The sequence below is a fragment of the Rhizobium pisi genome (genome assembly GCF_003938655.1).
In the GTDB taxonomy this organism is placed as follows: domain Bacteria; phylum Pseudomonadota; class Alphaproteobacteria; order Rhizobiales; family Rhizobiaceae; genus Rhizobium; species Rhizobium pisi.
The window spans coordinates 171,168-225,792 of the sequence record NZ_RJJT01000007.1 but is presented as its reverse complement, the minus strand read 5'-3'; the positions used below and the strand labels follow the sequence as shown (position 1 = coordinate 225,792).

The following is a 54,625-nucleotide window of genomic DNA, read 5'->3' as shown; positions in this document are numbered from 1 at the left end:
CAGGCCCAGAAATCCTTCGAGATAGAAATTGTGTGCGCGATCGAAGATGCCGAAAATTCCGCAGGCAGGATCGCGATAGGCGGAAAACACCGTCCGGAATGTCCCGAGACCGGTTCCCGTCAGCCAATGATCCAAAATGGCACGCCATATGCCCGGCAGGATGCAGAATCGATCATCGTCTTCAAGCCGCCGCTCTTGCGCACGCAAGATCGCCTGGCCCGCAAATAGCGCCAGCAGCACGACGACGAAGACACCGCCCGCGAGGAACTTCAGCATCGAGTGCCATCTCGGCCCCGGCCTGAGAAAACGTCTCGAGCTGTTCCAATTGACGACGAGCCAGGGAAAATAGATGAGAGCGCCGACAAAGGTTGCGAATATCCCGGCGCGCGAACGGCTGAGCATCAGCGCGGTGAAACATGCGCACAGGAGCAGGATATAGATCCACGATTTCAGCAGAAGAACGTTCCGGCCCGCCTCGCCCGGCGGATATTTCGAATAAGAACGCGTAATCTCCCTGACCAGGGTCAGCATGAGCAGCGTCCCAAGCCCGAGGAAGGTCGCAGCCGTGTTGCGGTTGACGAAGACCGCCGTCAGGCTGTCGAGATAGGCATGTTTCTCCACGACGATCAGAATGTTGGGAAACATCGAAAACTGCAGCAGGCCGAAAACGGCGATAACGCCCGCCGAAAGCCCGAGCCGGGAAAGCACTTTTCTCGCGCGCTGATCGGTGTCGCATAAGAGAAGCCCGGTCAGGAAGGTAACGAAAGGCAGGGCGATCAAGAGGATCGACGCCAGCGTGTCGGCCGGCTCGACCGAGATCGCAGCGTATCGGGCGCCTGCGAGGTCACGAGCGGCATTCCAGGCGGGATGCGCCAGCCAATTGAAAGGCAATTCGATCGTCTGGATGAATGTCCAGCCGGTCAGTATGACAAGCAGAAACAGGGTGATGCTGAAAACCCATCTGCTTTGTCTTGGTTCTCCGAACAGCAGCGCCGAAATGATGGCGAGGGCGAACATTCCGATCGCGGCGAAGGTGAAGGGAAAGGGCGTGACGCTGCCGAACGGAATGAGTGTCAGTATAACCATGCCGATATAGGCAACGAGAAGAACCTCTCGCAAGACCCGCCTGTTGATGAGATTGGACAACATCAGATTCCGTTTACCAAAGCAGGCGGCGATCAAACCCCTGAGGCAACCGCGGCAATCCATCGACTCATACTAATCTAAGTTGCATATCAAGCGGTTGCATGCTAGCGTGTGACAGAATTCCGTATCACTTAAAATTGTCGCGAAAGGTTTAAACCAATCGAGACAAGCCCCGGCTATGCTCCTTCAAGCAGCAAGAACGGGACAGACGTTCTGCAGCTAATACTTGGCAGATCACTAAATCGCCATGCCATTGACTGGGACAAAAGGCAAGCCTGATCTCAATCGGTTGCCCTGAACGGGGATTTAAGAGATGAAGAAGACATTCGTTACACTTCTGGCACTGGCCTTTACGGCAGGTAATGCTTGTTCGGCATTTGCCGCCGGTCCCGCAGGTCTTGCCCGCGGCCTGCCCGGCAGTCCAGCGGTCAGCTATATCTCTGAAAAAGACAAGATCATCCCGCCCTTCGCCCAGGTGCTGTTCTGCGCGCAGAACCCGGCCGAATGCCGAGATAATAACGGCCAGTCGGTCGTTGCGCTTGATGACAAGCAGATGCTCCAGCTGAAGGATGTGAACAGCACGGTCAATCGCACGATGATCGGCCGTAACGACCCCCGCAACGAACTGAACGGCGATGTCTGGAAGGTGAATGTCCGCAGCGGCGACTGTGAGGATTTCGCGCTGACCAAGCGCAGCCGGCTGATCGCGATGGGCTGGTCGTCGCGCGCCCTGCGGATCGCCACGGCATACACGCCCTCCGGTGAAGGGCACGCGGTCCTGGTGGTCAGGACCGACAAGGGCGACCTCGTGCTCGACAACAGGCTGAGCAGCATCAAGAACTGGCGGGACACCGATCTGCGCTGGGACAAGATTCAGTCGGGAACTGACCCTTATGTCTGGTACCGGCTGTAGCGGCTGGCGCAGCCTGCTAAACCCATCCACCAGTTTTTGACATTGAAGTCGAGCCGGTTCTGACGAACGGCTCGACTTGTCATATCGCCCACACAAACCTATGGTTTTGCTGCAACCTGGGATGACCCGCAGCGAACTGTGGCGCCCCAAGTTCGACTTCCGATATGGGTATCAAGCGATCTTCGATATTGTCTTTTCGCCCAGATTCAGTATGACGGACCCCATGCTGCGACGCAGCATGACGTTCTACTCTAATGATTTGAGGGAATTATGCGCATCACGATGATTGGATCAGGCTATGTCGGCCTCGTTTCAGGCGTTTGCTTTGCGGATTTCGGCCACGACGTCATCTGCGTCGACAAGGATCTGAGCAAGATCGAAGCCCTTCGCGAAGGCCGCATTCCGATCTACGAACCGGGTCTGGAGCAATTGGTCGCCGAAAACACCAGCACCGGCCGGCTGTCCTTTTCGACGGATGTCGGCGAAAGCGTCCGCAGCGCCGATGTTGTATTCATCGCAGTCGGCACGCCGTCCCGCCGCGGCGACGGCCACGCCGATCTCTCCTACGTCTATGCGGCTGCCCGCGAGATTGCCACCTATGTGGAAGGCTTCACCGTTGTTGTCACCAAGTCGACGGTGCCGGTCGGCACGGGAGACGAGGTCGAGCGCATCATCCGCGAAACCAATCCTTCGGCGGATGTCGCCGTGGTCTCCAATCCGGAGTTCCTGCGTGAAGGCGCTGCGATCGAGGACTTCAAGCGCCCTGACCGCATCGTCGTCGGCCTGAATGACGACCGCGCGCGCGAAACCATGACCGAGGTCTATCGCCCGCTTTACCTCAACCAGGCGCCGCTGGTCTTCACGACCCGCCGCACCTCCGAACTGATCAAATATGCGGCCAACGCTTTCCTCGCGATGAAGATCACCTTCATCAACGAGATCGCCGACCTCTGCGAACGCGTCGACGCAAATGTCCAGGACGTTTCGCGCGGCATCGGCCTCGACGGCCGCATCGGCTCGAAGTTCCTGCATGCCGGTCCGGGTTACGGCGGCTCTTGCTTCCCCAAGGATACGCTTGCGCTTGCCAAGACCGCGCAGGATTTCGACGCGCCGGTCCGTCTGATCGAGACGACGATCTCGATCAACGACAACCGCAAGCGGGCAATGGGACGCAAGGTCATTTCGGCTGTCGGCGGAGACATTCGCGGCAAGAAGATCGCCATCCTCGGATTGACCTTCAAGCCGAACACCGACGACATGCGCGACAGCCCGGCGATCGCCATCATCCAGACCCTGCAGGACAACGGCGCACAAGTGGTCGGCTATGATCCTGAAGGCATGGAAAACGCCCGCAAGGTGATCGAGAACATCGAATATGCGAGCGGTCCTTACGAAGCCGCCGCCGGCGCCGATGCAATTGTCATCGTCACCGAATGGAACCAGTTCCGCGCGCTCGATTTCAACCGCCTGAAGCAGTCGATGCGTGCTCCGGTGCTGGTCGATCTGCGCAATATCTACCGCAGCGACGAGGTCCGCAAACACGGCTTTGCCTATTCCGGCATCGGCACCAACCTCTATCAGGATGTCACCCACGCCTGAAATAGACGTGTGAACCTGTGATCACCCAGACGCCGCGGAGAATAAATCCGCGGCGTTTTATTTTGGGTGCGCCCTGAAGCGATCTTTCAGATTCGCTTGTCGCACTTCAGACCTTTGGTTTCCCGCATGTCGTGATCGCAGAATCGCTGCACAGTTTCGCGCGACATGCTCTAAAGGATCCCGACCCGCGTCCCCTTGATCGTCAGCACGGTCAGGCGGCCCGTCGCCGATACCGCCGTGTCGATACCGATGCGTTGCGGACCGAATGTCGGGGTGCGAGCAGGTGTGTGCCCATGAATCACGAGCACGGGAAGCTGCGGTCCTTCGTCCAGAAAGGGCTGGCGAATCCACATGAGGTCGTTGTCTTTCTGTTTGTTGAGATCGATGCCTGGCCTGACGCCCGCATGGACAAAGACCACCCTTCCCATCCGCAGCATGATTGGCAGCGATTCCAGGAGTTGAATATGCCGCTCGGGTATCATGTTGCGGATGACGCGCGCGATCATTTCGTTTCCAGCCGCCGACTGCAGCAGATGCTCGATGTCGATTCCGTAGGAGTTCAACGTCTCCGGCCCGGCAAAACCGAGCCATTCAAGAATGCGCGCCGGCTTGCGATAGAGCTTCACCAACTCCGCATCGTGATTGCCGCAAAGGGCGAAACGCTGGAATCCCGCTGGCGGGGCCTTGCACAGGAATTCCAGCACTGCGCTCGAATCCGGCCCGCGATCGACATAGTCGCCGAGCATGAGGATGAGTTTCGGCCCGGGGATGCGCGCACCATCCTCCTCGATGCGGCGATGCGCCTCGACGAGTTCGTTATAACATCCATGAATATCGCTCATCGCGTAAACCGCAGCAAAGTCACCTTCGGCAAAGGTCAGGCGCGCGCGCCTGCTACGGTTGCCTGCCAGCATCGGTATTTGTTGTCGCAATGGCCCTAGATAGTTGAACATGTAATCCATTTATGAGAACCGACCGAATGCCGGTTGTCGGAACGATCCATCTCTTGTTTGTCATTGAAAAGGCAGAAGGCAAGGCCCTCACCGGAAGTTGACCTCGTCGCAGCTTCATCGAAGTTATAACCCGAACCGATTGCCTTATCTCGGCTGACATAGACCTTCGTCATCTGCCGCACTCAGCTCGCCTGGCTCGTGGCGGTGATGACATTGGCGGAAGCTGCGTTGATTCGTTCGAGTATCTGCGAAATTCTGCAGCCGGACTGGTTTTCCGAGCCACATGGTCAGGCTCCCCCAGACAACTCAACGGCGATAGTAAAGTTATTGCCGCGAGATTCGGCATTTTGTATTTATTCATACTTTCGAGGGCGCCACGGTTAATATGACGCTATATTTTGATATAGGGCGGTTAATCCGGCGTTAAACCACCGGCATATTGCAGTGTTCGATTGATCCACGGCCAGGTCGGCTACTGGCGGGAGATCCGCCTATGTCGGATTTCCACAGATTGAACTTTCGAGAAAGCTGTAAAAATCAACTATAACGATAGCTATCACAAAAAAATGAACGTTTAAGAATATGATGCTTGACGCTCCTGCGGCACCGCATAATGATGGTGCGTTGCGATCGTGAACGAGGTTCGCGAGCTGAAATCTCAGATCCAAAATTGCGGGGTGCAAAGTGGAAACTGCGGTTGATTCGAAAATGATCGAGGCCTTCGCCTACGACGAAGACAGCCGGCATCTGCGGGTCTACCTGACGAACGGTCAGAGACGAGAATATGAAGGCGTTCCCAAGGGGGTTGTCGTCGGCTTGACGATGGCGGAATCACCAGGGGTTTTTTACATGAAGGCAATCAGGGGCAAATATCCTCCCCGCCCCTAAGGCATGCCGCGCAAGAGCGCTTTCGGCACATCCTGTCGACTGTTACGACAGGAGATAATTTCAGCAAGGATGCGGGACCGGCATTTGCCGGTCCCGCAAATCAGCTTTCTTACTCACCGAAGAAATCGCGAACCGCATTGATCTCGAGCGGCGCAATATCGTGGCCGCCGGGGTGCCAAACCGTCTTGACCTCGGCTCCTCGCTTTTTCAGATGTTCCGACAGCGCCTCGGTCATCGGAACGGGTGCAATCGGATCCCGCTGCCCGGCCGTTATCAGCACCTTTCGTCCGGCAAGCGTGGACTGGGCCTCGGGTTGAAACGGAATGAGCGGATGCATCAGCACCGCAGCGTCGAAGATGCCCTTTTCGATCAGCACATTAGCGAGGATGTTCGCACCGTTCGAAAAGCCGAGGCCGAAAATCTCGGAAGCCCGGTATTCCCCAGCGAATGCCTTGACATAAGCTGCCATCTTCTCCGTCGCGCGTGAGAGGTCGGGCATATCGTAAACCCCCTCCCCGGTGCGGCGAAAGAATCGCGCGGCCCCATATTCGGAAACGTCGCCGCGCGGCGAGAGGATCGTCGCGTCTGGCAGCAAGCGCCGGCCGAAGTCGAAGAACTGGTTTTCGTCGCCGCCGGTGCCGTGCAGCACAAGAAGTATCGGTTTGCCAGGTGCACCGGCATGCAGCCGGTGCACATATCCAATCTCTGTCATGTCGTTTCTCCTCAACCTTCAAGCGGCTGCAGATGCTGCTCGAGCAGGGCGCGAAGGTGGGTGTGCTGCTGTGGCAGCTTCAGGGCTTCACCGAGATGGGCGGTATCCTCATCGCGGTCGAAGCCGGGCTCGTTGGTCGCGACCTCGAACAGCACGCCGCCCGGCGTGCGGAAATAGATCGCCCAGAAATAGTCGCGGTCGATGACCGGCGTGACCTGGTAGCCGGTGTCCATCAGCGCCTTGCGCACCTCGAGCTGCTTTTCGCGGTTTTCGACGGCGAAGGCGACATGGTGGACAGAGCCGGCGCCGGGAAGCGCGCGGGTAATGTTCGGCATGGTCTCGAGATCGATAAGATGCGCGCCGTTGCCATCAGGCCTGATCAGCCGCTTGACGCCGTCCCTTTCCTCGGCGACCTCGTAACCCATGAACTTCAGGAGTTCGGCCGTAGCACCCTCGTCCCTCAGCCGCATGGCGACGGAGTGGAAGCCGCGAATGGCATGGTCCTCGCTGATGCCGCCATGCGTCCAGGGCTGGCGGGCATCATCCTTGACCTCGACGAGTGCGAAACCATCGCCATCCGGACCGGAGAAATTCAGGCGCTTTTCGCCGAAGCTTTCCTCGGTCTTCAGGCCACCGACACCGAGCGTGGCAAAGCGATCGCTCCAGAAGCTGAGCGAGCCTTGCGGAACGGAAAACACGGTCGTTCCGACCTCGCCGGTGCCGGGACGCCCCTGCGCCATCTTCGGGAACGGGAAATAGGTCATGATCGTGCCGGGCGCCCCGGTCTCGTCACCATAATAGAGGTGATAGACATCAGGAGCGTCGAAATTGACGGTCTTCTTGACGCGGCGCAGGCCGAGCGCATGGGTAAAAAACTGGTTGTTGGTGCGGGCGTCCTCCGCCATCGACGTGACGTGGTGCAGACCCTTGATCTGACTGAGCATGTGAGACCCCTTTCTTGCCCGCCGCTTGCGGGCTTTCGATGGATCATAAATGCGCGCTCGCAGCTCTTGGGAATAGCCCCAGAGACCAAAACGCATTGTTTCCTTTTAGTGAACGAAGATCAATCCGCGTTCACTCCAAGTGTGTCGTGCACACGCTTAGTCGCCATGAGGATCGGCCGGCAGTTGCCAGTCGATCGGCTCGCGTCCGCGCGACTGCAGGAAGGCATTCGCCTTCGAAAAATGCTTGCAGCCGAAAAAGCCGTTATGGGCGGAAAGCGGCGAGGGATGTGGCGCCTTGAGCACCAGATGCCGCGCGGTGTCGACGAAGGCCGCCTTGCGCTGGGCATAGGATCCCCAGAGCATGAAAACGACGGACTCGCATTCGTCGTTGACCTTGCGGATGACGGCATCGGTGAAGCGTTCCCAGCCCTTCCCCTGATGGGCCGCCGCCTGGCCCTCCTCGACGGTCAGCACGCTGTTCAGCAGGAGCACGCCCTGCCTTGCCCAATGTTCGAGAAAACCATGACGCGCCGGCGCGATGCCGAGATCCGTCTCCATCTCCTTATAGATATTGACGAGCGAGGGCGGTATGCGCACGCCCGGCCGGACACTGAAACATAGCCCATGGGCTTGCCCAAGGCCGTGATAAGGATCCTGGCCGAGAATGACAGCCTTGACCTGGGTGACAGGCGTCAGATCAAGGGCGCGGAAATATTCGCTGCCCCTAGGGAAAATCCGCTTGCCGACCTGCTTCTGCTCGACAAGAAAGGATTTGAGCTGCTGCATGTAGGGGCTGGAAAACTCCCCCGCCAGCGCGGCCTTCCAGCTCTCTTCGAGACTGACGGATGTATCGCTCATCGGCAAACCCTTCTCGCATATGACGAAACAACGGTCACACGGTTCTAGCAAAATCGCTTCGCACCGCAATGCCCGTCGGCTCGGCGAAGGCGCCATGCCTTGCGAACTCGGCAGGCGAAGATTGCAGAAAACTGTCCGGGGCATCGCTCCAGTTTAACTATATGATGGCTTCGGTATTTACGCCGGCGGGCGGCCTGAGTAGAACTTGATCGTAAAATCGGAGCATCTCTTCAAATGAAATTCGGCACGAGCGGCCTTCGCGGACTTTCGGTGGATCTCAAGGGGCATGTTTCCGCCCTTTATGCCACGGCGTTCGGCAGATATCTGCTTGGAACCGGCAGGGCCAAAGCCGGCGATGCCATCCTGATTGGCCGCGATTTTCGTGATTCGAGCCCTGAAATCTCGGGAAACTGCGCCGATGCGCTCGCGGCACTCGGCTTCCGGATATTCGATTGCGGCAATGTCCCGACACCGGCACTTGCGCTTTATGGCCTTGAACGAAACGCCGCCTGCCTGATGATCACGGGCTCGCACATTCCGGCGGACCGCAACGGCATCAAATTCTATCGCCCGGATGGCGAGATCGACAAGGCGGACGAGGCAGCGATCACCGCATTGGCCGCAGAGATCGAGCGAAGCGGCGAAACGGTGATGCAAGAGCGTGCCGACACGGAAGATCACGAGGCCGCCTGCCGGCAGCTCTTTTTCGAACGCAATGCCGCACTGCTTCCGCAAGGCGCGCTTTCCGGCCTGAAGATCGGCGTTTATCAGCACAGCACCGTCGCCCGCGACCTGCTGGTGGACGTTCTCGCCCATTACGGCGCCGAGATCACCGCCCTCGGTCGCTCGGAGAGCTTCATTCCCGTCGACACCGAAGCCGTTTCCGAAGAAACGATCACGCTGATGAAGCGTTGGACGTACGATCACACGTTCGATGCGATCGTCTCCACCGATGGCGACGGCGACCGCCCGCTGGTGGCAGACGAAACCGGCATGCCGCTGCGCGGCGATCTTCTTGGCCTCGTAGCCGCCAATTTCCTCGGCGCCGGCACGGTCGTGACGCCCGTCACCTCCAATTCGGGCATCGAGGCAGCGGGCTCCTTCGCCGTCAGGCGCACCCGCGTCGGCTCGCCCTTCGTCATCGCTGGCATGGAAGAGGCTGTCGCGGCCGGCCAGGGCCTCGTCATGGGCTTCGAGGCCAATGGCGGGCTGCTGACCGCAACCGCCTTCGATATCAACGGCCAGAACGTGCGCGCCTTGCCGACACGCGATTGTTTTGTGCCCGTGCTGGCGATTCTGTCGCTCGCCGCCATCCGCAGGCAGCCGCTTTCTGTCCTTGCAGCCTCCTATCACCTGCCCTTTGCCGCCGCCGACCGCCTGGAGAATTTTCCGGTGGAGACGAGTGCGGCGCTGATGCAGTATCTCCGCGCTGGGGACGACAATCTTTCGGCTTTCCTGCAGCCGATCGGCGAGGTGGCTGCGAAATCCGACATCGACGGACTTCGCGTGACGCTGAAGGACGGCAGGATCATCCATTTCCGCCCGTCCGGCAATGCGCCCGAGATGCGCTGCTACGTGGAAGCCGGGAGCGAGACCGCTGCCCTCAATCTGCTGACCGCCGGGCTGACCCGTATCAGAGACTGGGCAGAGCCCGCTAAACATGCGACGAACACGCTTTTTTCAAGGAACCCGCCTATGACGCAGAAAATCGTTCCCGTGATCATGGCCGGCGGCAAAGGCACTCGGCTCTGGCCGCTTTCCCGGGCCACCGCACCGAAACAGTTCATCCAGTTCGTCGGCGACAAGACGCTGTTTCAGGCAACCCTCGAACGCGTTTCCAATCCGGATCTCTATGAAGCTCCGATCGTCGTCACCAATGAGGAATTCCGCTTCCTGGTGGCCGAGCAGGCCCGCGCGCTTGCCGTCCCGCTCGCCGCCGTGCTGCTCGAACCGGTCGCCCGCAACACAGCGGCGGCGGTAGCCGCTGCCGCAACGCTTGCCGCCGAGCTTTTCGGCAAGAACACCATCATCCAGATGCTCGCTTCGGATCACGAGATCCTGGCCGATGAGACCTATTTCGATTGCATCCGCACCGCCCGCGATGCTGCAGCCGACGGCAAGCTCGTGACCTTCGGCATCAACCCGACCGAGCCGGCAACGGGTTACGGCTATATCGAGATCGGCGATGCGCTCAAAAACGGCGCTCACAAGGTCAAGCGCTTCGTCGAAAAGCCGGCGCTTGAAAAGGCCGAGCAGATGCTTGCCACCGGCGGCTTCTACTGGAACTCCGGCACCTTCATGTTCCCGGTGGCGGAACTCATTGCCGAACTGCAGGAATATGCGCCTGACGTGCTGAAAGCGGCAAGCAAGGCTGTTTCGAAGGCAAGCCGCGACCTCGATTTCACGCGCCTCGACGCCGACCATTTCGCCAGGAGCCCCGACATCTCCATCGACTACGCGATCATGGAAAAGACCTCCAAGGCCGCCGTCGTCCCCTCGCCCTTCAAATGGTCCGACATGGGAAGCTGGGATGCTGTCTGGAAATCAGGCGCACGCGACGACAGCGGCAATGTCGCCGCTGCAAACACCACCGTGGTCAATACTCGCAATTCGCTGGTCATGACGCATGGCGTGCATCTTGCCGTTCAGGGCATGGATGATGTCGCCGTCATCGCCAGCGAGGACGCCGTCTATGTCGGGCCGCTTAAAGACAGCCAGAATGTCGGGCAATTGGTCAAGATGCTGGCCTCTTCTTCCGCGACCGCGAAATTCACCGAAACCCACCCGACATCCTACCGCCCCTGGGGCGGTTATACCTCGATCTTCAACGGCGACCGCTTCCAGGTGAAGCGGATCTTCGTCACGCCGGGCAAAAAGCTTTCGCTGCAGAAACACCATCATCGCTCCGAGCACTGGGTCGTCGTCAAGGGAACGGCCGAAGTGACGGTTGGCGACAGCGTGCGCATGCTGCGCGAGAACGAAAGCGTCTATATCCCGCTCGGTGAAGTCCACCGCCTCGCCAATCCCGGCAAGATTCTCCTCGAGCTCATCGAGGTGCAGACGGGCTCCTATCTCGGCGAAGACGACATCATCCGCATCGTCGACGAGTTCGGAAGAACCTGAAGCAGGCGGCCGAAACGGCCGGCGGGCTCAGACAGTCCGCCGCCTCTCCGGCATGACCACCACCGTCCCTGTTGAATTCCCTATCGGGTTTCTCATAGAATGAACGCTCCGACAGACCTGACAGGAGATGTCCCCTGATGCGTACCCTGCCCGCCCTCGCCGGATTTCTTTCACTCCTGCTGCCGGCAATGGCGTTTGCCGAAACGGCGAGCATGCGCACTGCAAGCGAGGCGGAAATTCGCAGCCACCTGCCGGGCACGGCGGAGCTCAAAGAGGGCAAAAACGGTTACGAATACCGCCACGGCAACAAGAATGGCTATAAGATCAGCAATGGCCAGGTCTGCGTCCTGTTTCCCAACAAGTCGACCGATTGCGTCAACGTGAAGACCGACGGCAAGAAGTTTCAGATGATCGACCGCAAAGGCGGCCGGACCAGATTCTGATTTGCTCCGCGCGAGTTCACTTTGCCCGGATTATCTTGCCGCTGACGATTGATCGCCCCCGTCGAGAACGAATTCGGCGATCAGCCCCGAATGGTTCGAGCCGAGACTGTCATCAAGACGTTTCAGCGATGTCGGGCGGAGCGGCGCGCGCGCAAATATGTGGTCGATGGCGATGCCGAGCACACCTGCGCCACTCGGCCATGTGGCCGGCTCGGGCGCGATCGTCTTCAGCTTCTGTTCGCGCAGGAAGCCCTGGATGCTCGGGGCAATCGCCGACGAATTGAAATCGCCCGCCAGCACCAGAGGACCGGAGATCGAACGGAGCGCCCTGCCGAGATCTTCCAATTCGCCCATCTGGTAATCGTCGAAATAGGGTTTGGACAGGTGCGCCGACACCAGATTGACGGTTTGCCCGCCGAAATCGACGCTTGATATGACCAGCCTGTCTTTCCGTAGGCTGCCGATGCTGGCGACCTGCCGGGTCACGAACGGGCGCTTGGACAGCACCAGCGTATCGCAGCTATCTTTGCCGTGGTCGCAGCCGATATGGTAGGGATAGACCTTGAACAATTGCTGCAGATGGAATGTCAGCGGCTTGGCTTCGAGCAGATTGACGACATCGGCATTCGAAGCGAGCACCATGTCGGTGATGGCAGTCGAGTTTTTCCAGTTGTCGATCGCGATGTTGAACGACATCAGACGGAAAATCGGCGACGCGTCCGCTACTCCATGGTCTTCCGAAAACTCACGCAGCATGATGACCCCGTGAGCGATCAGAAAAACTGAGGCAAGCAGCAGGATAAAGCCGTAGACATGCCTTCTGACGGCGAGAATGACGAGGCTGACCGCGACGAACAGTACGCCGAGATGAATCTGGAAGCTGTAGACGAAGGACAGCAGCCAGAAGTTCGTGACATAGCGTAGCGACACGATCGCAAGGGCAAGGGTCAGAAAGGCCGAGAGAATCCAATAAATTATGTTTCTCATCGATCCCGGTTCCGCTTGCAGACGACTGGCCGGCCATAACATGCAAGCCGCCATGGTGCAATGCAGCATAATGTCCGCAAGCGTGGACCTTGCCGTCATCGGGGAAAGCGGCGCCGGACGGGCGGGTGGCGGCAGTTCCTGCGCTGCGGGCCTTCTCTTTCAAAGGCCTATCGACTCGGCCTCTTCTTATCTTGTAAGTGGGGGCACGTGATACTGAATCGGCTCTTTGCCGTCGGCAGCAGCCGAGAAAAGGTGGGAATGCGCTACTTCATTACAGGGACCGCCGGCTTCATCGGTTTTCATCTGGCCAGGCGCCTGCTGCAGGAAGGGCATGAGGTGACGGGCTTTGACGGCCTCACTCCCTACTACAACGTCAAGCTCAAGGAGATGCGCCATGCAGCACTCTCCCAGTTTCCGGCCTTCAAACCTGTCATCGCTATGCTCGAGGACCGGCCGGCGCTGGAAAAGGCTGTGATCGCGGCCAAGCCTGACGTCCTGATCCACCTCGCAGCACAGGCCGGCGTGCGCTACAGCCTGGAAAATCCCGAAGCCTATCTTCATTCGAACGTCGAAGGCTCGTGGAACATCATGGAAATCGCGCGGCGCGTCGAAATCCGCCACCTGATGCTCGCCTCGACATCCTCGATTTACGGCGCCAATGCAACCGTCCCCTTTCACGAGACCGACCGCGCCGACGAGCCGCTGACCATCTATGCGGCGACGAAGAAATCGATGGAGCTGATGGCGCACAGCTATTCCCATCTCCACAAGATTCCGACCACGGCCTTTCGCTTCTTCACCGTTTACGGCCCCTGGGGCCGGCCTGACATGGCGCTGTTCAAATTCACCAAGAACATGCTCGAAGGCCAGCCGATCGAGATCTACGGTGAAGGCAATATGAGCCGTGACTTCACCTATATCGACGATCTCGTCGAAGCGATCGTCCGGCTGTCGGCCATCGCCCCGAGTGAGGAAAATCGCCTCGATAACGTGGCTGTCGAAACGCTGTCGCGCCAGGCGCCCTTCCGCATCGTCAATATCGGCGGCGGCCAGCCGGTCAGCCTGATGGATTTCGTCGAAACGGTGGAAAAGGCGCTCGGCCGTCCTGCCATCCGCAAGATGCTGGCGATGCAGAAGGGTGACGTGCCACGCACCTTTGCAGCCCCCGATCTGCTTGTCGCGCTGACGGGATACAAGCCCGATACGACATTGGATGTCGGCGTCAAGGCCTTCGTCGAGTGGTATCTCGACGTCCGCGACGAACTGGACGCCTAGAATAGGCCGGGCAAAACTGCGTAGCGGTTTTACGATCACGACATGCGGAAGACCAAAGACCCAAAGTCTGGCAAGCGAATCTGAAAGATCGCGACGCGCTTTAGCGGAGAAACGCGACTGCCTGCACTGCGCCGACCGCCTTCGAAAACAGGTAGTCGATCGCAACGGTCAGGCTCTTCGAATAGGCATTGATCTCGCCCTCACCCTCGACCGCAGTCGGGCTGCGCAGCACGAAGGGAACGCCTGGGCGAACGAAGCCGGCGCTCGTCGTCAAGGGAACCTCGGGCGAATGGCCGATGGCGGAGGTGTACATCAGGTCCCGCCCAAGGCTCGCGGGGCCGATGGCGAAGGCCGGACCGGCAGCCGCGGTGATGGTCAAGCTCAAGGCAATGGCGGCAAGAGTTTTCTGCATGTCGAAGTCCCCGTTCTCGGATCGGCGGGCTTTCGGTTTGCCCGGCTCCAGGCGATCGATGCGTCTGTCCACGCTTCGGTCGCTTTCATGAGAACACTCTACACGTTAGTATTTGCAGGGCTTTTAAGCAGATCGGTCAAATTTTACGAAATTTGACTTTCTGTTCGGAGGACGATCGGGAAATACGAAGATCCTCGCCGGATCGGCGGCTCGGAGCGCACGATCGGCGACGTTTGATGATGCCCGGACGCCGCACCGCACTCTAGAGAATGCGATCCAGCTTCTTGTTGATGTGCAGGTTCGGCATCAATCCCGCGCTTTGCGCGGCATGATAGGATTCTCGGGCCGCATCGAAGGAGATCGACCACATAATGGCGCTCAGCAGGAACGCGATGATATAGATTTGGATACGCATCTCCCTTGCGATAAAAAAAGAGCAAGGCAGTTTTGTGTCAAAAAATGACCGTAAAACGAGAAAAGATGGCGAGGTTTTCTGCCTCGCGGTGATCGCCGCCGGACATATGAGCGTCGTCAAAATTAGCGATAATGCCTCGCTACCTGTTGGCAGCCGACCCCGAGGCTTGGTTCCTCTCCACACCCTGAGAACCCTGAGAGGTCCGTCGCCACGGGCCTCTTTGCCTTGTCTTCCATCTCCATCAAGCCACCGGGCGGCCGATCTCCGCCAAGCCGCGTGAAATCACGCACTGGCGGTGACCGATGTCACGTTACTTTAGTATCGTCCGCCTATATGTATTGAGAGACGCGCAACCGACGATAGAGTTTGGTCGAGGCCAGCATGCCCGCAAGGCAATTGCCGCCCGCAACGACGGCATGACCGCGCATGAAAGCCTCACGGCGCACGCAATCATGATCAGGCATCAACAAATGGGAGGCGTGCATGGGAAGGATTACCAAGGCAGGCGCATGGTGCAATGGCGAGGTCGCCTACCTCGCCTGGACGGCTGACGGCCCGATTGCCGATTGTCTCGGCTTCATGATTACCCGCGTGCACGAAACCGGACCGGAAGTCGGCGCCCGGCGCATTCTTCCGACCTGGATCGCCTTTACGGACCAGTCGAATCCCGACTGGCTGGAGCAGGACAGCTCGGTCTGGCCGATCCAGCAATATCAGTGGCGCGACTTGACACTGCGTCGCTTCCGTGACGAGGCGAAAGTCCGGCCGATCGATTTCAGGATCCACTACGAAATCACGCCGGTCGGGCTTGCAGGCCCCGGCCGCGCGCAGGTTCCCGCCTCCGACACCGCCCCTTATCGCGACGAAAACGGCAAGCCGCGTTACGAGGGGGCACAGCGGCCGCTTTTCATTCTCGACGAACCCTTCAAGACCGAGAGCATCGACGTCACCCATGATTTCCCCAGCGGTGGCGCCATCAAGGCGACCTATACCAACGGCATCCTCTCGACGCAGAACCTGGTGCGCCAGCTGGAAAAGGTCCAGGGCGCAAAACCGAAGAACGTCGCGCCCGGTCCGGCGACGCGCATGACCGAAGGCCTGCTGAAAACTCTGAAGGCGCACATCCCCGAAAAGAATGATCCGATTCGCCTGTTCCTGACCGCCGATGTGCTGAGCTTCCTGACGACGCTGATCGATCGCGCCGAGAAGGGAAACGGCGAACTTTATCTCGCGCTCTATGAATTGCACGATCCTGAATTGATCGAGCGGCTGACGGCGCTCGTCAAGACAGGCAAGGCGCATGTGATCCTCTCCACCTCAGGCTCGACCGATCTCAACAAGGACGGCGACCCGTCGCCGAGGAAACCTGTTGTCTGGGACACCGGCAATCACGACGCCCGCGTCGGCCTTCATGCCGCAGCACCCTCGGCAGAGCGCGTGCAGGACCGCCTCTTCAACAACAACAGCCATATCGGCCACAATAAATTCGCCGTCTATGTCGAAGGCGGCGTCGCCCGCACGGTCATGACCGGCAGCACCAACTGGACCGAAACCGGCCTCTGCACCCAGTCGAACAATGTCATCCTGATCGAAGACGAGAATGTCGCGGCTCGTTTTCTCGCCTATTGGAAGCTTTTGCGGGACGATCCGCAGCCGGTGAGCGTTCCCTTGACCGTTTCCAACCACGGCGAGACCGCCGAGGGCTTTGCGCCGAGCAAGGGCGTGCAGGGCGCGGTGCTGCGCCAGGCCAACGCCGAGCCCACCGGTCCGGTGACGCTGGAGGATGGAAAAACGACTGTCGAAATCCTGTTTTCGCCCAATACCAAGGCGCCGACCAAGAACAAGACCTCGCCGACGCCTGTCGATTTGAGCCGCGTCTATTCGCTGATGGAACATGCCGACAGCGCCATCCTGTTTCTGACCTTCTATCCCGGCGTGCGCGGCGAGCAGAATGTCATCGGCCAGGCGGCGGAGGCCGCCGCCAAGCGGCCGGATCTGCTGATCCAGGGCGCGATCAGCAATCCGGCAGCCCTGCCGCCGGCAAAACCCGGTGAACCCACAACCTATACGCGGCCCGACGGCACTTCCAGGGATCTGCCAGAGCGGGCGATCTGGTGGCCGGGCGGCGATGCCGGCCGCATCGTCATGGTGCGGGCAGCGGCAATCAGTGCCCAGTTCGGCGATCTCCGTCCAGAATTGCTGAGCGCCGGCCATGCAATCATCCATGACAAGATCATCGTCATCGATCCGCTCCACCCCGACAATTGCACCGTCATCACCGGCAGCCACAATCTCGGTTACAAAGCCTCTTACCAGAACGACGAGAACCTGCTGATCGTCCGCGGCAACCAGTCGCTCGCCGTCGCCTATGCGATCCATATTCTCGACGTCTACGACCACTATGTCCTGCGCGCCAAGCTGCAGGAGGAGCTGCGCCAGTCGCTGATTAAGACAGGCCTGCCGCCGAAGGCGGATTCGGGTGGTGGCTTCCTCAACACCAAGGCCAGCTGGCAGGGCCGGTGGTTTGCGCCCGCCCAAGGCCCGTCGAGCCGGAATTATTTCCTCGGCATCTGAGCTGCAGCATCAGCCGCTTGAAGAGAGGGCATCCAGACGATGGATGCCCTCTCTATGCTCTCGCAGCATAATATATCAATCGATTGACTGATTTTGCATTTGATGTTATAAAACTGTCATGACCCAGGAACATAACAACCAGACACCGCCAGCCTCCGCCCGCGCCGAAGCCGCGCGCCAGAAGATGCTGAGCGCCGCCCTCGACGTCTTCGGACGCTATGGCTTCGACGGTGCCTCGACACGCCAGCTGACCGAAGCCGCCGGCGTCAACCTCCAGGCGATCCCTTATTATTTCGGCAGCAAGGAAGGCCTCTACATCGCCGCCGCCGAATATCTGATGCTGCAGGTCGACACGCATATCAGCGGCATGAGGATGCGCATCGGCACACATCTCATGGCGCTCGACAGGGCCGGCGAACCGCTCGATGGGACGCAGGCGCGCCTCTTCCTCACCGAAATCCTGCAGACCATGGTGACGCTTTTCGTCGCCAAGGAATCCGAATCCTGGGCGCGCTTTCTGATCCGCGAGCAGATGGAACCGACCGAGGCCTTCCAGCGGGTCTATCAGGGCATGATGCGGCCGATGATCGAGATGGGCCGGCGGCTGATCGGCGCCATCCTCGACGAAGATCCCGCTTCGGAACATGTGCGCCTGCGCGCCTTCAACCTTATCGGCAGCATTCTCGTCTTCCGCTTTGCCCGGGCGGCCGTTCTCGCCCAGATGGAATGGGACACCTTCGGCCCGAAACAGGTGGAAATATTGCGCGGCCTTGCCGCCGAACTGGTCGATGTCATCGGGCCGTCGAAAGGCGGTGCGGCATGAAACGCACCCTTCCCCTCGCCGTCCTTCTCCTCGTTGCGGCAGGTGCCGCCGCCTGGTGGTATGGCCTACCCGAAAAGCTCGGCTGGCTGCCCGAGACCCGCCGCGAATTCGTCCTTTACGGCAATGTCGATATCCGCCAGGTCTCGCTCGGCTTTCGCGTCAGCGGCCGCCTCTCCGAACTCCGCGTCGACGAGGGCGATGTGGTCAAGAGCGGAACGGTCCTGGCGAAGCTCGATGCCGCACCCTATGAATTCGCCGTCCGCTCCGGCGAGGCCAATGCGGCGGCCCTTCGGGCGACGCTCGACAAGCTGAAGGCCGGCCCGCGCCCGACCGAGATCGCCCAGGCGCGCGCCGCCTATGACGAAAGCCTCGCCGATCTGCAGAATGCCAACCTCGCCTATGACCGCGCCCGTCAGCTTCGTCCGCAGGGCACGATATCAGAGGCAAGCCTGGATCAGGCGACCGCCGCAAAGGCGATGGCCGCCGCGCGCTCCCAGTCCGCCAACGAGGCGCTGAAGCTGCTTGAGGAGGGTTCGCGCGTCGAGGATATCGCAGCCGCCGATGCGCAGGTGAAGGCAGCCGAAGCGACGCTCGCCTCGGCCCGCACCTCGCTCGCCGACACGGAACTGCGTGCGCCGAACGACGGCGTCATCCTCTCGCGTGTGCGGGAAAACGGCGCGATCGTCTCGCCGGCCGATACCGTCTTCGTGCTGTCCCTGACCGAGCCCGTCTGGGTGCGCAGCTATGTCGCCGAACCCGACCTCGGCCGCATTCATCCCGGCATAAAGGTTTCCGTCGCCTCCGATACGGCGCCCGACAAGCCCTATGAAGGCACGATCGGCTTCATCTCGCCGGTTGCCGAATTCACCCCGAAATCGGTGGAGACACCGGAACTCCGGACCGACCTCGTCTATCGCCTCCGGATCGTCATCGACAAACCCGGCCCGGACCTGCGCCAGGGCATGCCGGTCACAGTGCATCTGTCCGCGCCGACGGCAGGCGGACGATGAGCACGGCCGAAACCACCCCCCAGACAGGTTGGGACGACAGGCCGCTCGTCCGGATCGACGGCGTCACCAAGCGATTCGGCGATGCGCCCGCAGCACTCGACGCCGTCTCGGGCACGATCGGCGGCGGTGCAATCACCGGCCTTGTCGGCCCTGATGGCGCCGGCAAGACGACGCTGATCCGCCTGATGACCGGCCTGATGCTGCCCGACACCGGAACGGTTGAGGTTCTGGGCTTCGACACCAGGAAGAATGCCGCCGGCATCCAGGCGGCGATCGGCTACATGCCGCAGCGCTTCGGCCTCTATGAGGACCTCTCTGTGCAGGAAAACCTCGATCTCTATGCCGATCTGCGCGGCCTGCCGAAGAGCGAACGCGCGGCCGCCTTCGACGAACTGCTGACCTTCACCGACCTTAAACGCTTCACCGGGCGCCTGGCCGGCAAACTTTCCGGCGGCATGAAACAGAAGCTCGGCCTTGCCTGCGCGCTTCTGAAAAAGCCGCGCCTGCTGCTGCTCGACGAGCCGGGCGTCGGCGTCGATCCGATCTCGCGCCGCGATCTCTGGAAGATGGTCGAGAACCTGACCCGGGAAGGCATCGGCGTGCTCTGGTCGACCGCCTATCTGGACGAAGCGGAAGCCTGCGACCACGTTCTCCTGCTCAACCAGGGAAAGCTGCTCTTCTCGGGAAAACCGGAGGAGATGACGGAGCGCGTCAACGACCGGGTCTTCAGGGTATCCGGCGTCACCGGTCGCCGCCGCCAGGTGCTTGCCGAACTCCTTGAGGCCGACGGCGTCATCGACGGCGTGATCCAGGGCGAGGCGATCCGCCTCGTCGCAGCCAGGGACAAGAAGCCTGACGTTGCCAAAGCCGGTGACGGCGCGGCACTTGCCCCTGCCCCGCCCCGCTTCGAGGACGCCTTCGTCGACATGCTGGGTGGCGGCCCCGGCGGCCGTTCCAGGCTTGCCGAGGCGCAGGCGCCTCTGAAGGCCGAGGGCGACCGGCCGGTGATCGAAGCCAAGGGCCTGACCAAGCGCTTCGGCGATTTCACCGCCGCCGACGACATCAGCTTCGATATCCGCCGCGGCGAGATCTTCGGCCTGCTCGGCCCGAACGGCGCCGGCAAGTCCACCACCTTCAAGATGCTCTGCGGCCTGTTGAAGCCGACCGGCGGCGAAGGCCGCGTCGCGGGTTTCGACCTGCGCCGCGATGCCGCCGAAGCCCGCAACCAGCTCGGCTACATGGCGCAGAAATTCTCGCTCTATGGCGACCTCACCGTCATGCAGAACCTCGAATTCTTCGCCGGCGTCTATGGACTTCGTGGGCAGCGCAAGCGCGAGCGCATCGAACTGATGGCCGGCATCTTCGATTTCGGCCACCACGCCCGCAAGCCCGCCAAGGATCTGCCGCTCGGCCTCAAGCAGCGACTGGCGCTTGCCTGCGCTGTCATGCACGAGCCGCGCGCCCTCTTCCTGGACGAGCCGACATCAGGCGTCGATCCGATCACCCGCCGCGAATTCTGGACGCATATCAACGCGCTTGTGGAAAAAGGCGTCACCGTGCTCGTCACCACCCACTTCATGGACGAGGCGGAATATTGCGACCGCATCTCGCTGATCTATCGCGGCCGCTCGATCGCGCTGGGTTCTCCAGACAAGCTGAAAGCCCGGGTCGCGACCAAGGAGCAGCCGGACCCGACGATGGAGGATGCCTTCATCGCGCTCGTCCAGCAATCGGAAGCGGAGGATGCCGCATGAGCGCCTCCTCCAACCGATTGCGGCGTCTTTCAGCCCTGGTGCGCAAGGAAAGCTTTCAGGCGATCCGCGATCCGAGCAGCATCCTCATCGCCTTCGTGCTGCCGCTGATCCTGCTCTTTCTCTTCGGCTACGGCGTCTCGCTCGATACGACCCGCACCCGCATCGGCCTTGTCACCGAGGAGATGACGCCGCTGACGCAGGACCTCGCGGCCAGTTTCCAGGCCTCGCGTTATTTCGACGTGGTGATCGGCCGCGACCGGCGCCTGTTCGAGGAAGATCTGGTGCTCGGCAAGGTACGCGGCATCGTCGTCATTTCCGCCGATTTCACCACCCGCTACACAGCCGGCAACAGTCCCTCTCTCCAGGTGATCGTCGACGGCTCCGACCCGAACACGGCGAATTTCGTGCAGAACTATGCCCAAGGCGCCGTTGCCAACTGGGAGCAGCAGAGGCAGGCTGATGTCGCCTCCCATAGCCCGGCCATCTCGGTCGAGCAGCGCTTCTGGTTCAATCCGGAGCTCACCAGCCGCAATTTCCTCGTGCCCGGCTCGATCGCCATCGTCATGACCCTGGTCGGCACGCTCCTGACCTCACTCGTCGTCGCCCGGGAGTGGGAGCGCGGCACCATGGAAGCGATGATGGCGACGCCGGTGACGGCGGTCGAACTGCTTGCCGGCAAGATCCTGCCCTATTTCCTGCTCGGCCTCACCTCGATGACGCTTTGCGTGCTGCTTGCGGTCTTTCTCTTCGGCGTGCCGTTCCGCGGCTCCGTCGCGGCCCTTTACGCCTTGTCGGCCGCCTTCCTGATCCCGGCGCTCGGCCAGGGTCTGCTGATCTCGACGGCAACGAAGAACCAGTTCCTCGCCTCGCAACTGGCGCTGATCTCTGCCTTCCTGCCGGCCTTCCTGCTGTCGGGCTTTCTTTTCGAGATCAATTCCATGCCCACCGTCATCCAGTGGATCACCTTCATCGTGCCGGCGCGTTACCTGATCCCCAGCCTGCAGACGGTGTTCCTCGCCGGCGACATCTGGCCGATGTTCGGACGGGCCATCTCCGTCATGCTGACGATCGGCGCCATCATGTTCGTGCTTGCCGCCCGCAGCACCAGAAAAAGGATCGGCTGAGATGTGGACGAGGCTCTACGCCCTGATCGTCAAGGAACTGCTCGCCGTGCTGCGCGACCCCAAGGGCCGCGCCATCCTAATCGGGCCGCCGATCGTCCAGCTTCTCGTCTTCTCCTATGCCGCAACGCTCGAAGTGCGCAATGTCGACGTCATGATCCTCAACCGCGACAGCGGCCATTGGGGCCAGGAACTGATCCAGCGCATCGACGGCTCGCCGACCTTTCGCAACATCGAGATCGCGGCCAGTCAGGCGGAAGTCCAAGTGGCGATCGATAACCAGACCGTCATTGCCGCGGTCGAGATCAGCCCGGATTTCTCGCGCAATATCGAAGCGGGAACGCCGGCCGACCTGCAGATCGTGCTCGACGGCCGCCGCTCCAACGCCTCGCAGATCGTCGCGGGCTATCTCTCGCAGATCGGCAGCACGCTTGCCGCCGAGACGCCGGCAGGCAAGCGCGCCGGCGCCGGCATGGTGTCCTCCGTGCCGCGCAACTGGTTCAATACGAACCTCACCTACCAATGGTTCATGGTGCCGAACCTCATCGCCAGCATCGCGCTGCTGATCGGCCTGATCGTGACGGCTCTGTCGATCGCCCGAGAGCGCGAACTCGGCACCTTCGACCAGTTGATGGTCTCGCCGCTGCGCATGCACGAAATCCTGATCGGCAAGCTGATCCCGCCGATGATGATCGGCCTCTTCCACATCACCGTCTATATCCTGGCCGCCGTCTTCCTCTTCGAGGTGCCGTTGCGCGGCTCGCTCTTCCTGCTTTACGGCAGTGCGATCTTCTATCTGGGCTCGGTCGCCGGCCTTGGCCTCTTCATCTCGGCGCTGTCGATGACGCAGCAGCAGGCGATCCTCGGCGCCTTCCTGTTCATGGTCCCGGCCATGCTGCTCTCGGGCTTTGCGACGCCGATCGAGAACATGCCGGGATGGCTGCAGCCGATAACCCTCATCAACCCGCTGCGTTATTTTCTTGTGATCGTCAAAGGCGTTTTCTTGAAGGATATCCCCTTGAGCGAGGTGGTAAACCAGACAATCCCCCTGGCGCTGATCGCCGCCGTCACGCTCACCGCCGCCGCCTGGCTCTTCCGCCAGCGGATGGAATAAGGCCTTCCGACCCATGCTTTGGCCGCCTCACATAATGTGAACCGGGCTTCCAAAGCGTGACTCTCTCCTGCCGGAACCTCGGACTGGCGTGGTCGTTACCCAAACGCAACCCCAGTAAAGGAGAAGCAAAATGTACAAGATCCTACTTGTCTCCAGCGCCCTTGCGCTGTCGTCGCTTGCATCAAATGCGCTCGCTGACGGAGCCGTAACGGGTGCAGCCGGTGGCGCCATCACCGGCGCGATCGTCGGTGGTCCTGTGGGTGCTGCCATTGGCGGTGTGGCCGGCGGTGTCGCCGGTGCCGTTATCGATCCGCCGCCGCGCGAAGTCGTGACCTATGTCCAGCAGCAGCCGGCCCCGACCGCCTCCGTGGTTGTCCAGGAACCAATTGTCGTCGGCAAGCCGCTTCCGGCTGATGTCGTTGTGACGCCGGTCCCCGACAACCCGAAATATGCCTATACGGTCATCAACAACCGCCATGTGATCGTCGAACCTCGCACGCACCGCGTCGTGCAGGTGATTGAATAATCAACCCGCCGAGGCCGCCTGCTGCGGCCCGGCCACCTCCGGCCCCGCCTCGGCGGGGCCTTTTTCGTGCGCTTGCGCCAGCGTGCTGGCAATCTCTAGAGGTCCGAGCGCGCTATTAAATTTGGGAACCCGTTTTCGATGCCGGGCTACTTTGACCTAAGCGTGGTTCTATCCCTGCTAGCAGCCGCTGAATATTGGCACGATGGCGCACAATTAAATAAAGACCGCCGGCAATCACCAGAAACCGATAAGGTAACGATTGTTCCGTACTGCAGATGAGGATGATCGCAGTCAACGCCGCCAGCATCGAACTAAGCGAAACAATCCGAAACGCAGCCAGCCCTATGCCAAAAGCTGTCGCCGCACCTAGACCAACTGGCCAGGATACTGCAAGCAACACGCCCAGCCCCGTCGCAGCGGATTTGCCACCGGTAAAACTCAACCAAATCGAACGGCCGTGACCTAACAATACGGCAAGCCCTGCGACGCAAGCGACCCAAGGGGTCCAAGTCGTCAAATCAAGCGCTGTCGGTTGTGCGTCATGCCACCGTGCATAGGACCAAGGATAAAACCAGCGAGCAAAGACAACGGCGGCCGCACCCTTCAGCACATCCACCAGCAGCACGACCAACGCAGGCCATTTTCCCAGGGTTCGCAACACATTCGTTGCGCCCGTGGATTTGGAGCCATGCACCCTGATATCGATGCCCTTGAGCAGCTTTCCCGCCAGATAGCCCGTGGGGATGGAACCGATGAGATAAGCGATCGCCAATCCAAGCACATCCGCCATCCAAATCATGGGAGCCACCTCGCCGTTCAAAGAAAGCCGCCCACGACATCAGTGCCGCAGGCGGTTCAACATCGTCATACTTTACTTCCGCATGCCAGCTAGGAGCGGAGGCTTCGTTGTCTGAAACGCCGGATCAAACCTTCAGTTCGCGCCGCTCGCGCTCGGTCTCCATGGCAAGATCGAGCACCTTCTGCAGGTTGGCGGCGTGGCGGAAGTTCGGGTCGGGCTGGATGCCGCTTGCCACCGCCTCGGCGAAGCGCTGGTAATTGGTCGGCACCGGTGGCACCTCGATGTCCTTCCAGGTGGCGGTCTCGGCATCGTCGCCGAGGCAGCCGCGCAGTTCGGAGCCGTCCGGACGATGGATGACTTCGAGGCTGCCCCGTTCCCCATAGATGCGCAGCTTCAGCTCGTTCAAATGGCCCGTCGCCCAGCGGCTGGCATGGATGACGCCGAGGGCGCCGTTGGCGAAATCGACCGACATGGTGAAGCTGTCATTGGCGTCGAGCATATATTCGCCGATCTGGCCGCCCGGCGCCTTGTTGAAGGTCTTCAGCCGCGCAAAGACATGATCGATGTCGGTCGCGGCACCATAGGCGGCGAAATCGAGAATGTGGATGCCGATGTCGCCGAGCACGCCGTTCGAGCCGTGGCCGGTGGAAAGCCGCCACAGCCAGGTCGATTCCGTGCGCCAATCGCCCCAGGCACGCGAAACGAGCCAGCTCTGGAGATAGGAGGCTTCGACATGCTTGATCGTGCCGAGCTCGCCCGCGAGCACCATCTCGCGGGCACGCTGCAGCGGCGCGACATTGCGATAGGTGAGGTTCACCATATTGATGACGCCTGCCTTTTCGGCCGCTTCCGTCATCTCAAGCGCCTTCGGATAGTTTTCCGCCAGCGGCTTCTCGCAGAGCACATGTTTGCCGGCGGCGATCAGCGCCATCGTCGTCGGGTGATGAATGCGATCGGGCGTGATGTTGGTCGCCGCATCGAACTCGCCCCAGGCGATCGCCTCATCCAGGGAAAGAAACCGCTTTTCGACGTTGAACTTGTCGGCGAAGGCGGAAAGCCGATCGGCATCGGTATCGACGGCGCCGACCACCGTCACGCCGTCGATTTTGCTGAAGTGGGTGAGCTGGTTTTTCGCCATCACGCCCGTGCCAAGAACGAGTAGTCGCATGAATGCTCCTCAGCGGTAACCGGCTTCGCCGGTCTGGTGCAGTTTCGGGCCGCGTTCGACGATCGGCTCCAGTGCCTTTTCTACCGGCACATTTGGAGCGTCGGTGATGCCAGTCAACGACCCCTGCGGGTTATAGGCCCACTTCACGCCGTTGATCAGCACCTTCTGGACATTGCCGTCGTGATAGGTCGGATAGGTCTCGTGGCCGGGACGGAAATAGAAGATGTTGCCGGCGCCGCGACGCCAGGTCAGACCCGAGCGGAACACTTCACCGCCCTGGAACCAGGAGATGAACACCGTTTCGAGCGGCTCCGGTACGGAAAACTGCTCGCCGTACATTTCCTCGTTCTCGAGCTCGAAATGCTCGCCGATGCCGGCGGCGATCGGATGGCGCTGGTTGATCGTCCACAGACGCTCGCGCTCGCCCGCCTCGCGCCATTTCAACGCACAGGGCGTGCCCATCAGCCGCTTGAAGATCTTGGAGAAATGGCCGGAATGCAGGACGAGGAGGCCCATGCCTTCCCAGACGCGCTTGGCGACACGCTCGACGACGATGTCGGATACCGCGCCATGGTCCTTGTGGCCCCACCAGGTGAGCACGTCGGTTTCGGCAAGGCGGGCTTCGCTGAGGCCGTGTTCCGGTTCCTGCAGCGTCGCCGTTGTCGCGGAGATGTCGGGGTCGGTATTCAGCGCATTGGCGATCGTGGTGTGCATGCCCTCGGGATAGATGCCTCGAACGATTTCATTGGTATTCTCGTGGATATTCTCTCCCCAGACGACGGTGCGTATGGCCATGATGCGTGCTCCTCTGGAAGCTGGAAGTATCGATAGGCGGGAAAGCAGGATTCAAAGCGCTTTGGAAGATGGCGCTAGCTGCGCCTCGTCTCCTCCACGTCAGAGGAACTCATAGACCTTTGTCAGGAATTTGACAAAGGGGAAATTTCTCCGGCGGCAGCCAGAAGAATTTCCCTGCAATATCCATGCAAAATCAATGAGAAACGGACTTCGAGAACAGGTTGACCACGACAACGCCCGATATGATCAGTCCGAGACCGACGATTGCCGGCAGGTCGAGGCGCTGCTTGAAGAAGATCAGCCCTACCGACGAAATCAGCACGATTCCCAAAGCGCTCCAAATGGCGTAGGCGATGCCGACGGGAATGCTCTTCAGCGTCAGCGACAGGCAATAAAAGGCTGCCGCATAGCAGGCGACGACGAGTGCCGTCGGCCCGATGCGGGTGAACTGCTGGGACAATTGCAGTGCGGTCGTGCCGATGACCTCAAGCACGATGGCTGCGACGAGCAGCCCATAAATGGCGGCCTGGCTCATGGCGAATTCCCTTCCGATCACTTCCCGGTCAGCTCGACAAGGCGATTGATGAGATCCCGCCTCAGAGCATCGTTGATATCATGGCTTTCCAACGTATCTGCGAACCACAGCCCATCGGCGGCGAAACGCACGATCTGCGCATCGAGCGAAGAGTCGGTGCCGACATATTCCTCCGCCCGCGCCTGCACCCATTGGCGCCAACGCAGACGCAGCCGTGGTTCGGCAAGAAGGGCGATCGTCACCTGCGTCCAGCTCCTGGAATCGTCGGGACGATCCTTGAGGCCGGACACCGCCCTGAGATAGGCGCGGGTGAAGCGTCCGTGCGGCAACGGATCGCCGCGCATCAGCTCCTCCATATCGGCGTCGAACTTTTCAAGCAGGCTCTCGAACAAGGCATCGAGCAGCGCATTCTTCGTCGGGAAGTGATGCAGCAGCCCGCCTTTGCTGACGCTTGAGGCGGCGGAGACCGCATCGAGCGTGACGGCGGCCATGCCATCGCTGGCCACAAGGCGCGCGGCGACCTCCAGCAATTGCTGGCGCACGAGAGCGGGTTGTTTCTTGCGGTGATGAGCGTTCGACATGTCAAATAAAGATACCGTCCGGACGGTTTTGTCAAGGAGAATCGATTGGAATCCCTGCAGCGCCGGGATTATGCGCGAAATGCCGCGGCATCTTGATGACAGTTGCGATCGTTTTCCCAGAGGTGCATGAAGAGGCGGGGATAGATGTATTCAGGGATGGTTTCGTGACGGAGAAAGTCACCACACTCTACGAGGCGATCGGCGGCGATCCCATCGTGCGGGCTCTGACGCACCGCTTCTACGAATTGATGGACAGGCTGCCGGAAGCGAAAAACGTGCGTGCCGTGCACCCGCCAAGCCTTGAGGGCAGCGAAGAGAAATTCTACGAATATATGAGCGGCTATCTCGGCGGCCCGCCGCTCTATACCGACAAGCGCGGCCATCCGCGCCTGCGCAGCCGTCATTTCGTCGCCGAGATCGGCCCTGTCGAGCGCGACGAATGGCTGCTCTGCTTCCGCCGCGCCCTGGACGAAACCATATCAAGTCAGGCATTGCGGGATCTCATCTGGGCGCCGGTCGAACGGCTCGCCCATCACATGCAGAACAAGGAATGACCGATGCGCCTCAACGACCGTTTCGTGCCGCTGTTTTACCTGTTGTCAGGTCTGTTCGGTTTTGCCGGCGTGGCGCTCGCGGCAGCGGCCGCGCATGGTGGTGGCGATGCCCACTTGCTCGCTTCGGCATCGGCCATGTGCCTGGCGCACGCGCCTGCCCTGCTGGCATTGGCGTTCGGTATTGATAAAATCAAAACCGCCTGGCTGGCCGGTTTATTGATCGGCATCGGCACGCTGCTCTTTTCAGCCGATCTCGTCTCGCTGCGTTTTGCCGGTTCCGGCCTGTTCCCGATGGCCGCCCCGACCGGCGGCTTCGCCATGATGTTTGGCTGGCTGGCCGTTGCCGCCGGGGCTGTCTTTCGTGTCAGGCCTTGAGAGCCCTACCTCTCTTCCCTCATTCCGTTGTCTGCCACAGGAATGAGTGAGCAAACAGCAACTTCGCACGATCTCACTAGCTCCGGCCAAGGAGAGGGAGCAAAGCGCCGTTGCGAATCTCTTCTACCCAGCGGGGAGAAGTGCCGGAGCGATAGCGAGGCGATGAGGGGGTGAGCGGCAAAGCTGCGAATGCACTGAGCGTGAGCGAAGGGCAACAATGAACGGCGTGCCGTGTGCCCCCTCATCCGACCCTTCGGGCCACCTTCTCCCCGCTGGGGAGAAGAGGGAGCAAGCCTCACTTGTCCTTCATCCTCAACAGAAGAGCAAAAAGGGCAATCAAATGCCATCAACCACATTGAAACCTTCGAAAACCGGCGGGCCCTTGTACATCGCCTTGCGGTCGCCGGCATTGCGGTGCGCCGCGCGAAAATTCTCGGACTTCGTCCAGTTCTGAAAATCCTCTTCGCTGCTCCAGACCGTGTGCGAGGAATAGAGCGTATAGCCTTCCTCCTCGTTGACCTTGCCGCACAGCAATCGGAATTCGACGAAACCCGGCACCTCGGCCAGGCTGGAATCGCGATTGCGCCAGACCGTCTCGAAATCGCCCTCGGTCCCGGTCACAACCTTGAAGCGGTTCATTGCGATATACATGAAATCTCCTTACGCCTTCCTCCTGGCCGCACGCGAGGGAAAGGCAAGAATATTATTGCCGTTTGCTGCCGCCGGGCCAAGCGGTCTTGTTGCGGCTTCTCCGGGCATGCGCGCTTCCCAGGTCGGGAACAGCGTCACATTCGGGTAGATCCGCTGGCGGTCGGCATGCTGCCGGAAAAGTTCGTAGAGCTCGGGCACGAGGCCCTCGCCTGTCTGCGCGGCAAGCTTGTGCAGGCCGATCATGGTGAAGCCGTCGGGGCGCTGGTCGTTCATCGGGCATTGTCTCGTTCGTTCATCGTCTGCAGCGCACGCTCCAGGCTGGATTTGCTGCCGTTTCGAAGCGGGATGAAGGCCTTGCTGAACTTCTTGCAGCCGGTCTTCACACGCAGGCAGGCATCGTGGCTGATACAGTCGATCGGGCAGAATACGCAGTCGACCGAGGGAAGCAACGTATCGATGCGCGAAACCGCTTCGCGCAGGCCACCGTCGTGATGAATGAGCTCGGCGCCGAAATTGCTGGCGATCTGGCGAAGATGCGCCACCTGGCAGTCACGGCCGCCGACATAGAGGAAACTGCGGCCGTCCAGTTTGGACCGCCCGAGGGATAGCTGGCCAGCCTCCTCACCCGCGCTGTCGCGGACCTCCCGGTTCGAACCCTTCTTGCCCTTGCGAGCCATATGCCACCCGTTCGCTCGTTGATCGTCACACGATTCCTGCGTGTGCGAGCGGACCTTATTAAACTTGATTTTTGGAGTAAAGTATAAAGTTGATTATTTTTATCATCTTATTCGATCGCGATCGGCAGGGAGGTAAAATTCCGTCCATTTCCACCGGGCGTTGGACCGAATGGCGCTGCGCGCCGGACCGCGTTGACGGCAAGCTGATCGATTTCGGGAACGCCGGATCCGTTGACGACGCGAACGGACGTCAGGCCACCGCTGCCATTCACGGAAAACGTGACGACCACAGTTCCCTTGACCCCGCGGGGACTTCTGATCGCACGGCGAATGCGGCTGCGGACCTTCCCGTCGTAATTGGCAAAGGCTGCAGTTCCGATTCCATCATTGTTGCCGGCGGTGCGCGAATTGCGATCGGATTGAGCCGACCGGTCACCCTCGGCAACACCGCGCTCGGAATCCTGCTGCGCCTCGCCCTGCGAACCCGAGGCTTTTTTCGGCGGACGCTTCTTTTCAACCGGTTTCGGCTTTTCCTGCACCACCGCTTTTGGCTTCGGCATCGGCGTCACGAATTCCTGCAGCATGTCCGGCTCTGGCTGGACCTCTGCCGTCTCGACGAGACTCACCTCTTCGGGCTCGACTGCGGCGACAGGCTGAACTTCCGGGGGAATTTCATCAGCGGGCTTCCGCTCCTCCGGAACGACCGTCGACATCGGCTGCGCGACGGCAGTCTCGGCAGGCATTTCGGAAACCAGAACCTCCGGTTCGACGGCCGCCATGGTTTCCGGCGAAACGCGCGTCACGTCGGGAGCCGGAGCCTGCCGTATCGGATCCTGCGTCTCGACCGGCGGAACCTCGGTCGGTTGAACGGCTTCCGGTTGAATGCTGGCCGTTTCGGTCGGCTGGATCACATCCGGCTCGACAGCCTCCGGAATGATCTCTTCCTGCACGGTCACCTCGGTCTCGCCGACGGCAGTCTGGTCGACGTCGGAGTTGCCATACATGACAACGCTTACGGCATCGCCGGCTTCCTCGATCGCCTCCTCGCGCATGTTCGGGAGGGCATTGAGCAACACTACAGCAAATGCCGCGTGAAAAATCAGCGAGCAAAAGCAGGTCAGCGCCACCCGTCGCCGCACCGGCTGCTTGTCGTCTTCCTGCTTTTCCACCGCCGCATCCATCGGCGGCGCGGAAACCGAAACAACAGGTGCAGTTTCCGGATGGTCGGGAAAGGAGGATATCTGCGAAAAACGCGCGTAGTGGATCACCGTTTCGCCGGCCGGCTGCCGCTGCGCGTTGCGCAACTCGGAAAGCTCGTGGCCGGGATGCATGCCGGGAATATTATCGTTCAGACTGCTGCCGGCGTCCGCCTCCCCGATGAGCACCTGTCTCGATCCGGACTTCGCTGAAATCGCCATTGTTGATGCCTCGGACAGCCTGAAACATGTCTGCCGGGGTTCGTCCCCCCGGCGTCTTCTTAGCCCTCAAAGGGAACGGATATCTGCGAGCGGGTGACGAGACCCTTCATGCATTCACCGGCTGCCGGCCCGTCGCAGACCGGCGTGTCGTTGATGAGGATGCGGGTCACGCTCTCGCATTTGACATTCGGCATGTCGAACTGGCGCACACGCTTCTTGCCCTGCGGCAGATCGCGGAAGTCGAGAACGGTGATGCGGTCAACGGCATTCCTGTCGTTGAAGAAGGCGAGCTCGAAGGAGATCTTGTTGATGGCCGCGGGAAGGTTGTTGAGCGCCACAAAGGTCATCATGCAGCCCTTCTGCGAGGGTGCCAAAGTTCGACATCGAGAGACGTGGCGAATGCCGCCTCCTGCGCCTGGCACACGCTCGCAACAGCCATCACCAAGCCGGCCGCAACAGCCGCAAACCTAACCGCCATAACCTTCTCCGCATCGTCGCGATATCAGCAATCTTAAAACATGACTGTATTAGTCTCCTATTGCGTCTTTAAAAAACTATGAGTAAGAAAGTCAAGTTAATTGCAACCGCAACCGGGAAACCCCGGCCTCACGGAATTGCCAGCCGAAATGATGGTTGAAAAGCCAGATACCTTTAAGCATGCACCACTGCCGGGGGAGCCGGCGGCGCAACACCGGATCGTCGAAAGCGTGGATCTTTTCCGCGGCACGAACGAAATCATGATTCGACACGACGGGCTGGTTTACCGCCTGAAAATCACCCGCCAGGGCAAGCTCATTCTCAATAAGTAGGGTATGATATGACCGAACAAAAAAGACCGGCACCGGCCGAAATCCGTGCGTTTCGCGCCGAGAATCCGAAGATGCGCGAGCGCGATATCGCCGCCCAGCTGAAGATTTCCGAGGCAGCCCTCGTCGCCGCCGAAACCGGCATCAGCGTGACCCGCATCGACGGCAGCGCGTTGAAGCTTCTCGAGCGCGTGGAACGCCTCGGCGAAGTCATGGCGCTGTCGCGCAACGAAAGCGCCGTGCACGAAAAGATCGGTGTCTTCGAAAACATCAAGAGCGGCGCGCAGGCCGCGATCGTCCTCGGCGAGAACATCGACCTGCGCATCTTCCCAAGCCGCTGGGAGCATGGCTTCGCCGTCTCCAAAAAGGATGGCGACCAGGCGCGCCTCAGCCTGCAATATTTCGACAAGGCAGGTAACGCCGTGCACAAAGTGCACCTGCGCCCGAATTCGAATGTCGAGGCCTATCACGCGATCGTCGCCGAGCTGAAGCTCGAAGATCAGTCGCAGGAATTCCTCGAGGCCGAGACCTCGAATACCGCAGACGAGACCACCGACGTCAACCGCGACGAGTTGCGCGACAATTGGAGCAAGCTCACCGATACGCACGAATTCTTCGGCATGCTGAAGCGCCTGAAAATCGGCCGCCAGGCGGCCGTGCGCAGCGTCGGAGACGACTATGCCTGGAAGCTCGATAACACGGCGACCGCTGAGATGATGCATGCCTCGGTAAAATCCGGCATGCCGATCATGTGCTTCGTTGCCAATAACGGCATCGTCCAGATCCATTCCGGTCCGATCTTCAACGTGCAGTCGATGGGGCCGTGGATCAACATCATGGATCCGACCTTCCACCTGCATCTGCGCCGGGATCACATCGCCGAGACCTGGGCCGTGCGCAAGCCGACCAAGGACGGCCACGTCACCTCGCTGGAGGCCTACAATGCCGACGGCGAGATGATCATCCAATTCTTCGGCAAGCGGCAGGAAGGCTCCGACGAGCGCGCCGAGTGGCGCGAGATCATGGAAAACCTGCCGCGAGCAGCAAGCGTGGCCGCATAAGGATCGCAACGATGACCACGCGTAACAATCTGCGCCGGATCCGCCCGTGGGAACTGGCCCTGACGGCTGTTGTCATGGCGCTGCCGCTCATCCCGACGGCGCCGGCGGGCAAAAGCTTCGCCTTCATCCAGGCCGCCCATGCCGAGGAGAAAAGGTTCGACACGACGCGCCTCGTTTCGGTCGGCGGCGACGTCACCGAGATCATCTATGCGCTCGGCGAGGAAGGCCGGCTGATCGCCCGCGACACCACGAGCACCTATCCGCAGGCGGCACAGAAGCTGCCTGATGTCGGTTACATGCGCGCGCTTTCGCCGGAAGGCATCCTCGCCATGAACCCGACAGCGATCATCGCCGTCGAAGGTTCCGGTCCGCAGGAGGCGCTAACTGTGCTGAAGAACGCCAGCGTGCCCTTCGAGACCGTGCCGAGCCCCTTCACCCGTGACGGCATCATCGCCAAGATCGACCGCGTCGGCGCGCTGCTCGGCGTGCCCGGCAAGGCAAAGGCGCTCGAAGAAAAGGTGGCAGTCGATCTCGACGCGGCGATCGCCGATGCCGAAAAGCGCCCGGAGGCCGAGCGCAAGCGCGTTCTCTTCATCCTCAGCGCCCAGAACGGCCGGATCATGGCATCAGGCACCGGCACGGCAGCCGACGGCGTCATCAAGCTTGCCGGCGCCGTCAACGCCGTCGGCGCATTTCCCGGCTATAAGCCCCTGACGGACGAAGCGATCATCGAAGCCAAGCCCGACCTCATCCTGATGATGGACCGCGGCGACGGCGCCGGTGCCAGGAACGAGGACCTGCTGGCGCAGCCGGCGATCGCGCTGACACCGGCTGGCGAGAAGAAAGCGATCATCCGGATGGACGGCATCTACCTGCTCGGCTTCGGCCCGCGCACCGCAGCCGCCGTGCGTGACCTGAACACGGCGATCTACGGGGGCTGATCATGGCCCTGCCGCAGGCCATGCCGGGGCGAAAGCGACACTTCCCGATGGCAGACATGCGTGAAAACAGGCAGGCGGGCGACAGGACGCAGCTCGCCTTGCTGGCGATCGCCCTTCTCGTCGCCGGCTCGGTCTTCTCGCTGCTGTTTTCGGTGACGACGGGCGCCTCCGATGCCTCGATCCTCGACGTCATCGCCAATATGGCCGGTTCGGAGACGGCGCTCAGCGCCCGTGACCGGATCATCATCTTCGACATCCGCCTGCCCCGCACCATCCTCGGTTTTCTGATCGGCGCGTCGCTTGCCGTCTCCGGCACGGTGATGCAGGGCCTGTTCCGCAACCCGCTGGCCGACCCCGGCCTTGTCGGCGTTTCCTCCGGGGCAAGCTTCGGCGCGGTCGCCATGATCGTGCTCGGCAGCGGCCTTGCAGCCCCGCTCGTGGCACTTTTCGGCATCTACGCTTTGCCGGTGGCCGCCTTCGCGGGCGGCCTTGTCACAACGCTGCTGCTTTACAGGATCGCCACCCGCCACGGCCAGACCTCGGTGGCGACGATGCTGCTTGCCGGTATCGCGCTCGGCGCGCTTACCCTCGCCATGACCGGGTTGTTGATCACCATGGCAAACGACCAGCAGCTGCGCGACCTTACCTTCTGGAGCATGGGCTCGCTTGCCGGCGCCACATGGATGAAGATCGCCGCCGCTGGGCCGATCATCCTCCTGTCCTTCACCGCCCTGCCCTTCATGGCCCGCGGCCTCAACGCCATCACGCTCGGCGAAGCTGCTGCGTTTCATATGGGCGTGCCGGTGCAGCGGCTGAAGAATGTCGCGATCGTCGGTGTCGCCGCAGCGACCGGCGCCTCCGTCGCCGTCAGCGGCGGCATCGGCTTCGTCGGCATCGTCGTGCCGCATATCCTGCGCATGGCGATCGGTCCGGATCACCGTTTCCTGCTGCCGGCCGCAGCCCTTCTCGGCGGCTCGATGCTGATTTTCGCCGATGTGCTGGCCCGCATCCTGGTCGCCCCGGCCGAGCTGCCGATCGGCATCATCACCGCCGCGGTCGGCGGACCGTTCTTCCTGTGGATCCTGCTACGGCAGCGTTCGCGCCTCGCCCTGTGAGCGACTGAAATGATCGAAGTGTCCGGCGTCTCAGTGCGCCTTTCCGGCAAAGCCATCGTCAGCGACGTCGCCTTCACGGCAAAAGCCGGCGAGCTGACGGCAATCGCCGGACCGAACGGCTCCGGCAAGACGACGACGATGAAGGCAATATCTGGCGAGCTTGCCTATCAGGGCTCGGTGCGCATCGGCGGCAGCGAGGTGAACGGGCTGAAACCCTGGCAGCTTGCCGCCATTCGCGGCGTGCTGCCGCAGGCAAGCACCATCTCCTTTCCCTTCACCGTGCGCGAGATCGTCCGCATGGGCCTCACATCGGGTCTCAACCTGCATCCCGATAAGGCCGAGCAGACGGCAGCCGCCGCCCTTGCCGCCGTCGACCTGACTGGCTTCGAAGGCCGCTTCTACCAGGAACTGTCAGGCGGCGAGCAGCAGCGCGTGCAGCTTGCCCGCGTGCTCTGCCAGATCGCCGAGCCTGTTGTCGACGGCAAGCCCTGCTGGCTGCTGCTCGACGAACCGGTTTCGAGCCTCGACATCAGCCATCAGCTGACCATCATGTCGCTTGCCCGGAATTTCTGCGAACGGGGCGGCGGCGTCATCGCCGTCATGCACGACCTCAACCTGACGGCACTCTTTGCCGACCACATCGTGCTGATGAAATCCGGCCGCCTTGCCGCCGCCGGCAACGTCGCTGACGTGCTGACCGACGAGACCATGCTCTCGGTGTTCGGTTGCGCGTTGCGCGTCAACCGTGCACCGGCCGACGGCACGCCTTTCGTGCTCGCCCATAGCGCGGTTTCCCAGCTCTGACCGCCGCTCCGGCGGAACTTTTGATCGTCCGGCACGTTTTCGGCAGTGATTTGGATCAATGCCGGGCGGTCTCATACATGCAACGAACGGTCGTGACCCCCGTAGAGAACAGGCGGGCTTGCGCGCGCCCCAGCCAATGGAGACAGCCATGACCTATTCCCTCTTCCATTCCAGCCGCAGCCGCCGCAACGGCACCTTCCACAATCTCGAATCCGGCATCGAAGAGCAGATCGAGGCTTTGCGCGACGAACTCGCGGAATTTACGCACCTCGTTAGCAAGAGCTCGCGCCATCAAGGCGACAAGATCCGTGGCCAGGCAAGCGCCGGCTACGAGGAACTGCTCGGCCGCAGCGAGGATCTGCTGCGCGAATTGCAACAAGGTTATGAGCGCGGTGCGACCGAAATGCGCGCGACCGTGCGCAAGCATCCCTTGGCCACGATCGGCGCGGCAGCCGCTGTCGGCCTCGCCATCGCCTTCCTCGCCCGCCGCTGAGGAAGCGCGATGCTCTTTTCGATCCTCAGCCTGTTGACGGGCGCAAGCGTGCATCGAACCGTTGCGCGCGCCAAGCGCAACGGCATCTTCATCGCGCTTGCCGTGCTCTTCCTCCTCACCGCTTACGCGCTTGGTGTCACCGCCGGCGCCATCTGGCTCGCCGGCATCTACGGCCCGGTCGGCGCCGCCCTCTTCCTTGCCGCCTGCGCGCTGCTGATCGGCATCATCGTGCTGGTGGTGATGGCAGTCATCAACGCCCAGGAGGCGCGGCGCGTCCGTGAACGCCGCGCAGCCCTCGAATCTCTGGCCACCGTCGGCCTCGGCCTCATCCGCGCCCAGCCGCTACTCACCGCCGGCGTCCTGGCAGCCATCGTCGCGGCCAATCTGGTGGGGTCGAAGCGAGAGGATTGATCATTAGGGCTGCACGCAAAGCGACTGCCCCTCACCCTAACCCTCTCCCCGTAAACGGGGCGAGGGCACGTGGCCTACGAGAGGTGAGCGAGGAACGGATAGGTCGCGGCATGTCCCTTCGCCCCGTTTACGGGGAGAAGGTGCCGGCAGGCGGATGAGGGGCGGATACACAATGATATCAATCGCATAATCGCCAACACAAAAAAACCGGCGCCCGCGAGGGGCAAGCCGGCTTTTCTCCCAATCACAATCTTCTCAGAACGCAAAAGCCTTCGACGTCAGCGGCGCAGACGTCGCGTCCGGGCCGAAATCGGCTTCACCTGAAATCTGCAGCAATTCCTGCAGTCTTTGGCGGGCGCGGTTGACGCGGCTTTTGATGGTGCCGACGGCGCAGCCGCAGATTTCGGCTGCTTCCTCGTAAGAAAAGCCCGAGGCTCCGACGAGGATGATCGCTTCGCGCTGGTCCGGCGGCAACTGGTCGAGCGCCTTCTTGAAATCCTGCAGGTCGAGCGCGCCGTATTGCGCGGGATGCATCGCCATCGATTCCGTGAACAGCCCGTCGCTGTCCTGCACCTCGCGGCCGCTCTTGCGCATCTGGCTGTAGAGTTCGTTGCGCAGGATCGTGAAGAGCCAGGCCTTCATGTTGGTGCCCATCTCGAAATGGTCCTGCTTGGCCCAGGCCTTCATGATGGTGTCTTGAACGAGATCGTCGGCGCGGTCGTGTCGGCCGATCAGCGAAATAGCAAAGGCGCGAAGGCTGGGGAGGGCCGCCAGCAATTCCCGCTTGAAGCTGGGTTGCTCTTTTTCATCCATGCGACGAGTCCTATTCGGCCATCTTGGCGGAAGCCATCATCTCGGCATGGTCGAGCTTTTCGAGAAGATCGAGAAAACGGTCGGGGATCGCCTCTTCCTGTACCGCGGCATAGAGCGAGCGCAGCTTCACGCCGATCTGGTTGTTCGGGTCCAGGATGTCGCTTGCCCGCAGCTCCAGCTTCCGCTGATCCGCTGCCTCTTTATTGCGTGTAATCATCAACTCGTCTTCTCACCGTTGTCTTTGCCAGGGGCGCGCATGGAATAATTATGATATCAGCAACCACTAACGCCATCGATACTGAGTGTATTACTATCGATGTCGCTGGCATCTACCGCTGCATGGATCGAAATGCTACGCCCTTTCTATGTCGGCTGGGATAATGCGGCGCGACAAAAAAAGTTCCTGCTGTTCCGGAACTTTTTTATCAAGGCGGCGTTAACCGCTCATTGAAGCCAAGACCGGCCTGCATACGGGAGCCATTTATGACACTTTCTACTCGAATTGCGCCGCACCTTCCTTATCTGCGTCGCTATTCCCGGGCCCTTACCGGCACTCAGACATCGGGCGACGCATATGTCGCTGCCGTTCTTGAAGCCATCATCGCCGATCTGTCTATTTTCCCGGATACGGCGAATGACCGGGTCGCACTCTACAAACTGTTTACACAACTGTTTGGTTCCACCGCCGTCCAGATTCCAGAGCCGACCTCGCCCTATGCCTGGGAGCAGCGCGCCACGCTCAACCTTTCCAAGGTTTCGCCGGGCGCACGCCAGGCCTTCCTGCTCGCCGCCGTGGAGAATTTCCGCGTGGCCGAAATCGCGGAAATCCTGGAACTCGACGAACAGGATGTCATGCGTCTGCTCGACAAGGCCTCGCAGGAAATTTCCCGTCAGGTCGCAACCGATATCATGATCATCGAAGACGAGCCGCTGATCGCCATGGATATCGAGCAGATGGTGGAAAGCCTCGGCCATCGCGTCACCGGCATTGCGCGCACACATGCCGAGGCCGTCGCACTCTACAACAAGACCAAGCCGAGCATGGTGCTGGCCGACATTCAGCTTGCCGACGGCAGCTCCGGTATCGATGCCGTCAACGACATCCTCAAGACGTCGAGCGTGCCGGTGATCTTCATCACTGCTTTCCCGGAACGGCTTCTGACCGGCGAGCGCCCCGAACCGACTTTCCTGGTCACCAAGCCCTTCAATCCCGACATGGTCAAGGCGCTGATCAGTCAGGCTCTTTTCTTCAATGAATCGACCAAGGTAGCCGCCTGAAACGCAATTTTCCGGGCTTCGGAACCAATCACCCAAGCAGGCGTTCCGGTTCTACCGGGACGCGTAGGCCTCTTTAACGGTTTTTGCAGCGCTTTGTTCTAGAGTTGGCAGGCGGTTTCTGGAAGGGCGCTCCCTTCAGCGGCGTTCGAGATGTCACAAGGAAAGGCGGCCGAGTGAATACGACTGAACCGTTGTCCGGCATGCCCCTCGCATTCGAAGGCAAAGCCGCAATGATGGAGCGCGCACTCGGCAGCGCCGGGATTTCCATCCTCTGCCAGGACGCCCGGCTTTCGATCTTCTACGCCGAAAATCTGCCACCGCATTTCGCAGCGCTCTTTGTGCCCGGCGGCAGCGACGCTGCCCTTTTTGGCGATGCCCATGGGCGATATCTGACGGCGCTGAAACATAAGGTGCTGGACACCGGCATCCCCAACAATGCCGAGGTCGAGATCGACGTCGATGGCGAAAGACGCACCTATGAGCTGAAGATCCAGCGCACCGGCGGACGAAGCACCTACGGACTCCTGTCCGTCATGACTGAGATCACCGAAAGCCGGCATCGCGAGAAAGTGCTGAAATCGCTGCTGCGCGAGCTTTCGCACCGTTCGAAGAACCTTCTCGCCATCATCCAGGGCATCGCTACCCAGACGGCGCGCAACACGCTTTCTCTCGACAGCTTCCTCCTCAAGTTCCGCGGACGGCTGCAATCGCTTTCCAACTCGCAGGACCTGATCACGGATTCGAGCTGGCGCGGCGCCTTCCTCTTCGAACTCGCCGAAAAGCAGTTCGCCCCCTATTGGCCTGAAACGGCCGGCTCCATGCCGATCTACGGCATCAATGCCCATCTGACGCCGAATGCCGCCGTGCATCTCGGGCTCGCCCTCCACGAGCTCATCGTCAACTCGGCCTCCTATGGCGCGATATCAGGCGGTGCGGCCTCCATCACGCTGAATTGCCGCCAAGCCATGCTCGGCGACAGGCGGGCGATCGAAGTCGCCTGGGCGGAAGTGCTGCGGGATCAGTTGGAAGTCCACGAATTCAGCGACAACAGCTTCGGCCGCACCGTGCTGGAGCGCGTCGTGCCCTCGTCGGTCAACGGCAAGGCGGAACTCAATCTCGTTCCCGGCCGGATCGAATATCGCCTGACCATTCCGGAAACCGAGTTCGAGATTCTCAAGCGGGCGTGAAGGCCGGCGGAAGAGAAGGCTGAGAACGAAAAACAGCCGGTGCGAGGGCGGCGCACCGGCTGTCTTCACTCACCGGGAGGGGACCGTGAGTACGTCCGGATGGTGGGTTGGGGGCGCGCATGTTGGGTCGATGCGATCACCATCCGGATATCGCAATAACGACGACGCCTTATTTTGGTTCCCTCGCATGGAAAAAAAATTCGACTTTTTTAAATCTTTTTTCCGATGCCTATCCCTCGCCGCATCCTTGGCTATCTCATCGAACCGAACCGGGTAATTTCCCTCTATGAAAACATGGGCTTACATGCCGTACCGCAAGCGCATTTCGTCAAAATTTTACCGTTTGATAAATTTTTAAACCTGAGTTACGCTTCCCCTCACAGGCCGTTTACCAATAATGAGGGAACTTCAATGGAACGACTGGAAACCGGGATTCATGCCGGCCGGCTTTCGTCCGCCGAGTATGAGGCTAATTTTTCCGATCTTCATCCGCGCCTCGATAATCATGAGGCGCTGGTCGCCGCCGATCGCTGTTATTTCTGCTATGACGCGCCGTGCATGACGGCCTGTCCCACCTCGATCGACATTCCGCTCTTCATACGCCAGATTTCGACCGGCAACCCGATCGGCTCGGCAAAGACGATCTTCGATCAGAACATCCTCGGCGGCATGTGCGCCCGCGTCTGTCCCACCGAAGAGCTCTGTGAGCAGGCCTGCGTGCGCAACACCGCCGAAGAGCGCCCGGTCGAGATCGGCCGCCTGCAGCGCTATGCGACGGATGCGGCAATGGCCGCCGACAAGCAGTTCTACCAGCGCGCGGAACCGACCGGCAAGAAGATCGCCGTCGTCGGTGCCGGTCCCGCCGGCCTGGCAGCCGCCCACCGCCTCGCCGTCAAAGGCAATGAGGTGGTGATCTACGACGCCAAGCCGAAGTCGGGCGGCCTCAACGAATATGGCATCGCCACCTACAAAACGGTCGACGATTTCGCGCAGAAGGAGGTCGATTACGTCCTCTCGATCGGCGGTATCGAGGTGAAGCACGGTGAGCAGCTCGGCCGCGATTTCTCCCTCGCCGACCTGCAGGGCCAGTACGATGCCGTCTTCCTCGGCCTCGGCCTCGCCGGCGTCAATGCGCTGCGCGTCGACAATGAAAACCTGCCGGGTGTCGATGATGCGGTCGATTTCATCGCCACCCTGCGCCAGGCCGACAACAAGGGCGACATCGCCGTCGGCCGCCGCGTCGTCGTTCTCGGCGGCGGCATGACGGCCATCGATGCCGCCGTTCAGGCAAAGCTTCTCGGCGCCGAGGAGGTGACGATCTGCTACCGCCGCGGCAAGGAGCATATGAACGCCTCCGAATACGAGCAGGATCTCGCCACCTCCAAAGGCGTCATCATCCGTCATTGGCTGGCCCCGAAATCCATCCTTTCTCAGGATGGCAAGGTCGCTGCGATTGAGGTGGAATATACCGCGCTCGTCGATGGCCGCCTTACCGGCACGGGCGAGACCGGCGTCATCACCGCCGATCATATCCTGAAAGCCATCGGCCAGACCTTCGATGCCTCCAGCCTCGGCGCGCTGCGCATGGAATCCGGCCGTATCGCCGTCGATGCCGAAGGACATACCTCGCTGGACCGCGTCTGGGCCGGCGGCGACTGCGTCTTCGGCGGTGAGGATCTCACGGTTTCCGCCGTCGCCCATGGTCGCGACGCGGCCGAATCCATCCATCGCGCCCTCACCGCAGCCGCCGCTCCGGCTGTCGCGGTTGCCTGAAGGGGAGAATGAACAATGGCTGATCTCCGCAATAATTTCGTCGGCATCAAATCCCCGAACCCGTTCTGGCTGGCCTCGGCGCCGCCAACCGACAAGGCGTACAATGTCGAGCGCGCCTTCAAGGCGGGCTGGGGCGGCGTCGTCTGGAAGACGCTGGGCGAAGAAGGCCCACCTGTCGTCAACGTCAACGGCCCGCGCTACGGCGCAATCTGGGGTGCTGATCGCCGCCTGCTGGGTCTGAACAATATCGAGCTCATCACCGACCGCGACCTGCAGACCAACCTGCGCGAAATGAAGCAGGTGAAGATGAACTGGCCGGACCGCGCGCTGATCGCCTCGATCATGGTGCCCTGCGAGGAACAGGCCTGGAAGGCGATCCTGCCGCTGGTGGAGGAGACCGGCGCCGACGGCATCGAGCTGAACTTCGGCTGTCCGCACGGCATGTCCGAGCGCGGCATGGGCTCCGCGGTCGGCCAGGTGCCGGAATATATCGAGATGGTCGTGCGCTGGTGCAAGCAGTACACCCGCATGCCCGTCATCACCAAGCTGACGCCCAACATCACCGATATCCGCCGCCCTGCCCGCGCCGCCAAGGCCGGCGGCACCGATGCCGTCTCGCTGATCAACACGATCAATTCGATCGTCTCCGTTGACCTCGACAACTTCGCCCCCAACCCGACCGTCGGCGGCAAGGGCAGCCATGGCGGCTACTGCGGCCCGGCGGTGAAACCGATCGCGCTCAACATGGTGGCCGAGATCGCCCGCGATCCGGAAACCCACGGCCTGCCGATCTCAGGCATCGGCGGCATCACCACCTGGCGCGATGCGGCCGAGTTCCTCGTGCTCGGCGCCGGCAACGTGCAGGTCTGCACGGCAGCCATGACCTACGGCTTCAAGATCGTGCAGGAAATGATCACGGGCCTCTCGGACTGGATGGACGAAAAGGGTCACAAGACCCTCGACGACATCACCGGCCGCGCCGTGCAGAACGTCACCGACTGGCAGTATCTCAACCTCAACTACATCGCCAAGGCGAAGATCGACCAGGACGCCTGCATCAAATGCGGCCGCTGCTACATCGCCTGCGAGGATACCTCGCACCAGGCGATCACCAACTTCGTCGATGGCGTTCGCCATTTCGAGGTGATGGACGAGGAATGCGTCGGCTGCAATCTCTGCGTCAGCGTCTGTCCGGTCGAGAACTGCATCACCATGGAGCAACTCCCCGCCGGTTCGCTCGACAAGCGCACCGGCAAGGTCGTCGATCCGAACTACGCCAACTGGACGACGCACCCGAACAACCCGATGGCCCGCCAGGCAGCGGAGTGACGGCTTTGCAACGCCGCGAAAAAGATCTCTCCGCGGCGTTGCGCTGAACTCGCGATGGATTTATCGCGACCATGCTGCATCGTCGCAGCGTGTCAACGAAGAGGAGGCAGCCATGGCTCGCAAACACCTCACCGACCTCAGCTTTTGAGGTCACGTCGAAACGGCGTAAATCCTTCCCATCCGAAGCCCGGGTCAAGACCGGTTCCCAAATCGTTCATGGGAACGTCGAACTCATCGAAAAACTCGGACGCAACGACCCCTGCCCCTGCGGTTCCAGGAGGCGGTTTCAAGAACTGCTGCCTGCAATCCGGCCGCTATGACGGCATTGAGCGGGATTACTATTTTTAGAGACCGTGACTGAAGATGACGGCGCCCTTTGCGGAAGGGCGCCGTCTGTTATTGTGATCAGACCGATAATGCCGGATCACAGCTTGAACGTCTTGACCTCGTTGCCCCGCTCGATGGTCCGATTGGCGACGAAGCGTCCGGATTTGGCCGCCTCCTGCTTCTCAACCTCGATTTGGCGCAGCATCGCTTCGAGACGCCGGAGCGCCAGCGCTTTGTTGCGGTGCTGGGAGCGCTCGTCACGCGCCGTCACCACGAGACCGGTCGGCCGATGTAGGACACGAACCGCGCTATCGGTCGTGTTCTGGTGCTGCCCGCCGGGTCCGCCGGCTCTCAGCGTCTCGAAACGCAGATCGGCCGGATCGATCGTCACCTCGCCGCCCTCCGATCTGGAATCGATACGCTGAACCGCCACGTACCAGTTCTGCCGCTTGTGACCGGGACGTGCCGGGCTCTTGAAGGTGAACCGGATCGTGCCGCAATAGCCGACGGCGATCTGTTCCGCCTCGGGACCATCAATGCTGATGATCGCTGACTTCGCACCGTGCTGATCCGGCATCGGGCCGAGGCTGGTCCCGAAAGAGCAGCCAAGCCTGACAGTCTCGCGTTCGAGGATGCCGAGAAGGGCGGAAAGCGCGATCCGGCACTCTACCGGACCGTTGCCCGACGTCACGAGAAGATCAATAGCGCTCATGGCCGCGCCCTCCTTCCCTGCGATAGTCGGGCTTTCGCCGGCGCTGTTCGACCTCCGCTTCGTCAACCACCTTCTTGAAGGTGACAAGCGGCCGCAAGCTGGCAAGTCCGACGATCAGACCTTCATTTTCGAGATCGCTCACCACCTGCCCGGCATCCTTGTAGGCCGACGCCGCTTCCTCGACGACGAGAGCGCGATCGTCGCAGATCGCGATACCGCCCCAGGAATTGCGCAGCAGCTGTTCGCGTTCGGACCGATTGCGGCCGACGCGTCCATGCATGGTGGCCCGGTCATATTTACGGCCGGCCCCATGAGAGATGCCGCCGAGCGAACGACTGATGCCGGCGCCCGCGACAACCACATGGCTGAGGCTCGCGCGTGATCCCGCAATTGGCGCGAGTTCGCCCGTTGTGACCGCCGCCGCGCCCTTATAATGCACAAACCCGCGATCGTTGCGACGAACGAGATTGTGCGGGATATCGGCGATGAGGCGGAGATCGGCGCGAAGGGCTGCAGCGGCCCGCGCGGCAATGAGCCGCCGGTTCAGGGATGCCCAGGCAACGCAGCGATCATGGCTCGCAAGCCAGGCAGAGCCTGTCTCCGAACCGGGATCGAGACCGGCTGCAAGCCCCGAATGAGCGGCCACGGTCTCCGAGAAGACCGCAGCGCCGAGGGCGCGTGAGCCGGAATGAACGAGCAGATATAACCCCTGATCGTCGAGACCGGCTGCATCTGCGCCTTCGGCAAGATCTTCCACGGCCTGCAACTCGCAGAAATGGTTGCCGCCGCCAATCGTGCCCAAGGCGTCTGGTGCGAGGTCTACGGGCAGACCCGCCTCGGCGAGCAAGTCGCCAGCTTCTCCGATTGCTTGCGTTTCAAGCCGGCGGAGTCGTTCCGCGGCTCTGTCGATCTTCAATTTGCGCAGCGGCAGATCGAGAGCGAAGAGCGACATGCCGCAGCCGATGTCGTTGCCGATCAGCAGCGGGTGCAGCCGGGACGACAACAGCGCCACCCCGGTCGCACCGTATTTGCCGGGGTGCAGGTCCGGAAAGGCTGCGATTTCCAATACGCCCGGCAGGCGGGACATTTCGTCGAGCTGGTTCAAGGCCGCGCCTTCGATCCAGGCAGAACCGGAAAAGAAACGATTGATGACCGCCGGATGAACCGCCGACGTCATCGGGGAGCTTCCGCTCCCGATAGAATTGCCCATGATAATGAACTCTGGATATGAGTGGTCTTTCATCGCCACAACAGGCGATGTTCAACCGGCATGCATCAGCCCGTGGCTGACTTACGCCGAAACCCTCTCGGGGCGTGCTGAGATTTTTGTCATCGTGCGCTCCCTTCCAGAAACAAATGATGCCGCCCCTTTAGGCGAAGCGAGAAACAAATGCAAGCCTGAGGCGTGTTAATTGCCGAACGACTTCCTGTAGGCGCTCGGGCTCGTCCCGAGCCGCCTGCGGAAATGATGCCGCATCGTCGCCAGCGTGCCGAAGCCGCTTGATATCGCGATGTCGTCGAGCGATACCGCAAGCTCCTTTTCGAGAAGATCGCGGGCATGGCGCAGCCGCTCCTTCAGCAGCCATTCGCCGACGCTTAGACCGGTCGTCGCCTCGAAGCGGCGCTGGAAGGTGCGCATGCTCATGCCCGCCCTCCTGGCAAGCAGGCTGATCGGCTGCTCCGCGGAAAGGCTTTCACGCATCCATTCGATCAGAGGGCCCAAGCGAATGCCTTCGCGTTCCTCAGGAACCGGCGCGCTGATGAACTGCGCCTGCCCGCCCTCTCGATGCGGTGGGACGACGAGGCGGCGGGCGACGCTGTTTGCGGCTTCCGAACCGAAATCGCCACGCACCACATGCAGGCAGAGATCAATGCCGGCCGCACTGCCGGCCGCCGTCAGCAAGCTGCCCTCGTCGATATAGAGAACGCCGGCATCGAGCGTGATATCGGGATAGCGGGCTGCGATCGAGGCGACATAGCGCCAATGTGTCGTCGCCCTGCGGTTGGCGAGCAATCCGGCCCCGGCAAGAACCGCAACGCCGGAACAGAGCGACATGATGCGCGCGCCGCGCCGATGCGCGGCTCTGAGTGCTGCGGCGAGCGGTTCCGGCACCGGCGCATCGATCCCCCGCCAGCCGGGCACGACAATCAGGTCCGCCTCGTCGAGCACCTCCAGGCCCTTGTCGACGGCGACGGTCAATCCGCCGGCGGCGCGAAGCGGCCCCGGCTCGATGCCGCAGACCGAGAAGCGATACCAGCCTTCGCCCATCTCAGGACGCGGCAGTCCGAAGACTTCATAGGCGATGCCGAATTCGAAGGTGCAGAGCCCGTCATAGGCAAGGGCTGCGACCAGCGGTCCTCTCGTTTGCTGTAGCGATACGTTTGGCATGATCTTTACGCTGTCGGTCATGATGGCCAATTTCAGAAAGCTCTAGCATCGGCGATACCAGGCGGCAATTCCAACACTGAAAGGAAAGACCGATGCCAAGCCCCGTTGCCGAAATCCCAGCCGCCGAGCCCGATATCGCCGCCGCCCACTATGCCGCCAAGCTCGCCTTCGAGACCGATTGTTCGGATGTCCATGCCGCCTTTGCCGCCTGCAAGAGCGATTTCGTTCTCCTCGACGTGCGCTCGCCGGCACTGTTTGCGCAATCCCATATTCCCTGCGCCATCAACCTGCCGCACGGCAAGATGACCGCGCACCGCATGTCGGAATGGGCAAGGGACACGCTTTTCGTCGTCTATTGCGCCGGCCCGCATTGCAACGGCGCCGACAAGGCCGCCTTTCGCCTCGCCAAACTCGGCCTCAAGGCCAAGCTGATGATCGGCGGCATGACCGGCTGGGCCGACGAAGGCTTTGCCTTCGAACAAGGCGTTCCCGTAGCAGCCTGACCAACCCTCCCTTCTCCCCGGCCGGGGAGAAGGGAAATCGCGATCATCAGAACTCGACGACCACCTTGCCGAAAGGTCCGCGATAGAGATGATCGAGTGCCTGCGGGAATTCTTCGAAGGCATAGCGCTTGTCGATGACAGGCTTCAGCCCGGTCTGGTCGATTGCTCGCACAAGGTCTTCGAGCGCGCGGCGATGGCCGACGGAAATGCCTTGCACGACAGGCGCCTTGAGCAGCAGCGGGCCGGCCGGGCCGGAGACCTCGAACCCTTCGAGGACGCCGATGACGGAAATACGGCCGTTGATCGCCACCGCCTTCAGCGCCTGGCCGAAATGCGGGCCGCCGACGATTTCGAGCACGTGGTCGGCGCCGTAGCCACCGGTCAACTGATAAAGCTGATCGACCCAGTCGCCCTCATGACGGTTGATCGCATGATCGGCGCCGAGGGCAAGGGCACGCTCGAGCTTCTCCCCGCTGCCTGACGTGACGAAGACCTCCGCGCCATGCGCCTTGGCGATCTGCAGGCCAAAGAGCGCCACGCCGCCGGTCCCCTCCACCAATACCTTGTCGCCGGCCTTCAGCCCGCCGCATTCGATCAACGCGAACCAGGCCGTCAGACCGGCGCAGGGCAAGGTGCTCGCCTGGGCAGCGTCGAGCGTGTCAGGCGCGCGCGAATACCATTCTTCGGAAAGCACAGTGTATTGGGAAAGGACGCCCGGATAGAAGCCGCCGCGCGTCTTGTAAGGCGGCGTGCGCGCATCGCCCAACCCGCGTCCATCGATCCAGTCAGGCGAAAAGGTCGAGATGACCCGATCACCCGCCTTGAAACGGGTAACGTCGGGGCCGACTGCCTCCACGACACCCGCCATATCGGAAACCGGCACGAAGGGAAATTGCAGCGGCAACCCCATGCCGCTCTCCATCACCAACCGGTCGCGAAAATTGAGCGAGACGGCTTCCGTGCGGACCAGAACCTTGTTTCCCGAAAGAGGCTCAAGCCTGCGCTCGCCGATCGTCAACCGGCGATCTGGTCCGACCGTATCGATCTGCCATTCCCGTGTGGTCTGCATTGCAGTGCTCCTTGTCCATTGCAGGGAGCAAGAACATATCGTTGAATATTTCTCACCAGTTGCGATATTAATTCGCCAGAATGGTTCCATGAAGGAAACAAAATGGAGCAGTTGAAGGGTATCTCAATCTTCGTCGAAACCGTCGAGGCCGGTGGCTTTTCGGCTGCCGCCGACCGGCTCCATCTCACTCGATCGGCGGTTGGCAAGACCATTGCACGTCTGGAACAGCGCCTCGGCGTGCGCCTTTTCAACCGTACGACGCGCATGCAGAGCCTCACCGAGGAAGGCCGCTTCTTCTACGAGCACTGCCTGCGGGCGGTCGAGGAAATTCGCCTCGGAGAAGCCATGCTGGAATCCGGACGGCGCGACGTGCGTGGCCGATTGCGCATCTCCATGCCCGTGCTGTTCGGTCGCCGCTGCATTGCGCCGATCCTTGAGACCCTGCTCGACGAACATCCGGATCTCGAACTCGACCTCTCCTTCAACGATCGTGTCGTCGATCTGCTCGAGGATGGTTTCGATCTTGCCATCCGCAACAGCCCTCTGAAGGACAACCCGGATCTGATGGGCCGGGCGATCGCCCGCCACCGCCTGACTGTCTGCGCATCACCCACATATCTGGAAAAACATGGTGCGCCACAAACGGTCTTCGATATTCCGCAGCATGAAGGCATCGTCTACAGGCGGGGCGACGACGACAGGGGCTGGATCTTTCCCACCGCAGCCGATCCCCGGCGGCGCATACCGCCGAAGGCGCGACTGCGGCTCGACGATCTCGCTGCGATTTCCGATGCGGCCGTCGCCGGGCGCGGCCTTGCCTGGCTGCCCTGCTGGCTGGTCCGAGAGGAGGTGCTGGCCGGCCGGCTCATTCAGGTGCTGAAGCCTGAAACGGCCAATGTCTTCGATGCCCATGCCGTCTGGCCGCGCTCCCCGGTCATGCTGCCGAAGGTGAGACTTGCGATCGATACCCTCGTCGCCAGATTGCCGGCGATGATGGGCTGAACCGTTCGACGCTGGTCGTTCAACGGCGAACTGGTGCCGAGAAGTGATGCAGCTTTCCAACGGAGGATAAACGGTCAGCTCCCTCGCGGATCCGGCCGCAGTCCGCCGATGAAGAGCTGTTCGAGAAACCGCGCGGCATCCTCGAAGCGCCCTTCGCCGGAATGCTCCTGCCCCAGCACCGCGCGCACCTGGACATCGAAATCCGCATAATGCTGCGTCGTCGACCAGATCGAGAAGATCAGGTGGTAGGGATCGCATTTGGCGATCTTGCCGGATTTCGCCCAGGCGCGGATGACCTCCGCCTTCTCGTCGACCAGTTGCTTCAGCGGCCCCTTCAGCTCGTCCTCGATATGCGGCGCCCCCTGCAGCACCTCGTTGGCGAAAAGCCTGCTTTCGCGCGGAAAATCGCGCGCCATCTCAAGCTTCCGTCTGATGTAGCTGCGTATTTCCTCTTCCGGATTGCCCTCGGCGTCGAAAGCGCGCAGCGGCTCCAGCCAGGTGTAAAGCACCCGGTCGATCAGCGCCCGGTGCATGGCTTCCTTGGTGCGGAAATAATAGAGCAGGTTGGGTTTCGACATACCGGCCACTTCGGCGATCTGATCGATGGTGGACCCGCGAAAGCCGCGTGCCGAAAACACGTCGAGCGCCGCCTCCAGAATCTGCTCTTCCTTCTCCTCCTGGATTCGCGTCCGCCTCAGGGTCTTCGCTGCTCTCGGAATAGCCATCGGCTATTGTTTCCCCTTGAAATTCAACTTCTTCGCTCAAGTTTCGGCTAAGGGAGGCTCCCGCCGCCTTCTTGAGCAACTGCCCGCATTTTTATCGGCAATTTTCGTGATTTTCGTCTTGAGCCCGGCGGTGGAAGTTGTAATGTTTACCAATCGGTCAAATTATCCGCCAGATGAAAAACAAAGGCAACTGGCGATTTTCCGGCGCTCGACAAAACCAATAAGAGGCGCAGGAAGAGACCACGGGAACAGGCGGGCATGCCACTTCGCATGACTGCCGCAAACAGGTGAGGGCATAAGAATGGTGGCAGCACCAGGCGAGAACATGCGCGTCAATGGCGACCGTCTCTGGGACAGTCTCATGGACATGGCGAAAATCGGCCCCGGCATTGCTGGCGGCAACAACCGCCAGACGCTGACGGATTCGGATGCCGAAGGCCGCAGCCTTTTCAAGACATGGTGCGATGAAGCGGGCCTCACCATCGGCGTCGACCGCATGGGCACGATGTTCGCCACCCGCCCCGGCACCGATCCCGATGCCCTGCCCGTCTATGTCGGCTCGCATCTCGACACCCAGCCGACCGGCGGCAAATATGACGGCGTGCTCGGCGTGCTCGCGGGCCTCGAAGTCGTGCGCACCATGAACGATCTCGGCATCAAGACGAAACATCCGATCGTCGTCACCAACTGGACGAACGAAGAAGGCGCGCGTTTTGCTCCGGCCATGCTCGCCTCAGGCGTCTTCGCCGGCGTGCACAGCCTGGACTTTGCCTATAATCGCAGGGACCCCGAAGGCAATCTGTTCGGCGACGAGTTGAAGCGCATCGGCTGGGTCGGCGACGAAGAGGTCGGCGCCCGCAAGATGCACGCCTATTTCGAATACCACATCGAACAGGGGCCGATCCTCGAGGCCGAGGACAAGCAGATCGGCGTCGTCACCCACTGTCAGGGCCTGTGGTGGCTGGAATTCACACTGACCGGCAAGGAAGCCCATACCGGCTCCACGCCGATGAACATGCGCGTCAATGCCGGCCTTGCCATGTCTCGCATCCTGGAAATGGTTCAGGGTGTCGCGATGGGCGAACAGCCGGGCGCCGTCGGCGGCGTCGGGCAGGTGTTCTTCTCGCCGAACTCCCGCAACGTGCTGCCGGGCAAGGTGGTCTTCACCGTCGACATCCGCTCGCCCGATAAGGCCAAGCTCGACCGCATGCGGGCAAAGATCGAGGCGGAAGCGCCAAAGATCTGCGATGCATTGGGTGTCGGCTGTTCCGTCGAGGCGATCGGCCATTTCGAACCGGTCACCTTCGACGAAAAACTCGTCACCTCGGTTCGATCAGCCGCCGAACGCCTTGGCTACAGCCACATGAACCTCATCTCCGGCGCCGGCCACGACGCGTGCTGGGCCGCCAAGGTCGCGCCCGCAACGATGGTCATGTGTCCCTGCGTCGGCGGGCTCAGCCACAACGAGGCGGAAGAGATTTCCAAGGAATGGGCGACCGCGGGTGCCGATGTGCTGTTCCATGCGGTTGTGGAGACGGCGGAGATTGTGGTGTGATGGCGTCGGACTTGCCAACGACTTATCTCGATTATCCGGATGCTTTTAAGTTCTACTTTCAGCAAACTGCCGACGACCTTGCATGGGCTAATGCCAATGCGACACCGGTGAACGAAGGTCCGTGGGGCGACGTCCCTGGCGCGCAGATCTTCTACATTGGCATCAACATGGCAGGCGAGCGGATCAAGCTTCCTCAAATATCGAGCCTTTGGCGCTGTAAACCTTCTGGTATTCAGCTGGCCGATCCAGATGACCGGGACGCGCCCCACCAAACCTATTATGTTACTGGGCGGCCTGGCTCCATTGATGTCGTCCGGATCAAACTCGGCCCTTCCATGCCCGGCCTACTGATCGAACGTCCCGAGGGCAGCCAACCCGTACAGTCAACCGGGCTGATCGACGGCATGGATTTTTACTTTCGCGAATGCGACGGAGTCTGGTCCTTGTCGATCGGCGGTGCTGACGTCCTTGATCGGCCCGACTGGTATTACGAGGAAAAGCACGACAAGCCGAATGAATTGAGCGAGGAGGACGTCTACAGCCTTATCGCCAAGGGTGCGGAACTCCTTAGAAACGGCACGCCCACGATGGCAGTGGAGCCATAAGAGCAACAAGATCGCGGGAAAAGGAACAGCAGCCATGACCACAGTCATCAAAAACGGCACCATTGTCACGGCCGACCTCACCTACAAGGCTGACGTGAAAATCGACGGCGGCACGATCGTCGAGATCGGCCCGAACCTGTCGGGCGACGAAACGCTCGATGCCTCCGGCTGTTACATCATGCCGGGTGGTATCGATCCACACACCCATCTCGAAATGCCTTTCATGGGCACCTACTCCTCCGACGATTTCGAGAGCGGCACGCGCGCGGCCCTTTCCGGCGGCACGACGATGGTGGTCGATTTCGCCCTGCCCGCCCCCGGCCAGTCGCTGCTCGAGGCGCTGACCATGTGGGACAACAAGTCGACGCGCGCCAATTGCGACTATTCCTTCCATATGGCGGTCACCTGGTGGAGCGAGCAGGTCTTCAAGGAGATGGAGACCATCGTCCGCGACAAGGGCATCAACACCTTCAAGCACTTCATGGCCTATAAGGGCGCGCTGATGGTCGATGACGACGAGATGTTCGCGTCGTTCCAGCGCTGCGCCGAACTCGGCGCCCTGCCGCTGGTGCACGCCGAAAACGGCGACGTCGTCGCCTCGATGTCGGCAAAGCTGCTTGCCGAAGGCAATAACGGCCCCGAGGCGCATGCCTATTCGCGGCCCGCCGAGGTCGAGGGCGAAGCCACCAACCGCGCCATCATGATCGCCGACATGGCCGGCTGCCCCGTCTATATCGTCCACACCTCCTGCGAACAGGCGCACGAGGCGATCCGCCGCGCCCGCGCCAAAGGCATGCGCGTCTACGGCGAACCGCTGATCCAGCACCTGACACTGGACGAGAGCGAATATTCCAATCCCGACTGGGATCACGCCGCCCGCCGCGTCATGTCCCCGCCCTTTCGCAACAAGCATCATCAGGATAGCCTCTGGGCTGGCCTCGCCTCCGGCTCGCTGCAGGTGGTCGCAACTGACCATTGCGCCTTCACCACGGCGCAGAAGCGCTTCGGCGTCGGCGACTTCACCAAGATCCCGAACGGCACCGGCGGCCTCGAAGACCGCATGCCGATGCTCTGGACGCACGGCGTCAACACCGGCCGGCTGACGATGAACGAATTCGTCGCCGTCACCTCGACCAACATCGCCAAGATCCTCAACATTTATCCGAAGAAGGGCGCGATCCTCGTCGGCGCCGATGCCGATATCGTCGTCTGGGATCCGAAGCGGTCCAAGACCATCTCGTCCAAGACCCAGCAGTCGGCGATCGACTACAACGTCTTCGAAGGCAAGGAAGTAACCGGCCTGCCCCGCTACACCCTGACGCGCGGCGTGGTCGCGATCGAGGAAGACACCATCAAGACCCGCGAGGGCCATGGCGAGTTCGTCAGGCGCGAGCCGGTCACGGCCGTCAGCAAGGCATTGTCCACCTGGAAGGAGATCACCTCTCCGCGCAAGGTGGAGCGCAGCGGCATTCCGGCAACCGGCGTATGACGATGTCCTCAGACGATACGGCCATCAACCGGGGATCGACGCTTTCATGCCGATGACCTCACGCCGGCACCAGCACGTCCAGTTCCGGCAGAAGCACGACGCTTTCCTGTTCGTTCGGATCGGTGCGGGCGATGATCGCCGTGCACGGCGTGCTGCTGAGGTTCGCCGGCATATGCGGCACGCCGGCCGGGATATAGAACAGCTCGCCGGCATGGACGACGACGTGCTGTTCCAGCCGGTCGCCGTACCAGGTGTGGGCCTCGCCGGAGAGCATGTAGATCGCCGTCTCGTGCGCCTCGTGCAGATGCGCTTTGGCGCGCACGCCGGGCGGGATCGTCAGGAGGTGCATGCAGATGCCCTTGGCGCCGACCGTCTCGGCCGCGATCCCCTGGAAATAGCTGAGCCCCTGCTTGCCGTCATAGGCATGGTTGGGGCGAACGATGTGGCAGGTGGGCTTTGATGTCACGTCCATCCTCATCCTCCATGGAATGTATCGTCGATAAAACCGGCGGTAATGATAGCACGCAAACCGCGTTTCCGCGGCGAAAACAAGATCGGTCGCATTGATGCAAGCACCCTCCGTCGTATCCGCCAAGGATCTCTGTCTCACCTACCAGGCGAATGACGGCCCGGTGCGGGCGCTGAGCGATGTCAATCTCGATGTGCGCAAGGGTGATTTCGTCTCTTTCATCGGCCCGTCCGGCTGCGGCAAGACAACATTCCTGCGCGTCATCGCCGATCTCGAAAAGAGCACCTCGGGTGAGATCTCGATCAACGGCATGACGCCGGAGGAGGCACGCAAGGCCCGCGCCTACGGCTACGTCTTCCAGGCGCCGGCGCTCTATCCCTGGCGCACCATCGAAAACAACATCGCCCTGCCCCTGGAAATCATGGGTTATGGCGGCGCCGACCGGACGAGGCGCATCGCCGAGGCGCTCGACCTCGTCAGCCTTTCCGGCTTCGAGAAGAAATTCCCCTGGCAGCTTTCCGGCGGCATGCAGCAGCGCGCCTCGATCGCCCGCGCGCTCGCCTTCGACGCCGACCTGCTGTTGATGGACGAACCCTTCGGCGCGCTTGACGAAATCGTCCGCGACC

The 54,625-nt window shown here is 61.2% G+C and carries 58 protein-coding genes and 2 pseudogenes (2 of these 60 only partly in view); 34 read left to right on the top strand and 26 right to left on the bottom strand.

The features are described 5' to 3' along the window. Positions 1-1,149, bottom strand: the 5' portion of a protein-coding gene (locus tag EFD55_RS12145) for an O-antigen ligase family protein (protein WP_125845292.1). It extends 261 nt beyond the left edge of the window; the window shows 1,149 of its 1,410 coding nt (coding positions 1-1,149); the start codon lies at positions 1,147-1,149; its stop codon lies beyond the left edge, outside the window. Between the two features lie 310 nt (positions 1,150-1,459). Between EFD55_RS12145 and EFD55_RS12140 the strand changes: the two genes are divergently transcribed. Further along, on the top strand, positions 1,460-2,059 hold the full coding sequence (locus EFD55_RS12140; RefSeq protein ID WP_125845291.1) for a transglutaminase-like cysteine peptidase: 600 nt from the start codon (positions 1,460-1,462) through the stop codon (positions 2,057-2,059). A gap of 270 nt (positions 2,060-2,329) precedes the next feature. Further along, positions 2,330-3,658 carry a UDP-glucose dehydrogenase family protein gene (locus EFD55_RS12135; protein ID WP_125845290.1) on the top strand — a complete coding sequence of 443 codons (1,329 nt, stop codon included), beginning with the start codon at positions 2,330-2,332 and terminating at the stop codon, positions 3,656-3,658. A 170-nt stretch (positions 3,659-3,828) separates the two neighbouring features. On the opposite strand, the gene EFD55_RS12130 is transcribed toward EFD55_RS12135, so the two are convergent. Next, a complete protein-coding gene (locus tag EFD55_RS12130) occupies positions 3,829-4,620 on the bottom strand; it encodes a metallophosphoesterase (protein WP_125845289.1) in 792 nt (263 codons plus the stop codon). Between the two features lie 699 nt (positions 4,621-5,319). On the opposite strand from EFD55_RS12130, the gene EFD55_RS12120 reads away from it, so the two are divergent. Beyond that, positions 5,320-5,499: a KTSC domain-containing protein gene (locus EFD55_RS12120; RefSeq protein WP_210276160.1), complete on the top strand. Its 180-nt coding sequence runs from the start codon at positions 5,320-5,322 to the stop codon at positions 5,497-5,499. A gap of 109 nt (positions 5,500-5,608) precedes the next feature. Here EFD55_RS12120 and EFD55_RS12115 read toward each other — a convergent pair whose 3' ends face one another. The 3 genes from EFD55_RS12115 to ung all read right to left on the bottom strand — a co-directional run bounded on the left by EFD55_RS12115 (position 5,609) and on the right by ung (position 8,013). Next, on the bottom strand, positions 5,609-6,211 hold the full coding sequence (locus EFD55_RS12115; RefSeq protein WP_125845286.1) for an alpha/beta hydrolase: 603 nt from the start codon (positions 6,209-6,211) through the stop codon (positions 5,609-5,611). A gap of 11 nt (positions 6,212-6,222) precedes the next feature. After that, the gene (locus EFD55_RS12110; RefSeq protein ID WP_125845285.1) at positions 6,223-7,155 is read right to left on the bottom strand and encodes a VOC family protein; all 933 of its coding nucleotides are present in this window, start codon (positions 7,153-7,155) and stop codon (positions 6,223-6,225) included. A gap of 156 nt (positions 7,156-7,311) precedes the next feature. Then, the gene (gene ung, locus EFD55_RS12105; protein WP_125845284.1) at positions 7,312-8,013 is read right to left on the bottom strand and encodes a uracil-DNA glycosylase; all 702 of its coding nucleotides are present in this window, start codon (positions 8,011-8,013) and stop codon (positions 7,312-7,314) included. Positions 8,014-8,247: 234 nt separating this feature from the next. Here ung and EFD55_RS33450 point away from each other — a divergent pair. The 3 genes and pseudogenes from EFD55_RS33450 to EFD55_RS12095 all read left to right on the top strand — a co-directional run. Beyond that, positions 8,248-9,660 (top strand): annotated as a pseudogene (locus tag EFD55_RS33450) (phosphomannomutase); the annotation flags it as partial. Positions 9,661-9,708: 48 nt separating this feature from the next. After that, entirely contained in the window at positions 9,709-11,136 is a 1,428-nt protein-coding gene (locus EFD55_RS33445; protein WP_183736703.1) for a mannose-1-phosphate guanylyltransferase/mannose-6-phosphate isomerase, read from the top strand. A gap of 137 nt (positions 11,137-11,273) precedes the next feature. Further along, complete coding sequence (locus tag EFD55_RS12095; protein WP_125845282.1) at positions 11,274-11,579, top strand: hypothetical protein; 306 nt, start codon at positions 11,274-11,276, stop codon at positions 11,577-11,579. 30 nt (positions 11,580-11,609) lie between these two features. On the opposite strand, the gene EFD55_RS12090 is transcribed toward EFD55_RS12095, so the two are convergent. Next, positions 11,610-12,566: an endonuclease/exonuclease/phosphatase family protein gene (locus EFD55_RS12090; RefSeq protein ID WP_125845281.1), complete on the bottom strand. Its 957-nt coding sequence runs from the start codon at positions 12,564-12,566 to the stop codon at positions 11,610-11,612. A 258-nt stretch (positions 12,567-12,824) separates the two neighbouring features. On the opposite strand from EFD55_RS12090, the gene EFD55_RS12085 reads away from it, so the two are divergent. Further along, entirely contained in the window at positions 12,825-13,841 is a 1,017-nt protein-coding gene (locus tag EFD55_RS12085; RefSeq protein WP_125845280.1) for an NAD-dependent epimerase, read from the top strand. A 100-nt stretch (positions 13,842-13,941) separates the two neighbouring features. Here EFD55_RS12085 and EFD55_RS12080 read toward each other — a convergent pair whose 3' ends face one another. Together EFD55_RS12080 and EFD55_RS33140 are read right to left on the bottom strand one after the other, a co-directional pair. Further along, entirely contained in the window at positions 13,942-14,253 is a 312-nt protein-coding gene (locus EFD55_RS12080) for a hypothetical protein (RefSeq protein WP_210276162.1), read from the bottom strand. A gap of 262 nt (positions 14,254-14,515) precedes the next feature. Continuing rightward, on the bottom strand, positions 14,516-14,668 hold the full coding sequence (locus tag EFD55_RS33140) for a hypothetical protein (protein ID WP_008535956.1): 153 nt from the start codon (positions 14,666-14,668) through the stop codon (positions 14,516-14,518). Positions 14,669-15,151: 483 nt separating this feature from the next. On the opposite strand from EFD55_RS33140, the gene EFD55_RS12075 reads away from it, so the two are divergent. From EFD55_RS12075 to EFD55_RS12045, 7 genes are all read left to right on the top strand, one after another. After that, positions 15,152-17,242 carry a phospholipase D-like domain-containing protein gene (locus EFD55_RS12075; protein ID WP_125845278.1) on the top strand — a complete coding sequence of 697 codons (2,091 nt, stop codon included), beginning with the start codon at positions 15,152-15,154 and terminating at the stop codon, positions 17,240-17,242. A 118-nt stretch (positions 17,243-17,360) separates the two neighbouring features. Beyond that, positions 17,361-18,065 (top strand): CerR family C-terminal domain-containing protein, encoded by a 705-nt coding sequence (locus tag EFD55_RS12070; RefSeq protein ID WP_125845277.1) that lies wholly within the window; start codon positions 17,361-17,363, stop codon positions 18,063-18,065. Further along, on the top strand, positions 18,062-19,075 hold the full coding sequence (gene hlyD / locus EFD55_RS12065; protein ID WP_125845276.1) for a secretion protein HlyD: 1,014 nt from the start codon (positions 18,062-18,064) through the stop codon (positions 19,073-19,075). Before EFD55_RS12070 ends, hlyD begins: the two co-directional genes overlap by 4 nt. Continuing rightward, entirely contained in the window at positions 19,072-20,829 is a 1,758-nt protein-coding gene (locus EFD55_RS12060) for an ATP-binding cassette domain-containing protein (RefSeq protein WP_125845275.1), read from the top strand. The genes hlyD and EFD55_RS12060 overlap by 4 nt, the downstream gene beginning before the upstream one ends. After that, positions 20,826-21,953: an ABC transporter permease gene (locus EFD55_RS12055; RefSeq protein WP_125845274.1), complete on the top strand. Its 1,128-nt coding sequence runs from the start codon at positions 20,826-20,828 to the stop codon at positions 21,951-21,953. Before EFD55_RS12060 ends, EFD55_RS12055 begins: the two co-directional genes overlap by 4 nt. Before the next feature lies 1 nt (position 21,954). Beyond that, a complete protein-coding gene (locus tag EFD55_RS12050) occupies positions 21,955-23,064 on the top strand; it encodes an ABC transporter permease (RefSeq protein WP_125845273.1) in 1,110 nt (369 codons plus the stop codon). A 130-nt stretch (positions 23,065-23,194) separates the two neighbouring features. Further along, positions 23,195-23,590, top strand: a complete 396-nt coding sequence (locus EFD55_RS12045; RefSeq protein ID WP_125845272.1) for a DUF1236 domain-containing protein — start codon at positions 23,195-23,197, stop codon at positions 23,588-23,590. A gap of 115 nt (positions 23,591-23,705) precedes the next feature. Here EFD55_RS12045 and plsY read toward each other — a convergent pair whose 3' ends face one another. From plsY to EFD55_RS12020, 5 genes are all read right to left on the bottom strand, one after another. Further along, entirely contained in the window at positions 23,706-24,389 is a 684-nt protein-coding gene (gene plsY, locus EFD55_RS12040) for a glycerol-3-phosphate 1-O-acyltransferase PlsY (RefSeq protein ID WP_125845271.1), read from the bottom strand. Between the two features lie 124 nt (positions 24,390-24,513). Continuing rightward, positions 24,514-25,557, bottom strand: a complete 1,044-nt coding sequence (locus EFD55_RS12035) for a Gfo/Idh/MocA family protein (protein ID WP_125845270.1) — start codon at positions 25,555-25,557, stop codon at positions 24,514-24,516. 9 nt (positions 25,558-25,566) lie between these two features. After that, positions 25,567-26,352, bottom strand: a complete 786-nt coding sequence (locus EFD55_RS12030; RefSeq protein WP_125845269.1) for a ThuA domain-containing protein — start codon at positions 26,350-26,352, stop codon at positions 25,567-25,569. A gap of 193 nt (positions 26,353-26,545) precedes the next feature. Continuing rightward, on the bottom strand, positions 26,546-26,887 hold the full coding sequence (locus EFD55_RS12025) for a DMT family transporter (RefSeq protein WP_125845268.1): 342 nt from the start codon (positions 26,885-26,887) through the stop codon (positions 26,546-26,548). A 17-nt stretch (positions 26,888-26,904) separates the two neighbouring features. Then, entirely contained in the window at positions 26,905-27,468 is a 564-nt protein-coding gene (locus EFD55_RS12020) for a TetR/AcrR family transcriptional regulator (protein ID WP_125845267.1), read from the bottom strand. A gap of 164 nt (positions 27,469-27,632) precedes the next feature. Here EFD55_RS12020 and EFD55_RS12015 point away from each other — a divergent pair, with 164 nt between their 5' ends. Together EFD55_RS12015 and EFD55_RS12010 are read left to right on the top strand one after the other, a co-directional pair. Next, a complete protein-coding gene (locus EFD55_RS12015) occupies positions 27,633-28,022 on the top strand; it encodes a group II truncated hemoglobin (protein ID WP_125845266.1) in 390 nt (129 codons plus the stop codon). Between the two features lie 3 nt (positions 28,023-28,025). Next, on the top strand, positions 28,026-28,397 hold the full coding sequence (locus EFD55_RS12010; RefSeq protein WP_125845265.1) for a DUF423 domain-containing protein: 372 nt from the start codon (positions 28,026-28,028) through the stop codon (positions 28,395-28,397). Positions 28,398-28,733: 336 nt separating this feature from the next. Here the strand turns inward: EFD55_RS12010 and hmuQ are convergent, their stop codons facing one another. From hmuQ to EFD55_RS11985, 5 genes and pseudogenes are all read right to left on the bottom strand, one after another. Beyond that, positions 28,734-29,048 (bottom strand): heme-degrading protein HmuQ, encoded by a 315-nt coding sequence (gene hmuQ / locus EFD55_RS12005; RefSeq protein WP_125845264.1) that lies wholly within the window; start codon positions 29,046-29,048, stop codon positions 28,734-28,736. 9 nt (positions 29,049-29,057) lie between these two features. Then, a complete protein-coding gene (locus EFD55_RS12000) occupies positions 29,058-29,321 on the bottom strand; it encodes a hypothetical protein (RefSeq protein ID WP_125845263.1) in 264 nt (87 codons plus the stop codon). Continuing rightward, positions 29,318-29,725: a DUF2325 domain-containing protein gene (locus EFD55_RS11995; RefSeq protein WP_125845262.1), complete on the bottom strand. Its 408-nt coding sequence runs from the start codon at positions 29,723-29,725 to the stop codon at positions 29,318-29,320. Before EFD55_RS11995 ends, EFD55_RS12000 begins: the two co-directional genes overlap by 4 nt. A gap of 107 nt (positions 29,726-29,832) precedes the next feature. Further along, positions 29,833-31,143, bottom strand: a complete 1,311-nt coding sequence (locus EFD55_RS11990; RefSeq protein WP_125845261.1) for an energy transducer TonB family protein — start codon at positions 31,141-31,143, stop codon at positions 29,833-29,835. A gap of 59 nt (positions 31,144-31,202) precedes the next feature. Further along, positions 31,203-31,621: pseudogene (locus tag EFD55_RS11985) on the bottom strand (hypothetical protein). A gap of 148 nt (positions 31,622-31,769) precedes the next feature. Here EFD55_RS11985 and hemP point away from each other — a divergent pair. From hemP to EFD55_RS11950, 7 genes are all read left to right on the top strand, one after another. Further along, a complete protein-coding gene (hemP, locus tag EFD55_RS11980; protein WP_125845260.1) occupies positions 31,770-31,952 on the top strand; it encodes a hemin uptake protein HemP in 183 nt (60 codons plus the stop codon). 8 nt (positions 31,953-31,960) lie between these two features. Continuing rightward, positions 31,961-33,010 carry a hemin-degrading factor gene (locus tag EFD55_RS11975; RefSeq protein WP_125845259.1) on the top strand — a complete coding sequence of 350 codons (1,050 nt, stop codon included), beginning with the start codon at positions 31,961-31,963 and terminating at the stop codon, positions 33,008-33,010. A gap of 11 nt (positions 33,011-33,021) precedes the next feature. After that, positions 33,022-33,951, top strand: coding sequence for a heme/hemin ABC transporter substrate-binding protein (locus EFD55_RS11970; protein WP_125845258.1), 930 nt, complete (start codon positions 33,022-33,024; stop codon positions 33,949-33,951). 2 nt (positions 33,952-33,953) lie between these two features. Continuing rightward, positions 33,954-35,066, top strand: coding sequence for a FecCD family ABC transporter permease (locus EFD55_RS11965; RefSeq protein WP_125845257.1), 1,113 nt, complete (start codon positions 33,954-33,956; stop codon positions 35,064-35,066). Positions 35,067-35,075: 9 nt separating this feature from the next. Beyond that, complete coding sequence (locus EFD55_RS11960; RefSeq protein ID WP_125845256.1) at positions 35,076-35,870, top strand: heme ABC transporter ATP-binding protein; 795 nt, start codon at positions 35,076-35,078, stop codon at positions 35,868-35,870. A 148-nt stretch (positions 35,871-36,018) separates the two neighbouring features. Further along, positions 36,019-36,363: a glycine zipper domain-containing protein gene (locus EFD55_RS11955; protein ID WP_125845255.1), complete on the top strand. Its 345-nt coding sequence runs from the start codon at positions 36,019-36,021 to the stop codon at positions 36,361-36,363. 9 nt (positions 36,364-36,372) lie between these two features. Next, positions 36,373-36,774 (top strand): hypothetical protein, encoded by a 402-nt coding sequence (locus EFD55_RS11950; protein ID WP_125845254.1) that lies wholly within the window; start codon positions 36,373-36,375, stop codon positions 36,772-36,774. 255 nt (positions 36,775-37,029) lie between these two features. Here EFD55_RS11950 and EFD55_RS11945 read toward each other — a convergent pair whose 3' ends face one another. Together EFD55_RS11945 and EFD55_RS11940 are read right to left on the bottom strand one after the other, a co-directional pair. Further along, positions 37,030-37,587, bottom strand: coding sequence for an RNA polymerase sigma factor (locus EFD55_RS11945; protein WP_125845253.1), 558 nt, complete (start codon positions 37,585-37,587; stop codon positions 37,030-37,032). 10 nt (positions 37,588-37,597) lie between these two features. Then, positions 37,598-37,804, bottom strand: coding sequence for a NepR family anti-sigma factor (locus EFD55_RS11940; protein WP_125845252.1), 207 nt, complete (start codon positions 37,802-37,804; stop codon positions 37,598-37,600). A gap of 266 nt (positions 37,805-38,070) precedes the next feature. On the opposite strand from EFD55_RS11940, the gene EFD55_RS11935 reads away from it, so the two are divergent. From EFD55_RS11935 to EFD55_RS11915, 5 genes are all read left to right on the top strand, one after another. Continuing rightward, the gene (locus EFD55_RS11935) at positions 38,071-38,865 is read left to right on the top strand and encodes a response regulator (protein ID WP_125845251.1); all 795 of its coding nucleotides are present in this window, start codon (positions 38,071-38,073) and stop codon (positions 38,863-38,865) included. A 191-nt stretch (positions 38,866-39,056) separates the two neighbouring features. Further along, on the top strand, positions 39,057-40,052 hold the full coding sequence (locus EFD55_RS11930) for a sensor histidine kinase (RefSeq protein ID WP_183736705.1): 996 nt from the start codon (positions 39,057-39,059) through the stop codon (positions 40,050-40,052). Between the two features lie 411 nt (positions 40,053-40,463). Further along, positions 40,464-41,825 (top strand): NAD(P)-dependent oxidoreductase, encoded by a 1,362-nt coding sequence (locus EFD55_RS11925; RefSeq protein WP_125845250.1) that lies wholly within the window; start codon positions 40,464-40,466, stop codon positions 41,823-41,825. Between the two features lie 15 nt (positions 41,826-41,840). Then, the gene (preA, locus tag EFD55_RS11920; protein WP_125845249.1) at positions 41,841-43,154 is read left to right on the top strand and encodes an NAD-dependent dihydropyrimidine dehydrogenase subunit PreA; all 1,314 of its coding nucleotides are present in this window, start codon (positions 41,841-41,843) and stop codon (positions 43,152-43,154) included. A gap of 71 nt (positions 43,155-43,225) precedes the next feature. Continuing rightward, positions 43,226-43,474, top strand: a complete 249-nt coding sequence (locus EFD55_RS11915) for an SEC-C metal-binding domain-containing protein (protein ID WP_125845248.1) — start codon at positions 43,226-43,228, stop codon at positions 43,472-43,474. Positions 43,475-43,578: 104 nt separating this feature from the next. Here the strand turns inward: EFD55_RS11915 and prfH are convergent, their stop codons facing one another. The 3 genes from prfH to ftrA all read right to left on the bottom strand — a co-directional run bounded on the left by prfH (position 43,579) and on the right by ftrA (position 46,603). Next, positions 43,579-44,193: a peptide chain release factor H gene (gene prfH, locus EFD55_RS11910; RefSeq protein ID WP_125845247.1), complete on the bottom strand. Its 615-nt coding sequence runs from the start codon at positions 44,191-44,193 to the stop codon at positions 43,579-43,581. Beyond that, the gene (locus EFD55_RS11905; RefSeq protein ID WP_245438461.1) at positions 44,180-45,370 is read right to left on the bottom strand and encodes an RNA ligase RtcB family protein; all 1,191 of its coding nucleotides are present in this window, start codon (positions 45,368-45,370) and stop codon (positions 44,180-44,182) included. Before EFD55_RS11905 ends, prfH begins: the two co-directional genes overlap by 14 nt. 231 nt (positions 45,371-45,601) lie before the next feature. Beyond that, positions 45,602-46,603: a transcriptional regulator FtrA gene (gene ftrA, locus EFD55_RS11900; protein ID WP_125845245.1), complete on the bottom strand. Its 1,002-nt coding sequence runs from the start codon at positions 46,601-46,603 to the stop codon at positions 45,602-45,604. Between the two features lie 71 nt (positions 46,604-46,674). Here ftrA and EFD55_RS11895 point away from each other — a divergent pair, with 71 nt between their 5' ends. Continuing rightward, the gene (locus tag EFD55_RS11895; protein ID WP_125845244.1) at positions 46,675-47,085 is read left to right on the top strand and encodes a rhodanese-like domain-containing protein; all 411 of its coding nucleotides are present in this window, start codon (positions 46,675-46,677) and stop codon (positions 47,083-47,085) included. Between the two features lie 46 nt (positions 47,086-47,131). Here the strand turns inward: EFD55_RS11895 and EFD55_RS11890 are convergent, their stop codons facing one another. Continuing rightward, the gene (locus tag EFD55_RS11890) at positions 47,132-48,154 is read right to left on the bottom strand and encodes a zinc-dependent alcohol dehydrogenase family protein (protein ID WP_125845243.1); all 1,023 of its coding nucleotides are present in this window, start codon (positions 48,152-48,154) and stop codon (positions 47,132-47,134) included. A gap of 102 nt (positions 48,155-48,256) precedes the next feature. On the opposite strand from EFD55_RS11890, the gene EFD55_RS11885 reads away from it, so the two are divergent. Next, a complete protein-coding gene (locus EFD55_RS11885; protein ID WP_125845242.1) occupies positions 48,257-49,156 on the top strand; it encodes a LysR family transcriptional regulator in 900 nt (299 codons plus the stop codon). Between the two features lie 74 nt (positions 49,157-49,230). Here EFD55_RS11885 and EFD55_RS11880 read toward each other — a convergent pair whose 3' ends face one another. Beyond that, entirely contained in the window at positions 49,231-49,881 is a 651-nt protein-coding gene (locus tag EFD55_RS11880) for a TetR family transcriptional regulator C-terminal domain-containing protein (protein ID WP_125845241.1), read from the bottom strand. 301 nt (positions 49,882-50,182) lie between these two features. Between EFD55_RS11880 and EFD55_RS11875 the strand changes: the two genes are divergently transcribed. From EFD55_RS11875 to hydA, 3 genes are read left to right on the top strand one after another with little or no spacing between them, the layout of a single operon-like run. Further along, entirely contained in the window at positions 50,183-51,436 is a 1,254-nt protein-coding gene (locus EFD55_RS11875) for a Zn-dependent hydrolase (RefSeq protein WP_125845240.1), read from the top strand. After that, positions 51,436-52,041: a hypothetical protein gene (locus tag EFD55_RS11870; RefSeq protein WP_125845239.1), complete on the top strand. Its 606-nt coding sequence runs from the start codon at positions 51,436-51,438 to the stop codon at positions 52,039-52,041. Before EFD55_RS11875 ends, EFD55_RS11870 begins: the two co-directional genes overlap by 1 nt. 34 nt (positions 52,042-52,075) lie before the next feature. Continuing rightward, positions 52,076-53,530, top strand: coding sequence for a dihydropyrimidinase (gene hydA, locus EFD55_RS11865; RefSeq protein WP_125845238.1), 1,455 nt, complete (start codon positions 52,076-52,078; stop codon positions 53,528-53,530). A 58-nt stretch (positions 53,531-53,588) separates the two neighbouring features. On the opposite strand, the gene EFD55_RS11860 is transcribed toward hydA, so the two are convergent. After that, positions 53,589-54,002: a cupin domain-containing protein gene (locus EFD55_RS11860; protein ID WP_125845237.1), complete on the bottom strand. Its 414-nt coding sequence runs from the start codon at positions 54,000-54,002 to the stop codon at positions 53,589-53,591. Positions 54,003-54,096: 94 nt separating this feature from the next. Between EFD55_RS11860 and EFD55_RS11855 the strand changes: the two genes are divergently transcribed. Further along, positions 54,097-54,625: the 5' portion of an ABC transporter ATP-binding protein gene (locus tag EFD55_RS11855; protein WP_125845236.1), read on the top strand. The gene runs 257 nt beyond the window's last position; 529 of the gene's 786 nt are visible here — the first part of the coding sequence; the start codon lies at positions 54,097-54,099; its stop codon lies beyond the right edge, outside the window.

What these genes read in the sequence shown, in the direction of transcription:
- ung (WP_125845284.1), bottom strand. Translation starts at nt 8,013, where the DNA reads ATGAGCGATACATCCGTCAGTCTCGAAGAGAGCTGGAAGGCCGCGCTG.
- EFD55_RS12095 (WP_125845282.1), top strand. Translation starts at nt 11,274, where the DNA reads ATGCGTACCCTGCCCGCCCTCGCCGGATTTCTTTCACTCCTGCTGCCG.
- EFD55_RS11880 (WP_125845241.1), bottom strand. Translation starts at nt 49,881, where the DNA reads ATGGCTATTCCGAGAGCAGCGAAGACCCTGAGGCGGACGCGAATCCAG.
- EFD55_RS11995 (WP_125845262.1), bottom strand. Translation starts at nt 29,725, where the DNA reads ATGGCTCGCAAGGGCAAGAAGGGTTCGAACCGGGAGGTCCGCGACAGC.
- hlyD (WP_125845276.1), top strand. Translation starts at nt 18,062, where the DNA reads ATGAAACGCACCCTTCCCCTCGCCGTCCTTCTCCTCGTTGCGGCAGGT.
- EFD55_RS33445 (WP_183736703.1), top strand. Translation starts at nt 9,709, where the DNA reads ATGACGCAGAAAATCGTTCCCGTGATCATGGCCGGCGGCAAAGGCACT.
- EFD55_RS12000 (WP_125845263.1), bottom strand. Translation starts at nt 29,321, where the DNA reads ATGAACGACCAGCGCCCCGACGGCTTCACCATGATCGGCCTGCACAAG.
- EFD55_RS12075 (WP_125845278.1), top strand. Translation starts at nt 15,152, where the DNA reads ATGGGAAGGATTACCAAGGCAGGCGCATGGTGCAATGGCGAGGTCGCC.
- EFD55_RS11945 (WP_125845253.1), bottom strand. Translation starts at nt 37,587, where the DNA reads ATGGATGAAAAAGAGCAACCCAGCTTCAAGCGGGAATTGCTGGCGGCC.
- prfH (WP_125845247.1), bottom strand. Translation starts at nt 44,193, where the DNA reads ATGAGCGCTATTGATCTTCTCGTGACGTCGGGCAACGGTCCGGTAGAG.
- EFD55_RS11940 (WP_125845252.1), bottom strand. Translation starts at nt 37,804, where the DNA reads ATGATTACACGCAATAAAGAGGCAGCGGATCAGCGGAAGCTGGAGCTG.
- EFD55_RS12045 (WP_125845272.1), top strand. Translation starts at nt 23,195, where the DNA reads ATGTACAAGATCCTACTTGTCTCCAGCGCCCTTGCGCTGTCGTCGCTT.
- EFD55_RS12135 (WP_125845290.1), top strand. Translation starts at nt 2,330, where the DNA reads ATGCGCATCACGATGATTGGATCAGGCTATGTCGGCCTCGTTTCAGGC.
- EFD55_RS12030 (WP_125845269.1), bottom strand. Translation starts at nt 26,352, where the DNA reads ATGGCCATACGCACCGTCGTCTGGGGAGAGAATATCCACGAGAATACC.
- EFD55_RS12110 (WP_125845285.1), bottom strand. Translation starts at nt 7,155, where the DNA reads ATGCTCAGTCAGATCAAGGGTCTGCACCACGTCACGTCGATGGCGGAG.
- EFD55_RS11970 (WP_125845258.1), top strand. Translation starts at nt 33,022, where the DNA reads ATGACCACGCGTAACAATCTGCGCCGGATCCGCCCGTGGGAACTGGCC.
- EFD55_RS11860 (WP_125845237.1), bottom strand. Translation starts at nt 54,002, where the DNA reads ATGGACGTGACATCAAAGCCCACCTGCCACATCGTTCGCCCCAACCAT.
- EFD55_RS11895 (WP_125845244.1), top strand. Translation starts at nt 46,675, where the DNA reads ATGCCAAGCCCCGTTGCCGAAATCCCAGCCGCCGAGCCCGATATCGCC.
- EFD55_RS12035 (WP_125845270.1), bottom strand. Translation starts at nt 25,557, where the DNA reads ATGCGACTACTCGTTCTTGGCACGGGCGTGATGGCGAAAAACCAGCTC.
- EFD55_RS12080 (WP_210276162.1), bottom strand. Translation starts at nt 14,253, where the DNA reads ATGCAGAAAACTCTTGCCGCCATTGCCTTGAGCTTGACCATCACCGCG.
- EFD55_RS11885 (WP_125845242.1), top strand. Translation starts at nt 48,257, where the DNA reads ATGGAGCAGTTGAAGGGTATCTCAATCTTCGTCGAAACCGTCGAGGCC.
- EFD55_RS12085 (WP_125845280.1), top strand. Translation starts at nt 12,825, where the DNA reads ATGCGCTACTTCATTACAGGGACCGCCGGCTTCATCGGTTTTCATCTG.
- EFD55_RS12020 (WP_125845267.1), bottom strand. Translation starts at nt 27,468, where the DNA reads ATGTCGAACGCTCATCACCGCAAGAAACAACCCGCTCTCGTGCGCCAG.
- EFD55_RS11875 (WP_125845240.1), top strand. Translation starts at nt 50,183, where the DNA reads ATGGTGGCAGCACCAGGCGAGAACATGCGCGTCAATGGCGACCGTCTC.
- EFD55_RS12120 (WP_210276160.1), top strand. Translation starts at nt 5,320, where the DNA reads ATGATCGAGGCCTTCGCCTACGACGAAGACAGCCGGCATCTGCGGGTC.
- EFD55_RS33140 (WP_008535956.1), bottom strand. Translation starts at nt 14,668, where the DNA reads ATGCGTATCCAAATCTATATCATCGCGTTCCTGCTGAGCGCCATTATG.
- EFD55_RS12115 (WP_125845286.1), bottom strand. Translation starts at nt 6,211, where the DNA reads ATGACAGAGATTGGATATGTGCACCGGCTGCATGCCGGTGCACCTGGC.
- EFD55_RS12090 (WP_125845281.1), bottom strand. Translation starts at nt 12,566, where the DNA reads ATGAGAAACATAATTTATTGGATTCTCTCGGCCTTTCTGACCCTTGCC.
- EFD55_RS11990 (WP_125845261.1), bottom strand. Translation starts at nt 31,143, where the DNA reads ATGGCGATTTCAGCGAAGTCCGGATCGAGACAGGTGCTCATCGGGGAG.
- EFD55_RS11925 (WP_125845250.1), top strand. Translation starts at nt 40,464, where the DNA reads ATGGAACGACTGGAAACCGGGATTCATGCCGGCCGGCTTTCGTCCGCC.
- EFD55_RS11950 (WP_125845254.1), top strand. Translation starts at nt 36,373, where the DNA reads ATGCTCTTTTCGATCCTCAGCCTGTTGACGGGCGCAAGCGTGCATCGA.
- EFD55_RS12070 (WP_125845277.1), top strand. Translation starts at nt 17,361, where the DNA reads ATGACCCAGGAACATAACAACCAGACACCGCCAGCCTCCGCCCGCGCC.
- hemP (WP_125845260.1), top strand. Translation starts at nt 31,770, where the DNA reads ATGATGGTTGAAAAGCCAGATACCTTTAAGCATGCACCACTGCCGGGG.
- EFD55_RS11960 (WP_125845256.1), top strand. Translation starts at nt 35,076, where the DNA reads ATGATCGAAGTGTCCGGCGTCTCAGTGCGCCTTTCCGGCAAAGCCATC.
- EFD55_RS11955 (WP_125845255.1), top strand. Translation starts at nt 36,019, where the DNA reads ATGACCTATTCCCTCTTCCATTCCAGCCGCAGCCGCCGCAACGGCACC.
- EFD55_RS12050 (WP_125845273.1), top strand. Translation starts at nt 21,955, where the DNA reads ATGTGGACGAGGCTCTACGCCCTGATCGTCAAGGAACTGCTCGCCGTG.
- EFD55_RS11905 (WP_245438461.1), bottom strand. Translation starts at nt 45,370, where the DNA reads ATGACGTCGGCGGTTCATCCGGCGGTCATCAATCGTTTCTTTTCCGGT.
- EFD55_RS11965 (WP_125845257.1), top strand. Translation starts at nt 33,954, where the DNA reads ATGGCCCTGCCGCAGGCCATGCCGGGGCGAAAGCGACACTTCCCGATG.
- EFD55_RS11935 (WP_125845251.1), top strand. Translation starts at nt 38,071, where the DNA reads ATGACACTTTCTACTCGAATTGCGCCGCACCTTCCTTATCTGCGTCGC.
- EFD55_RS11890 (WP_125845243.1), bottom strand. Translation starts at nt 48,154, where the DNA reads ATGCAGACCACACGGGAATGGCAGATCGATACGGTCGGACCAGATCGC.
- EFD55_RS12010 (WP_125845265.1), top strand. Translation starts at nt 28,026, where the DNA reads ATGCGCCTCAACGACCGTTTCGTGCCGCTGTTTTACCTGTTGTCAGGT.
- hmuQ (WP_125845264.1), bottom strand. Translation starts at nt 29,048, where the DNA reads ATGTATATCGCAATGAACCGCTTCAAGGTTGTGACCGGGACCGAGGGC.
- EFD55_RS12025 (WP_125845268.1), bottom strand. Translation starts at nt 26,887, where the DNA reads ATGAGCCAGGCCGCCATTTATGGGCTGCTCGTCGCAGCCATCGTGCTT.
- EFD55_RS12140 (WP_125845291.1), top strand. Translation starts at nt 1,460, where the DNA reads ATGAAGAAGACATTCGTTACACTTCTGGCACTGGCCTTTACGGCAGGT.
- hydA (WP_125845238.1), top strand. Translation starts at nt 52,076, where the DNA reads ATGACCACAGTCATCAAAAACGGCACCATTGTCACGGCCGACCTCACC.
- EFD55_RS12060 (WP_125845275.1), top strand. Translation starts at nt 19,072, where the DNA reads ATGAGCACGGCCGAAACCACCCCCCAGACAGGTTGGGACGACAGGCCG.
- EFD55_RS11975 (WP_125845259.1), top strand. Translation starts at nt 31,961, where the DNA reads ATGACCGAACAAAAAAGACCGGCACCGGCCGAAATCCGTGCGTTTCGC.
- plsY (WP_125845271.1), bottom strand. Translation starts at nt 24,389, where the DNA reads ATGATTTGGATGGCGGATGTGCTTGGATTGGCGATCGCTTATCTCATC.
- EFD55_RS12130 (WP_125845289.1), bottom strand. Translation starts at nt 4,620, where the DNA reads ATGGATTACATGTTCAACTATCTAGGGCCATTGCGACAACAAATACCG.
- ftrA (WP_125845245.1), bottom strand. Translation starts at nt 46,603, where the DNA reads ATGACCGACAGCGTAAAGATCATGCCAAACGTATCGCTACAGCAAACG.
- EFD55_RS12055 (WP_125845274.1), top strand. Translation starts at nt 20,826, where the DNA reads ATGAGCGCCTCCTCCAACCGATTGCGGCGTCTTTCAGCCCTGGTGCGC.
- EFD55_RS11870 (WP_125845239.1), top strand. Translation starts at nt 51,436, where the DNA reads ATGGCGTCGGACTTGCCAACGACTTATCTCGATTATCCGGATGCTTTT.
- preA (WP_125845249.1), top strand. Translation starts at nt 41,841, where the DNA reads ATGGCTGATCTCCGCAATAATTTCGTCGGCATCAAATCCCCGAACCCG.
- EFD55_RS11915 (WP_125845248.1), top strand. Translation starts at nt 43,226, where the DNA reads ATGCTGCATCGTCGCAGCGTGTCAACGAAGAGGAGGCAGCCATGGCTC.